At 40.1% G+C, this 57,671-nt stretch carries 43 protein-coding genes, 3 tRNA genes and 1 pseudogene (2 of these 47 running past the window's edge); 20 read left to right on the top strand and 27 right to left on the bottom strand.

What is annotated here, in order from left to right:
* From NW213_RS04960 to tilS, 4 genes are all read right to left on the bottom strand, one after another.
* A protein-coding gene (locus NW213_RS04960) for a DUF5932 domain-containing protein (RefSeq protein WP_235340002.1) crosses the window boundary here: on the bottom strand, nt 1–242 show its beginning. 487 nt of this gene lie to the left of the window's left edge; only the first 242 of its 729 coding nucleotides appear in the window; it begins with the start codon at nt 240–242; its stop codon lies off the left edge, out of view.
* Nucleotides 223–4,695, bottom strand: coding sequence for a DUF5113 domain-containing protein (locus tag NW213_RS04955; RefSeq protein WP_258322024.1), 4,473 nt, complete (start codon nt 4,693–4,695; stop codon nt 223–225). Before NW213_RS04955 ends, NW213_RS04960 begins: the two co-directional genes overlap by 20 nt.
* A 185-nt stretch (nt 4,696–4,880) precedes the next feature.
* Nucleotides 4,881–5,057: a histone H1 gene (locus tag NW213_RS04950; RefSeq protein ID WP_154042932.1), complete on the bottom strand. Its 177-nt coding sequence runs from the start codon at nt 5,055–5,057 to the stop codon at nt 4,881–4,883.
* 205 nt (nt 5,058–5,262) lie between these two features.
* Nucleotides 5,263–6,546 (bottom strand): tRNA lysidine(34) synthetase TilS, encoded by a 1,284-nt coding sequence (tilS, locus tag NW213_RS04945; RefSeq protein WP_258322023.1) that lies wholly within the window; start codon nt 6,544–6,546, stop codon nt 5,263–5,265.
* A gap of 181 nt (nt 6,547–6,727) precedes the next feature.
* Here tilS and feoB point away from each other — a divergent pair, with 181 nt between their 5' ends.
* The 5 genes from feoB to NW213_RS04920 all read left to right on the top strand — a co-directional run bounded on the left by feoB (nt 6,728) and on the right by NW213_RS04920 (nt 10,760).
* Nucleotides 6,728–9,208: a ferrous iron transport protein B gene (feoB, locus tag NW213_RS04940; protein ID WP_258322022.1), complete on the top strand. Its 2,481-nt coding sequence runs from the start codon at nt 6,728–6,730 to the stop codon at nt 9,206–9,208.
* 244 nt (nt 9,209–9,452) lie between these two features.
* Nucleotides 9,453–9,524, top strand: a tRNA-Cys gene (locus NW213_RS04935).
* Between the two features lie 26 nt (nt 9,525–9,550).
* Nucleotides 9,551–9,622 (top strand) — tRNA-Cys (locus NW213_RS04930).
* A 14-nt stretch (nt 9,623–9,636) separates the two neighbouring features.
* Nucleotides 9,637–9,709, top strand: a tRNA-Lys gene (locus NW213_RS04925).
* A 97-nt stretch (nt 9,710–9,806) separates the two neighbouring features.
* On the top strand, nt 9,807–10,760 hold the full coding sequence (locus NW213_RS04920; RefSeq protein WP_258322021.1) for a lipopolysaccharide assembly protein LapB: 954 nt from the start codon (nt 9,807–9,809) through the stop codon (nt 10,758–10,760).
* Between the two features lie 77 nt (nt 10,761–10,837).
* On the opposite strand, the gene NW213_RS04915 is transcribed toward NW213_RS04920, so the two are convergent.
* On the bottom strand, nt 10,838–12,007 hold the full coding sequence (locus NW213_RS04915; protein WP_258322020.1) for a MalY/PatB family protein: 1,170 nt from the start codon (nt 12,005–12,007) through the stop codon (nt 10,838–10,840).
* A 327-nt stretch (nt 12,008–12,334) separates the two neighbouring features.
* Here NW213_RS04915 and NW213_RS04910 point away from each other — a divergent pair, with 327 nt between their 5' ends.
* From NW213_RS04910 to NW213_RS04895, 4 genes are read left to right on the top strand one after another with little or no spacing between them, the layout of a single operon-like run.
* Nucleotides 12,335–13,177 carry a prephenate dehydratase gene (locus NW213_RS04910; protein ID WP_154042939.1) on the top strand — a complete coding sequence of 281 codons (843 nt, stop codon included), beginning with the start codon at nt 12,335–12,337 and terminating at the stop codon, nt 13,175–13,177.
* A complete protein-coding gene (locus NW213_RS04905; protein WP_258322019.1) occupies nt 13,152–14,336 on the top strand; it encodes a pyridoxal phosphate-dependent aminotransferase in 1,185 nt (394 codons plus the stop codon). The genes NW213_RS04910 and NW213_RS04905 overlap by 26 nt, the downstream gene beginning before the upstream one ends.
* A gap of 36 nt (nt 14,337–14,372) precedes the next feature.
* Nucleotides 14,373–15,440: a bifunctional 3-deoxy-7-phosphoheptulonate synthase/chorismate mutase type II gene (locus NW213_RS04900; protein WP_258322018.1), complete on the top strand. Its 1,068-nt coding sequence runs from the start codon at nt 14,373–14,375 to the stop codon at nt 15,438–15,440.
* 25 nt (nt 15,441–15,465) lie between these two features.
* Nucleotides 15,466–16,239: a prephenate dehydrogenase/arogenate dehydrogenase family protein gene (locus NW213_RS04895; RefSeq protein ID WP_154042942.1), complete on the top strand. Its 774-nt coding sequence runs from the start codon at nt 15,466–15,468 to the stop codon at nt 16,237–16,239.
* A gap of 68 nt (nt 16,240–16,307) precedes the next feature.
* Here the strand turns inward: NW213_RS04895 and NW213_RS04890 are convergent, their stop codons facing one another.
* The 10 genes from NW213_RS04890 to NW213_RS04845 all read right to left on the bottom strand — a co-directional run bounded on the left by NW213_RS04890 (nt 16,308) and on the right by NW213_RS04845 (nt 27,702).
* Complete coding sequence (locus NW213_RS04890; RefSeq protein ID WP_258322017.1) at nt 16,308–17,120, bottom strand: MBL fold metallo-hydrolase; 813 nt, start codon at nt 17,118–17,120, stop codon at nt 16,308–16,310.
* A gap of 98 nt (nt 17,121–17,218) precedes the next feature.
* Nucleotides 17,219–18,409: an FprA family A-type flavoprotein gene (locus NW213_RS04885; protein ID WP_204391929.1), complete on the bottom strand. Its 1,191-nt coding sequence runs from the start codon at nt 18,407–18,409 to the stop codon at nt 17,219–17,221.
* 19 nt (nt 18,410–18,428) lie between these two features.
* Nucleotides 18,429–19,358 (bottom strand): TIGR01212 family radical SAM protein, encoded by a 930-nt coding sequence (locus NW213_RS04880; protein WP_258322016.1) that lies wholly within the window; start codon nt 19,356–19,358, stop codon nt 18,429–18,431.
* A 294-nt stretch (nt 19,359–19,652) separates the two neighbouring features.
* A complete protein-coding gene (locus tag NW213_RS04875; RefSeq protein WP_258322015.1) occupies nt 19,653–20,918 on the bottom strand; it encodes a S41 family peptidase in 1,266 nt (421 codons plus the stop codon).
* A 19-nt stretch (nt 20,919–20,937) separates the two neighbouring features.
* On the bottom strand, nt 20,938–21,600 hold the full coding sequence (locus tag NW213_RS04870) for a DUF4369 domain-containing protein (protein ID WP_258322014.1): 663 nt from the start codon (nt 21,598–21,600) through the stop codon (nt 20,938–20,940).
* Between the two features lie 562 nt (nt 21,601–22,162).
* The gene (locus NW213_RS04865) at nt 22,163–23,311 is read right to left on the bottom strand and encodes a hypothetical protein (protein ID WP_258322013.1); all 1,149 of its coding nucleotides are present in this window, start codon (nt 23,309–23,311) and stop codon (nt 22,163–22,165) included.
* Between the two features lie 358 nt (nt 23,312–23,669).
* Complete coding sequence (locus tag NW213_RS04860) at nt 23,670–23,867, bottom strand: hypothetical protein (RefSeq protein WP_204394599.1); 198 nt, start codon at nt 23,865–23,867, stop codon at nt 23,670–23,672.
* Between the two features lie 233 nt (nt 23,868–24,100).
* Nucleotides 24,101–25,504, bottom strand: a complete 1,404-nt coding sequence (locus NW213_RS04855) for a hypothetical protein (protein WP_258322012.1) — start codon at nt 25,502–25,504, stop codon at nt 24,101–24,103.
* 168 nt (nt 25,505–25,672) lie between these two features.
* Nucleotides 25,673–26,788, bottom strand: a complete 1,116-nt coding sequence (locus tag NW213_RS04850) for a YhcG family protein (RefSeq protein WP_258322011.1) — start codon at nt 26,786–26,788, stop codon at nt 25,673–25,675.
* A gap of 488 nt (nt 26,789–27,276) precedes the next feature.
* Entirely contained in the window at nt 27,277–27,702 is a 426-nt protein-coding gene (locus NW213_RS04845) for an HIT family protein (RefSeq protein WP_154042948.1), read from the bottom strand.
* A gap of 238 nt (nt 27,703–27,940) precedes the next feature.
* On the opposite strand from NW213_RS04845, the gene NW213_RS04840 reads away from it, so the two are divergent.
* The 3 genes from NW213_RS04840 (at nt 27,941) to rny (ending at nt 30,198) form a co-directional block, all read left to right on the top strand.
* Nucleotides 27,941–28,234, top strand: a complete 294-nt coding sequence (locus NW213_RS04840; RefSeq protein ID WP_154042949.1) for a hypothetical protein — start codon at nt 27,941–27,943, stop codon at nt 28,232–28,234.
* A 31-nt stretch (nt 28,235–28,265) separates the two neighbouring features.
* Complete coding sequence (locus tag NW213_RS04835) at nt 28,266–28,559, top strand: cell division protein ZapA (protein ID WP_235339290.1); 294 nt, start codon at nt 28,266–28,268, stop codon at nt 28,557–28,559.
* 103 nt (nt 28,560–28,662) lie between these two features.
* Nucleotides 28,663–30,198: a ribonuclease Y gene (rny, locus tag NW213_RS04830; RefSeq protein ID WP_204394597.1), complete on the top strand. Its 1,536-nt coding sequence runs from the start codon at nt 28,663–28,665 to the stop codon at nt 30,196–30,198.
* A gap of 86 nt (nt 30,199–30,284) precedes the next feature.
* On the opposite strand, the gene NW213_RS04825 is transcribed toward rny, so the two are convergent.
* The 9 genes from NW213_RS04825 to NW213_RS04785 all read right to left on the bottom strand — a co-directional run bounded on the left by NW213_RS04825 (nt 30,285) and on the right by NW213_RS04785 (nt 38,478).
* Nucleotides 30,285–31,628: an ABC transporter substrate-binding protein gene (locus NW213_RS04825; RefSeq protein ID WP_258322010.1), complete on the bottom strand. Its 1,344-nt coding sequence runs from the start codon at nt 31,626–31,628 to the stop codon at nt 30,285–30,287.
* Nucleotides 31,629–31,640: 12 nt separating this feature from the next.
* The gene (locus NW213_RS04820; protein ID WP_154042954.1) at nt 31,641–32,432 is read right to left on the bottom strand and encodes an ABC transporter permease; all 792 of its coding nucleotides are present in this window, start codon (nt 32,430–32,432) and stop codon (nt 31,641–31,643) included.
* Nucleotides 32,433–32,434: 2 nt separating this feature from the next.
* Nucleotides 32,435–33,235 carry an ABC transporter permease gene (locus tag NW213_RS04815; protein WP_258322009.1) on the bottom strand — a complete coding sequence of 267 codons (801 nt, stop codon included), beginning with the start codon at nt 33,233–33,235 and terminating at the stop codon, nt 32,435–32,437.
* Nucleotides 33,236–33,259: 24 nt separating this feature from the next.
* Complete coding sequence (locus NW213_RS04810; protein ID WP_258322008.1) at nt 33,260–34,651, bottom strand: ABC transporter ATP-binding protein; 1,392 nt, start codon at nt 34,649–34,651, stop codon at nt 33,260–33,262.
* Between the two features lie 186 nt (nt 34,652–34,837).
* A complete protein-coding gene (locus NW213_RS04805; RefSeq protein ID WP_258322007.1) occupies nt 34,838–35,107 on the bottom strand; it encodes a PqqD family protein in 270 nt (89 codons plus the stop codon).
* Between the two features lie 38 nt (nt 35,108–35,145).
* Nucleotides 35,146–36,060 (bottom strand): hypothetical protein, encoded by a 915-nt coding sequence (locus tag NW213_RS04800; protein ID WP_258322006.1) that lies wholly within the window; start codon nt 36,058–36,060, stop codon nt 35,146–35,148.
* Between the two features lie 7 nt (nt 36,061–36,067).
* A complete protein-coding gene (locus tag NW213_RS04795; RefSeq protein WP_258322005.1) occupies nt 36,068–36,523 on the bottom strand; it encodes a S24/S26 family peptidase in 456 nt (151 codons plus the stop codon).
* Nucleotides 36,501–38,132 (bottom strand): ABC transporter ATP-binding protein, encoded by a 1,632-nt coding sequence (locus tag NW213_RS04790; RefSeq protein WP_258322004.1) that lies wholly within the window; start codon nt 38,130–38,132, stop codon nt 36,501–36,503. The genes NW213_RS04795 and NW213_RS04790 overlap by 23 nt, the downstream gene beginning before the upstream one ends.
* Before the next feature lie 76 nt (nt 38,133–38,208).
* Complete coding sequence (locus tag NW213_RS04785) at nt 38,209–38,478, bottom strand: hypothetical protein (RefSeq protein ID WP_258322003.1); 270 nt, start codon at nt 38,476–38,478, stop codon at nt 38,209–38,211.
* 162 nt (nt 38,479–38,640) lie between these two features.
* Between NW213_RS04785 and NW213_RS04780 the strand changes: the two genes are divergently transcribed.
* Both NW213_RS04780 and NW213_RS04775 read left to right on the top strand, forming a co-directional pair.
* The gene (locus NW213_RS04780; protein ID WP_258322002.1) at nt 38,641–41,151 is read left to right on the top strand and encodes an endonuclease MutS2; all 2,511 of its coding nucleotides are present in this window, start codon (nt 38,641–38,643) and stop codon (nt 41,149–41,151) included.
* A gap of 37 nt (nt 41,152–41,188) precedes the next feature.
* A complete protein-coding gene (locus tag NW213_RS04775; protein ID WP_258322001.1) occupies nt 41,189–42,394 on the top strand; it encodes an L-serine ammonia-lyase in 1,206 nt (401 codons plus the stop codon).
* Between the two features lie 74 nt (nt 42,395–42,468).
* On the opposite strand, the gene NW213_RS04770 is transcribed toward NW213_RS04775, so the two are convergent.
* The 3 genes from NW213_RS04770 to NW213_RS04760 form a co-directional block, all read right to left on the bottom strand.
* Nucleotides 42,469–42,933 carry a MaoC family dehydratase gene (locus NW213_RS04770; RefSeq protein WP_154042964.1) on the bottom strand — a complete coding sequence of 155 codons (465 nt, stop codon included), beginning with the start codon at nt 42,931–42,933 and terminating at the stop codon, nt 42,469–42,471.
* A gap of 114 nt (nt 42,934–43,047) precedes the next feature.
* On the bottom strand, nt 43,048–43,260 hold the full coding sequence (locus tag NW213_RS04765; RefSeq protein WP_235339281.1) for a hypothetical protein: 213 nt from the start codon (nt 43,258–43,260) through the stop codon (nt 43,048–43,050).
* Between the two features lie 24 nt (nt 43,261–43,284).
* Nucleotides 43,285–44,148 (bottom strand): DMT family transporter, encoded by an 864-nt coding sequence (locus NW213_RS04760; protein ID WP_258322000.1) that lies wholly within the window; start codon nt 44,146–44,148, stop codon nt 43,285–43,287.
* Between the two features lie 712 nt (nt 44,149–44,860).
* On the opposite strand from NW213_RS04760, the gene NW213_RS04755 reads away from it, so the two are divergent.
* The 6 genes and pseudogenes from NW213_RS04755 to NW213_RS04730 form a co-directional block, all read left to right on the top strand.
* A complete protein-coding gene (locus tag NW213_RS04755; RefSeq protein WP_258321999.1) occupies nt 44,861–46,864 on the top strand; it encodes a class I SAM-dependent DNA methyltransferase in 2,004 nt (667 codons plus the stop codon).
* Nucleotides 46,865–47,034: 170 nt separating this feature from the next.
* Complete coding sequence (locus NW213_RS04750; protein WP_258321998.1) at nt 47,035–52,332, top strand: DUF4011 domain-containing protein; 5,298 nt, start codon at nt 47,035–47,037, stop codon at nt 52,330–52,332.
* Nucleotides 52,333–52,343: 11 nt separating this feature from the next.
* Complete coding sequence (locus NW213_RS04745; protein ID WP_258321997.1) at nt 52,344–53,366, top strand: virulence RhuM family protein; 1,023 nt, start codon at nt 52,344–52,346, stop codon at nt 53,364–53,366.
* Between the two features lie 85 nt (nt 53,367–53,451).
* Entirely contained in the window at nt 53,452–54,684 is a 1,233-nt protein-coding gene (locus tag NW213_RS04740) for a restriction endonuclease subunit S (protein WP_258321996.1), read from the top strand.
* Between the two features lie 3 nt (nt 54,685–54,687).
* Nucleotides 54,688–55,560 (top strand): annotated as a pseudogene (locus NW213_RS04735) (Fic family protein); the annotation flags it as partial.
* A gap of 34 nt (nt 55,561–55,594) precedes the next feature.
* On the top strand, nt 55,595–57,671 hold the 5' portion of the coding sequence (locus NW213_RS04730) for a type I restriction endonuclease subunit R (protein WP_258321995.1). 1,082 nt of this gene lie beyond the right edge of the window; the window shows 2,077 of its 3,159 coding nt (coding positions 1–2,077); it begins with the start codon at nt 55,595–55,597; its stop codon lies beyond the right edge, outside the window.

Genomic DNA, 57,671 nt, shown 5'->3' with positions numbered 1-57,671 from the left:
GGTTTCTGCTTATGCAGGCGTGAACATATTTCGACGCCGATAGTGGTAGAACCTCCCAGTCCCAAATCAAGCAACACAAGGTCGGGCGTTTTGGTTTCAAGCAAGGTCCAGAATTCGGCTTCTGTCATTGCTGTTCCTATCACTTCCGCATTAGGTATCTCATGACGGAAAATCTCTTCCGTACCTTTAAGTTCCAACTTTACATCCTCTACTATTATTACTTTAAATTTTTCCATCTTTATATGTATCTTTGTTTTTAATATTTCTATTTACACTTTTCAAAGGCAAAGTGAACCAAACGCAGAAACCTTTTCCTCCGTCAGCTACCTTTGCATTAATCCGGCATCCTCTTCTTCCACCGAACTCGTCATGATCTCTTATAATCTGCTTGCATATCAGATATTCCGTTCCGTACAATACGTCTCCATTATCGGACAGACCAACTTTTGCATTATCAGGATAAAACAGCATGTTCAGTTCTTCCTGCGTGAAGTTACGCCTGTAGTCAACAAAATCGAACCTTGCAAATCCTTCATCAACACTAACGGTAAGCGTAAGATTTCCTTCTGCGTTATACCTTAAAGCTTCGTCTATCAGATTTTCCAAAAGGAAACGAAACAGTATTTCATCTCCGGTCACAAAGCATTTATGACGCAATTCTATGTTAAACACAGGATAAGTTTTCAGACGTTTTACCGATTTGAGATAATACTTGCGAATATCTTCCATAACTGCCGGAACATCTATTGCAGCGCGCCTGAAAGTTACGCCATCAAGCATTCTTGAAGCGCATGAGGACAACAGGACGAATATATCTTTATAATAATTCACCAGTTCGTCCATGTCTTCCAGATCTTTCAATACTGTGTCGTCTGACGCACAGCCATCTTCCGCATATCTGATCTTTTCGACTATTTTCTTTAGTCTTCCCGGATAGTAAATGGTTTCGTGCTTGATTGTAGAAAGACAATTATCAAGTACAAGATTCTGTACATGCAACATGTTTTCTTCGTGTTGCGCCCTTAAAGTTTCATCTTTAGCAAGTTCGATATCCTGGAAATGTTTCTCTACCTGCACTATGGTATGATATAAAGCGACTCCCAGATATTCGCTCACAAGCTCAAGCAGCAAACGGTCTTCGGCCCTGACAGACCTGTCACTACTCATAAGCCCCATGACACCTATACACTTGATACCTCCGGAAACATCAACCCGAAGAGGCATAAAAATCCAGTTATTCCAGTCATAATCAATTATACATCTGCCAGAATACGATTTATTCAGCTTTTCAAGTATAATCTCATCATCGCAATCCTTATACCACGAGCAGTTCAATTTCTTTTCCGAATCATCATATACACCAATTACAAGATTATCTATTGTAACAAGCTCATTTATATCGCGGAATATAACACTGACAGCATTGGAACATATTTCTGAAGGCGACTGCGAATGATTGTCGGACGCAAGTGACGAAAAGACAGAGCTGTTAATCGTAAGCACCTGTTCCATGTTATATCTGTAATGAAGCATGCGCCGTAAATAAATCACATAATATGCAACAACTCCCGCTATTATCAGCACAACAAAAAGCATTATAGCCACAATCTTGTTATTGGCCGATCTTTGCATTTTCTGACAATATTGCTCCAGTGATTTATCCTCGCTAATCTGCTTGTACAACGTAGTGTAAGCCTTATTATTGTAATAATATTTTGAGAACTCCTTAATGGCAAGACATGCCACAGCCACTTCATTGCGCACATCAAGTATGATATAGTAGTCCGTATCGAATTTTTCTCTCAACCACACCAGTTCCGGAATATCATCTTTATTTCCGGTATCAAGAAGAGGGGACTTCTTTCCTGAATATTTAATATAGTGCATATTCAGATAATGAAAAGCACTGTCTGCAAAATTCAAGGCTCTATTATATTGAGCTTTCACATTACTTTCATACACCATATTGGCATACGTATTTGCGATAGAAAGAAGGCTGTCGTAACCGGAAACTACGTAGCCGTTTTCTGTAAACGGGATTGAATCCGAACCACCCCAAGCATGGCATGGGGAATATCCAAAAGTTATCAATAGAATTAATACAGCAATAACCTTTCTTACCCCTTTAGGCAGGCGGAAATAAAAACGACTTCCCTTTCCCGGCTCACTGTCGATACCAAACATACATACACTGAACAGCGGACTTGTCTTACGATACTTGTCAATTATACCCTTACAGTTCATCAATCCAAAACCATGTCCTTTCTGACGGACAAGCTCATCTGTATCCAAAGCCGTATCCACACCTATCTTCAAGGAATCATATACCTTCTCGTTCAAGATACGCTCTACATCTGAGGATGAAAGGCCGGGACCATTGTCCGAAACGGATACCTCCACATAATCATCACTCTCGCGGGCGGACAGAACTATCCTTCCTCCTGAAGACGTGTATTTACGGGCATTATCTGTCAATGTATTTATCATAAACATTGTCAAAGCCTTATCAGCTTTCACCACACTATGACACTCCTCTACATCAAGATGCTGTTTCTTCATCTCAAACGTATGTCTGCCCTTGGCTATGACTGAGAAAAGTTCGTCAAGTTCAAAGTTTTCTATATTCAGGCTTATGTCACCACGTTTCATCTTTATCCAAACAGCCAGTATCTCATTATAATCATTGATTTTGGACAAGAGTTCGTTGATATAATCCAACTTGGAATTTCGAATGTCGGCAACCTTTGTATAAGACGCCTTTCTTAGCTTATCGACTTCGTTTATCACTCTGTCAATATACGGGATAATGCCTGTAACTATTGCCACACATGCCTTCTTCACCTCATTCTGGCGTTTGTTCTCGGCAATATGTTTTCTGTGTATATACTCTTCCTGTTCCAGCCTCAACCTTTCATCGGTAAGCATCATCAAATTCAATCCGTTCTCAAGCGTCCATGCCATATATGGGGTAACGAGTTTCATTATAGAAATCTCATCATGCTTCAACTTTCCTTTTTTCTTGAGCCACAAACGCCCTACCGGTTCTTCTTTTCCAGGAGCCACAAGATCGAGTACCGGTATTCCAGGCTGACCGACCCATTCAGGTCTGTCATCATTATTCTCTCCGGAGCTCAATTCAATCCATAAATCATCTGATACAGTTATACTTAACACATCTATTCTGACTGCATGCTCTACCATATCAACCACTTCGTTAACTCCGGAAGCATCCTCTGGAACGGAAGCGGTTATGTTCCGGCAGACTTCAAGCACTTTGCCCAGCTTGTCCATATAAAGGTTATTCCTGATCCTCCAGAACCTATTAAGGACAACCAATGCTACAGCAAGAACGAAAAAGCCAAGCATCACCATCATCAAAAGTATGTTCAGCAAATATGATTCCCTGTCAAGAGATGCATACCTGCTTTCCAGTTCCTTGTCCTGACGGGTGTAATCAAGAATATCAAGATAGATATTTCTGTTATAATCCGACTGGATTTTCATCCCCATAGCTGAATAGGTACGGCTCAACTGCTCCCTAAGACGGGCTATCCATTCAGGAACAGTCTTTATACCATCTTTGTTTATCCACTTCAACTCTAATGAATAGGGATATTCAGGATTGTATGTCATCAGGCGGTCTGTAGTATCACTACATGCATAGAACTTTTCATGATGCATATTCACATACTGCAAAGCCATATCAAGCAACGGCAAGGCCTTCTCTGGCATACCTATATAATTATAATATGTAGCCATTGTCCTGTACGAACCTGAAATCTGATACCAGTCGCCGTAATCGCGAAACAAACCGAGCGCCCTTTGTGCCAAATTCAAAGGCAGACTGTCCAATGGGCAATCATACTCGTTTACCGCCTCCAGCCATCCTTTTCTTTTAGATGAAATCAAATCCCTGTTCGATCTGAAATTCAGGATCTCGGCCATAGCCTGCAAAGCATTCGCCTCGAAATACACATAACCTCTTTCACTAGATATCCTAAAGCAGTCCATCAAATATCCAAACTCTCCTATCACAACATCATCCGCAGTTGGAGCAGAATACATTCCTCCTGACCCTCTCATATACATATAATTGAGAAACTGAGCGGTATCTGACTCTATCTTTTTGATATCAATGGCATCAATCTCAGCCATTGATTCTTTCTCCTGCTGCAAATAATAAAAATATACTCCTGAAGTTATATGAAACTCGGACAGTGCATAGTTAAATCTAGCCGAAAGGATAGAGTCTGTCTCGACCACCCTATCCTGTTTTATTCTCTTGATACGTCTTTGGGCACGATTTCTGTAATCATAAAACTCTTTATTGGATGATGTACGCTGACAAATCTTCATCATTCCGACATCGGCCACAAGACACTCAACCTCATTGTCGGAAAGCTCTATAACTTTTGAGAACAAAGACATGGATTTCTCGAAGTCCATCGCCATGTACGCACAGAAACCCATATTGTTAAGCACCTTAGGGAATTCAGAATAATCAGGTGATGCCAAAAGATATGCCTGATTGGCAACCTCTGTCGCCCTGGACAAATCTTTATAGCGTAATCTGTAAGAAAGGCTATTCAATGAGTCAATCTCCGATACGACTTCGTCAGGTATTTCATATTTATTACATGAAATACAAGCTACAAATAATGACAATACAATAAACAAATCGAAGATTTTTCTCATCCTGACCTCCTAATATTAAACCATAACAACCGAATTATCGGAATTTCACGGAAGTACTCACCTCCGCAGTACCATACTTCCAAAGGGAACAACAGTTTATTGACAATACATTCAAACAAAAAGGTTGTATCACTCCCACTTAACCGAAGTAATACAACCCCCTAAATAAAGCGTTGTCCCAAACATTATTTCTTAGATTCTTCCAAAGAAGCTTTTCTAAATTCTTTCAACACTTTTTCCAAATCCAAAGAAGCCTTACGTGCACGTGTACCGGCAGCTTTGTTACCTTTTTCAGCTTGCTGAGTAGCATCAGCAACAAGAGCAGCGCTCAATTCCTGAATCTTTTCAATTAATTCGTTCATAAATTATAATTTATTAAATTTTTAAATACCAAAACCGTTTATTATAAACCGCTTAGTATCTTCAAAGTAAATATAAAAACTTGGATTTACATCATAGCAGATGTGATATTTTACATCATTTAACCAAAGAATACGCAATCTTATATCTTATTATCTATTTGTCTGATTTCTTTTTACAAAACGAAAAAATTATATGTTACCATCATCATTTGGATGACAATACCTCTATCTCAACGACATTTACTGTCTTACTGTCAATACGGAAACGGTTGTCTGTCCTTTCATTGACCAACCATACTATTTCCTCACCTGAAGTAACGACCATAACATTCTCTTTCTCAAACAATGACAGCTTCCTGTCGCGTAAATAATCACGTACTTTCTTAAAGCCTTTCATGCCGAAAGGAACAAACTTATCGCCTGATTTCCATTTACGTAATTTCAACTCACCACAAAGTTTATCGGCATCAATATATGCTATGTTATTGCATTTGGGAACTTCAAAACCTGACTCCACTGAAAACATTCGTACATTAAGTCTGTAATCTTCTTCACCGGCATTCCTCTCTCTCAATAAAAGCTGTTCCCTATCTCTAAGCAAAACCCAATCATTGGAAAAGAACATTTTGCCGGAAGTCGATTTAAGGCTTCTCATTACATCCTTTATCTGCGATGAATTAAATCCCAACGGGGACAACCATTCATACAATACTGCCTGTGGAGATACTTCACACAAAAGTTTTTCTATTGACATGCCATCAGGCGAAACCATTACACGCTCGATTGAAGAATTAATGGCCTGTCTGTATATGGCTGCTACATCCGCCAACCGTTGTGCAGTCTCGCATACCGACTCGCAAAACGAAGGATTTATCTGTTTGAAAAGAGGTATAATGTCAAGTCTTATTTTATTACGTGTGTATATATCTTCCAGATTTGTGCTGTCTGTAACATAATCCTGTCCGATTTGTCTCAGATATTCAAGAATATCATCTCTTCCAGCTTCAAGTAACGGCCGTACTATAAATCCGTTCTTAGGCATTATTCCTTTCAAACCGTTTATCCCTGTACCACGTGAAAGGTTCAACAAGAAAGTTTCAACACTGTCATCCCTATGATGAGCAACAGCTATACACGAAGCTCCGTACTTCTTGCGTATTTCATCAAACCATCCGTAACGGAGTTCACGCGCTGCCATTTCTATAGACAAGGAGTTTTCACGGGCATAATCCGATGTCTGAAAATGAACAACCTCGAGAGGAACAGAAAGTCCCGCACAAAGCTTTCTTACAAAATCTTCGTCTCTGTCCGATTCGGCAGCACGCAAATGGAAATTACAATGTGCCGCCACACAGTCATATCCCAACGACAGCAATATACGCAATAATGCTACAGAATCGGCTCCCCCACTCAAGGCAACCACAAGTTTGTCTGTTTTGCCAAACAGCCCTTTTTCACTTATATATTTTTCTATCTTACTTTCTAACATATTGCAAAAATAACGTTTTTATATATACAGTAATAATGATAGAGACAATTTTATGACAATACGAAACAACATGACACATCAGACCGGAAACGAAAGCATCAATTTTATTATTTAAAAACAATCTAAATAACTTGCATAAAAAATTACTATCATCTATCTTTGCCAAAAATTAGCAATAAAAATGAAATTATCTGAACTCAAAACAGGAGAAAAAGGAGTAATAGTAAAGGTATTAGGCCACGGGGGTTTCAGAAGAAGAATCATCGAAATGGGATTCATCAAAGGAAAAACCGTTGAAGTGATACTTAACGCTCCACTCAAAGACCCTATCAAATACAAGATTATGGGATATGAAATATCATTACGCAGACAGGAAGCGGAAATGATAGAAATAATCAGTGAGGAAGAAGCAAGAAAAACAGGCAGAGACACATCTTTGTACGATCCCATTTCGGAAAACATCCCGGTTACGGAAGAACAAATGAAAATCCTTGCACAAGGGAAAAGACGTACTATAAACGTTGCCTTAGTAGGCAATCCCAACTGCGGAAAGACTTCCCTTTTTAACATAGCATCAGGTTCGCACGAGCATGTAGGCAACTATAGCGGCGTGACAGTTGACGCCAAAGAAGGTTTTTTCGATTTTCAGGGATATCATTTCAGGCTTATCGATCTGCCTGGTACTTACTCATTATCAGCTTATAGTCCTGAAGAACTGTACGTCAGGAAACATATCATAGAAGAAACGCCTGATGTAATAATCAATGTAGTTGACGCCGGAAATATAGAACGAAACCTGTACCTCACCACACAGCTTATCGACATGAATGTGAGAATGGTTATCGCTCTTAACATGTACGACGCCCTGCAGAACAGCGGAAACAAACTTGACATTAAGAAACTAAGCCAACTATTGGGAGTTCCTGCCGTTCCGACTATAAGCCGTACAGGAGAAGGCATAGACGAGCTGTTTCACGTAATAATAGGACTGTACGAAGGTGCCGACTTCATGGGGCAGAAGGAAGAAATACAGAATGAGGCTCTTCAGGAATACCGTAAATGGCATGATGCATACGTGCCCGACCATAAATACGGAAGTCACAAGGAAGAGGAAAACTACTTTACTCCCAAAAACTTCATACGTCATATCCACATTAACCACGGTCCGGAACTGGAAAGAAGCATTGAGGCTATAAAGAAGGAAATAGGAAAGATTGAAAATATCAGACATAAATATTCCACACGTTTCCTGGCTATAAAAATGCTGGAAAACGACAAGGATATAGAACGTCGTATTATTTCCGACATGCCTAATGCCGACACAATAATAGAAATCAGGAATAAAGAAGCCGAAAGGCTTAAAGCCGTGCTTAACGAAGACAGCGAACAGGCTATAACCGACGCCAAATATGGTTTCATTTCAGGAGCCCTGAAAGAGACATATACGGACAATAATCAGAACACGGAAATGTTCACACGTATAGTGGACAGCATAGTAACCCACAGAATCTGGGGATTTCCTATATTTTTCATATTCCTATACATAATGTTCGAGGGCACTTTCGTAATCGGCGACTATCCTATGCAAGCCATAGAATGGCTGGTAGGCGTAATAGCACAGACTACAGAATCGTTCATGCCCGAAGGTCCTTTAAAAGATCTGATAATAGACGGTATTATAGGAGGTGTGGGAGGAGTTATTGTGTTCCTGCCCAACATACTTATACTATATACCTTCATTTCAATTATGGAAGACTCAGGATATATGGCACGTGCAGCATTCATAATGGACAAGATAATGCACAAGATGGGGCTTCACGGTAAATCATTTATACCTCTCATAATGGGATTCGGCTGCAATGTACCTGCAATCATGGGTTCACGCATCATAGAAAGCCGCAAGTCCAGACTTGTGACAATGCTTATAACGCCTTTGATGTCGTGCAGTGCCCGTCTGCCTATTTACCTAATTCTGATTGGGGCATTTTTCCCAAGCCATGCCAGTCTTGTTTTACTTGGCATTTACAGTATAGGTATCATTCTTGCAATCATTATGGCAAGGGTTTTCAGCAAGTTCATTGTGAAAGACGATGACACTCCATTTGTTATGGAACTTCCTCCTTACAGAATGCCTACCGCAAAATCAGTATTAAGACATACGTGGGAGAAAGGTGTTCAATATCTGAGGAAAATGGGTGGCATAATAATGGTTGCTTCCATCATAATATGGTTCCTGGGATATTACCCTAACCATGACCAATATTCATCACAGGCAGAACAGCAGGAAAATTCATACATCGGCCAGATAGGAAAAGCCATAGAACCTGCAATAGAGCCTTTGGGATTTGACTGGAAAATGGGAATCGGTATCCTGTCCGGAGTAGGCGCAAAGGAACTTGTTGTAAGTACACTTGGAGTTTTATATGCAGATGATGAAGAAGTAGATAGTGTAAGCCTTGCCGAACGTCTCAATATCACGCCCCTTGTAGCCTTCGGATATATGCTGTTTACATTGATTTACTTTCCGTGTGTTGCCACAATTGTTGCAATAAAACAAGAATCGGGCAGTTGGAAATGGGCAATATTTGCAGCCACATATACCACAGTCCTGGCATGGATAGTATCATTCCTTGTGTATCAAATCGGAAAATTGTTTATGTAAATGGATATTCAAACTGTAATAATAAGTATAATAATAATCCTGTGCGTAGTCTTTGTAGGACTACGCATTTACAGGTTATTGTCCGGTAAAGGTAAGTCGGCATGCGACTCATGCACAGGTTGTGCGCTAAAAAACACATGCCAAAAGAAATAAAAAGAACTTTTTTTTCACCAAAGTATTGCATATTTAAAAAAAAGCAGTACCTTTGCATCGCATTTGAGAAAAACGACATCAAATGACTTTCGGTTCCTTGGATGAGTGGCTTAGTCAGCGGTCTGCAAAACCGTGTACGGCGGTTCGAATCCGCCAGGAACCTCTTCTTACTGAAAAATTAATTGCTACGGTTCCTTGGATGAGTGGCTTAGTCAGCGGTCTGCAAAACCGTGTACGGCGGTTCGAATCCGCCAGGAACCTCAACAACAGGCAATGCACTCTTAGCTCAGTTGGTAGAGCAACTGACTCTTAATCAGTGGGTCCAGGGTTCGAATCCCTGAGGGTGTACAAAAGAGAGGATGTCAATCAAGACATTCTCTTTTTTTGTTTTTATATATCATTGAATTTTGTAATTTTGCGGCACTAACAAATAAATGTATTAATTATGGGTCTATTATCATCCCTGTTCGGAGGAAACAAGAAAGATGAAAGCAGCGAACAGGAGAAACAGGAAAAGAAAAACTTTGAAATTCTAAAATATGATGGTATCAGGGCACGCAACATCCGACAGTTGCCATATGCCATCAAATGCTTTGAAGAAGCTACTGCAATAAAAGAAGACGTAGAGACAATGGAACTTCTGGCCGCATCATATCTTCAGACAGGAAAAACCGACGATGCGAGAACAGTATATAACCGACTGGCAGAAATTGCTCCAGAAAACACCAAAGTACTTCTTTCACTTGCAGGAGTATGTTTCATCCAAGAAGATTATCCGGCTATGAAAGAAGCGTGCGAAAAAGCAATATCCATTGACGATAAGAACAAAGCTGCATTCTATCTGGCTGCAAAGGCTGAAAAGGGAGAGAAAAACTACATTCAGGCAATAGTAATGCTGACAAAGGCAATAGCTATTGATGAGGATTTTAAGGATGCATATCAGCTGAGAGCAGAAGTTTTATGGGAAATGAGACAAGCCAAAGAAGCTATAGAGGATCTCGATTCCATTCTTTCAAAAGAAAGCGATGACGAAGATGCTTTGGTTCTGAAAGGTGAAATCTGTGCCGCTACAGGCAACATCGAAGAAGGTATTTCATATTTGGACAAAGTTCTCTCAATGAATCCTTTCAACGAGAAGGCTTATATAATGAAAGGAACAGCATTACTTGGCAATAAGGAATTCGATCAGGCCATAGCCGTTTACGACGAGGCAATTGAATTATCCCCTGAAAACGCGAAGCTATATCAGGAAAGAGGCAGGGCAAAATTGCTTAAAGGCGACAAGGACGGTTCTGTTGAAGACCTGAAAAAAGCTATAGAACTGAATCCGGAAAGCGAAAACCTGATAAACGGAAATTACAACAATTTTTCTCAGGAAAATAAAGTAGGAATTTATTAATAGAAAACAGCAAAAAACCGGAAATGAAAGCGATACCAGCATTACATTTCCGGTTTTTTATTACTCTGAAAAACAGATTACAGTGTATTATATGCTTCAGCAAGCTGTTTCATGGCACGTTCAAGGACAGAACGCTGCGTACCGACGTTCATTCTCATAAATCCTGCACCTTCACGACCAAACATCTCACCGTCATTCAATGCAAGAGCGGCTTTATCGGCAAAGAATGAATTCAGTTCATCATGGTTCAACCCGAGTTCACGACAGTCAAGCCATATCAGGTATGAAGCCATAGGACGGATAGCTTTTATTTTCGGAGTATTCTCTTTCAGGAAAGAATCGACATAATCTATATTCCCCTGAATATAATCCAGACACTGGTCGAGCCACTCAGTTCCATTAGAATAGGCAGCCTCAACAGCCGGAAAGGCAAACACATGTCCCGCATTCAACTCACCGGCTTCAAGATAAGCCTCAAATTTTCCACGCAAGGCATTATTATATATTATTGTATGCGATGCTGCGACACCAGGCATATTGAATGTCTTACTTGGAGCCATAAAGGTTACCGAATTCTTTTTCGCCTTCTCAGACACCATCGCAAAAGGCAGATGCTTATGAGGAGGAAGTGTCAAGTCGGCATGTATCTCGTCAGAGAATACCAAGATGTTATCTTCTGCACATATTTCGGCAAGTTCCTCAAGCTCTTCTCTTTTCCATACTACCCCACCCGGGTTATGAGGATTACAAAGAATAAGCACGCGTACACCTTTCTTTATGCTTCTCAGAAGTTCAAGATTCATTCTGTACTCACCATTCTCGAATATCATAGGACACTCCACCAACTGTCTGTTGTTTCTCGTTGTCAGCCATGCAAATGGATGATAAACTGGCGGCATGATGACAATCTTATCGCCCGGAGCGGTAAAACAATTCAACGCCATTCCCAAACCGGCAACTATCCCCGGAACGTAATTGATATGTTTTTTCTCTACCTCCATTCCGTAACGGGCCTTCACCCAGTTTATTATTGAATTGTAATAGCCATCGTGTTTTACCGTATATCCGAATACAGGATGTTCACAACGTTTCTTCACCGCATCGACCACAAAATCCGGTGTAGCGAAATCCATATCTGCCACCCACATCGGGATAAGATCGTCTCTACCCCATATATCTTTCATTTCGTCAACCTTGACAGAATTTGTATTTCTTCTGTCAATCAATTCATCAAAATTATACTTCATAATGATTATTCTATGTATTATAAATATTAAACCTGCATTACAAAATAAGGTAATAATGCTCGAAAATTAAAAATTTTGAAGAAAATTTTCATCATATTCTTGTTTTTTCAAGAAAAGTATTACATTTGCAGCAGAAACGATAACAAAAAGTATTATATGAAAACATTTGCAACATACTTCTTCTTTTTCTTTTATTACTTTTACTTTAGCAATAAAGTGAAGCGGGAAGTCGTATGTGTAAGATACGTAAGATAATCAATACAAAATAAAATAACGAAATCCCGCTTCTGTATGAGGCGGGATTTTTTTTAATGGTATAATAAGAAAATGAGAAAGATAGCAATTCAAGGAGTAAAGGGCTCGTATCACGATATAGCTGCCCATAAATATTTTAAGGATGAAGAGATAGAACTTATTTGTTGTAATACATTCGAAGAAGTTTTTGCACAGATGAAAAAGGACAGCGACGTGATAGGTGTGATTGCAATAGAGAATACAATAGCCGGAAGCCTGCTGCATAACTACGAATTACTTCGTGAAAGCGGTGCCACTATCATAGGAGAACACAAACTCAGAATAAGCCACAGCATCATGTGTCTGCCGGAAGATAATTGGGAAGACCTCACCGAAGTAAACTCCCACCCTGTAGCTCTGGCACAGTGCCGCGACTTCCTGCACAACCATCCGGAACTGAAGGTAGTAGAAACGGAAGATACAGCAGGTAGTGCCGAGAATATCAGAAAAAACAACCTGAGAGGACATGCAGCCATCTGCTCCAAATATGCCGCAGGACTTTACGACATGAAGATTCTGGAAGAAGGAATAGAAACAAACAAACACAACTTCACCAGATTTCTGGTCATCAGCAATCCATGGCTGGCAGACGAGTTGAAAGACCGCTCTAAAGTAAACAAGGCAAACATAGTATTCTCTCTTCCTCACAGCGAAGGAAGCCTCTCGCAGGTTTTGTCAATCTTCTCATTCTATAAGATAAACCTGACAAAGATACAGTCACTACCGATTATCGGACGCGAATGGGAATACATGTTCTACGTTGACGTAATGTTCAATGATTATTTAAGATACAAACAGTCTATAGATGCAGTTACACCGCTTACAAAAGCACTTAAAATTTTAGGAGAATATGCAGAAGGAGAATCAACAATATAACATACAGCCAGCCGACAGACTGGCAAATGTCAGCGAATACTATTTCAGCAGAAAGCTGAAGGAAGTGGCAAAGATGAATGCCGAAGGTAAAAACGTGATAAGCCTAGGTATAGGCAGCCCGGACATGCCGCCTTCAGAAGAAACAATCAATGTTCTTTGCGAAAATGCCAAGAGACCTGATGCTCACGGCTACCAGCCTACAGTGGGAATACCCGAACTGAGAAAAGCCATGGCCGACTGGTATAAAAGATGGTACAATGTAGATCTTGACCCATCCACAGAGATACAGCCTCTTATCGGCTCAAAGGAAGGTATCCTGCACGTGACACTGGCATTGGTAAATCCTGGTGATAAGGTTCTTGTTCCAAACCCTGGCTACCCTACCTATACATCGCTGAACAAGATTCTTGGAAGTGAAATAATCAACTATAACCTTCGTGAGGACAACAACTGGCAGCCTGATTTCGACGAACTGGAGAAGATGGATCTCACAGGAGTAAAAATCATGTGGACCAACTACCCAAACATGCCTACAGGAGCAAATGCCACAATAGAACTGTACGAAAAAATTGTCGATTTCGCACGCCGTCACAACATCGTAGTAGTGAACGACAATCCATACAGCTTCATCCTGAACAAAAAGCCGATAAGCATACTCAATGTTCCCGGAGCCAAAGAATGCTGTATAGAATTCAACTCCATGAGTAAGAGCCACAACATGCCGGGCTGGCGTGTGGGAATGCTGGCAACAAACGCCACTTTCGTACAGTGGATACTGAAAATAAAGAGCAACATCGATTCCGGTACATTCCGTCCATTACAGCTGGCAGCCGCACAGGCGTATAACAACAGCGCCGAATGGCACGAAGAGGCCAACTTCAATGTTTACAGCCGTCGCCGAAAGCTTGCCGAAGAAATAATGAACGTATTGGGATGTACATTCGACAAGAATCAGGTGGGAATGTTCCTCTGGGGCAAGATACCTGAAACTTATACAGATGTAGAGGAACTGACAGAAAAAGTTCTGCATCAGGCAAGAGTATTCATAACACCGGGATTTATCTTCGGAAGCAACGGAAAGAGATATATACGTATTTCGCTTTGCGCCAAAGAAGAAAAACTGGCAGAAGCACTTGAGAGAATAAAGAATATGAAATAAAAAGAAAATACAAATAACTACTAAAAGATTACAACTATGGCACTCGAATTAGAACCTATCAGACTGGAAGGCGTATCAGAAGAACGTCCATTGATCATAGCAGGACCTTGCAGCGCAGAAACAGAAGAACAAGTAATGACAACTGCAAAACAGTTGGTCGACAACGGAACAAAAATCTTCCGCGCAGGCATATGGAAACCACGTACCAAACCGGGAGGCTTCGAAGGTGTAGGAGTTGATGGTCTGGCATGGCTGAAAGAAGTTAAGAAAGAAACAGGGATGTACGTTGCCACAGAAGTTGCAACAGCAAAACACGTTTACGAATGTCTTAAAGCCGGTATAGATATATTGTGGATAGGTGCACGCACCACAGCCAATCCGTTTGCAGTGCAGGAAATAGCAGATGCCTTGAAGGGAGTTGACATACCTGTATATGTAAAGAACCCTGTAAACCCAGATCTGGAGTTATGGATCGGAGCAATGGAAAGAATAAACAATGCAGGAATTAAACGCCTTGGAGCAATCCACCGCGGTTTCTCATCATACGACAAAAAAATCTACCGTAATCTTCCGCAATGGCATATTCCTATCGAACTGAGAAGACGTATTCCTAACCTCCCTATCCTATGCGACCCTAGCCATATCGGCGGCAAACGCGAGCTCATCGCATCTCTCTGCCAGCAGGCTATGGACCTCGGTTTCGACGGACTGATAGTGGAATCACACTGTAACCCTGACTGTGCATGGAGCGACGCTTCTCAGCAGGTGACACCGGATATTCTTAACTATATTCTCAACCTGTTGGTTATCCGTAAGGAACACCAGTCAACAGAAAGCCTCAGCGAGCTGAGACGTCAGATTGACGAATGTGACAACGAGCTGATGGAGATTATGGCAAAACGTATGCGTGTGTGCCGCGAAATCGGAACATTCAAGAAAGAGCACAATATGACTATCCTCCAGACAGGACGTTACAATGAAATTCTTGACAAGCGCGGAGCACAAGGAACATTGTGCGGTATGGATTCTGAATTTGTAAAACATGTATTCGAAGCCATACACGAAGAAAGCGTACGTCAGCAGATGGAAATAATAAACAAGTAAAAAGAACAAGAAAATTATCAAGACGATGCGTATATTAATATTGGGAGCCGGAAAAATGGGCTCCTTCTTTACCGATGTATTAAGTTTCGACCACGAAGTGGCAGTTTACGACATAAAACCTCAGAACCTGCGCTTCATGTACAACTGTCTGCGCTTTACTTCACTGGATGAGATTAAAGAGTTCCGTCCTGAACTTGTAATAAATGCAGCTACAGTGAAATACACGCTCGACGCATTCCGCCAGGTACTGCCGGTAATTCCGAAGGACTGTATCATAAGCGACATTGCATCAGTAAAGACCGGTCTTCAGGAATTCTACGACAACAGCGGTTTCAGATATGTATCAACCCACCCTATGTTCGGTCCTACATTTGCCAACCTCGACCAGCTGAGTACAGAGAATGCCATAATAATAAAGGAAGGCGACTGTCTTGGCAAAGTGTTCTTCAAGGATCTTTATCAAAGACTTGGACTCAACATTTTCGAATATACATTCGATGAGCACGACGAGACTGTAGCATATTCACTGTCAATCCCGTTCGTTTCTACATTCGTGTTTGCCGCAGTGATGAAACATCAGGACGCTCCCGGTACAACATTCAAACGCCACATGGCAATAGCAAAGGGAGTACTTAACGAAGACGATTATCTGCTTCAGGAAATACTGTTCAACCCACGTACTCCGAAACAGGTGGAAGGAATACGTACCGAACTGAACGAGCTTCTTGACATAATAAGCCGTAAGGATGCCGACGGCATGCATGCCTATCTTAGCAAGATTCGAAACAATATAAAATAATAAATTCACAGGCTGTTACATGTATTAAAGATCACGTAACAGCCTGTATTGTTTATACAATAGTCGTATTATAAATCCAGCACTTCCAAATCGTCCGGAACATAAACATTACCATTAAAATTCTTTTTGGCCTCGGCAGTATATTTTTCTTTACGGCTCGAAAGAGTCTTATCCTCTGTGTGGTACAACAACAGGTTTTTCACACCAAGTTCCTCAGCCTGTACTCCCGCATCAAGAGCTGTACTGTGATGTTTCTCATATGGTTTGAATACATCTCTGTCCTCATAAAGACAAAAGGCCTCACACATGAGCCAGTCGGCATTCTTCACATACTCTTTATTATTCTCATTGTAAGGCTCGTCGCCCAGACAGACAATAGTTTTATTGTCAGAAGTTACAGCCTTAAAGCCGAACTGCTTCTCTTTTGTGGAATATATATCAAAACACTGAATTTCCATTCCGGCAGCACTGAACTTATCATTTTCCGACAGTACATTGAAGTTTATGCCATTCCCTATTCTGGCAACAATCTTCTTTGGCAGAGTGTTTCTGCATATCCAGTCAAGAACAAGTATCGCCTTGTCATGAGAATATACATTAAGGTCACCGTTATATTTTCCCTGCTGCATTCTCTGTGCAATGGTTCTGACTATCCATATTATGCCCAAGATATGGTCTGTATGAGCATGAGTTATAAAAATATCATGTATATCGTTAATCTCGATACCTGCCTTCTCAAGCTGTACGAGGATACCGTTTCCTCCACCTCCGTCAACCAGCAACAGGTCATTTCCATTATGAATCGTGAAGCAGGTGTTATAACATTTGGTTACGGCAGCATTACCTGTACCAAGCATTGTAATTTTTGAATTTCCTTGCATAAATCTGTTATCAGATTACATTCGTTAAAAATAAAAATCCGCTTAAAAACCTGATGAAAGGCTTTTAAGCGGACTCATATATATGTTTTAAATAAAGATTACTTTCTGTCAGCTTTCAGACGGTCAGCCATAGCCTTTGCAAGTTCTTTTGCCTGAGCATAGTTGTCCTGCTTCATAGCCTGCTTCATTTCTACAGGGTTGCCTACAACCTCGAACTTCAGCTTTTCAGTGTATTCGCCAATCTTCTTCACTGCAGCACTTGCCCAAGTATATGAGCCGAAGTAACCCATCACACGGTTCTTCACTTCGCGGGCAGCAATCTTGCTCAACAGTGATTCCATTTCAGGATAAAGGTTCATGTTGTATGTAGTACATCCCACGATAAGACCTTTGTACTTGAACACGTCAGCCAAGATGTATGAATGATGAGTGTGAGATACGTTGTGCATGATGATATTCTTGATACCCTGACGGCTCAGTTCTTCTGCTATTGCTTCAGCCAGTTCCTCTGTATTGCCGTACATAGTTCCGTATGCTATCACAACACCTTCTTCAGCTTCGTAACGGCTCATCTTGTCGTACATATCGATAACCTGAGGAATTTTTTCTTCCCAAACAGGTCCGTGAGTAGAACAGATAGTGTTTATTTTCAGTCCGCCAAGTTTCTGCAAAGCCTTCTGTACAGGATTTCCGAACTTACCAACGATGTTAGCATAGTAACGGCGCATTTCGTTCCAATAGATATCTGTATTGATATTCTTGTCGATGCATCCGCCGTTCAAGGCTCCGAAGCATCCGAAAGCATCACCCGCAAACAGAATTCCGTCTGTTTCATCATATGTAACCATTGTTTCAGGCCAGTGAACCATAGGAACCAGGTAAAAACGGAGGTTGTGATAACCTAGTTTCAGGAAATCGCCGTCATTAACTACATAGCGGTCGCCGGTCACACCATAATATCCTTCCACCATTTCGAAAGTCTTCTTGTTTCCTACAAGAACGATTTCAGGATAATACTGTTTGATAAGAGCGATAGAGCCTGAGTGGTCAGGTTCCATGTGGTTTATAATAAGATAATTGATTTTACGGTCGCCGATAATGCTGCGTATTTTCTTCAGATATACTTCAAAGAATGCAACATCAACTGTATCCACCAATGCCACCATCTCATCATCTGCAATCAGATAAGAGTTGTATGACACGCCGTATGGCAACGGCCAAAGATTTTCGAACAATGCTTTGGTGCGGTCGTTCACACCTACGTAATGTACTTTACCTTTAATTTCCATTTTATTATGAATTTGTTATTTATATGTTGACTAATTTTTTCCCTTGATACGAATCCCTCTCAATCATCCTCTTCTTCAGCTTCGCTGTGAATTCATGATTTTTCAGTCCCCAGTCAGGAGCAATAAGCAAATCGCGCGGCGACTGCGATATAAACCTTTCCAATACCAGGTCGGGGCGCAAATGCTCTATATAATCCAATACAAGATCTATATACTCGTCGGCAGTATACAGATGAAAGTCTTCAGGACATTCATCGTACTCGTGCGCCATTCTTGTTCCCTTTATCAGCTGCAGCTGATGCATCTTCAGCGTAGTGAGCGGCAACGATGATATATCTTCAGCCTGACGTATAATCATGTCTTTATCCTCGCCGGGAAGCCCCAATATAACGTGTCCTCCTGTCATTATACCTCTTGAAACGGTACGTCTTACAGCATCAGCAGTACATGCAAAATCATGTCCGCGATTTATGCGTTTCAGCGTGGCATCATTAGTACTTTCTATGCCATACTCAACCAAAAGGAAAGTCCTGCCGTTTATCTCTTCCAGATAATCCAATAGAGAATCCGGCATACAGTCCGGACGTGTACCAATAACCAGTCCCACTACTCCATCTACAGAAAGTGCTTCCTCATACATCGCCTTTAGTTTTTCCAACTCAGCGTATGTATTGGTATAAGCCTGGAAATAAGCAAGATATTTCATTTCGGGATACTTTCTTGAGAAAAACTCCTTTCCCTCTTCAAGTTGCTGTCTCACAGACTTCTCAGTCCGGCAATAGTCTGGGTTGAAAGTCTGGTTATTGCAGTAAGTACACCCTCCAAATCCCTTGCTACCGTCACGGTTAGGACATGTAAAGCCTGCATTGACTGAAATTTTCTGAACTTTAAACGGAAAGTGTTTCGCCAGAAAACATCCGAAATCATTATATCTTATTTTATTATCCATCTGACTAAAAATACGCAGCAAAGATAATATTTTTCCGCCGAAACGACAATAAATGAAAAAACAGATTTTTACATGTTATTTAATGAGCTGTGTCATACAAAATAATAACAATTACTATACGATTTATCTACTGGATTAATTTACTGTCCTCATCACACAGTTAAAAGAACCATTCGTTTTATATTATCTCTACACAAAAAAAATAACATATGCTGTTTATTACTGCTTAAAAAGAAAACTTTAGCACATAATATATGTTCCGATTTAATTATTTTCCTAATCGCAAACTATTTGTTATTCATAAAACTTAGAAAATGTGATATAATAATCTATCTTGGAATTGGGCAATGTAAAATGTAGAAAATTCCCGAAATATACATCAGGACAGCCCGTTTCTCCTTCCACACTCGCAATGCCTAAATTTTTCACTGTATGAGCAAAAGTTGAAGCACCAGAATATGTTTTGTTGTTTACAAGAACAGTTATCTTTCCATGATATAGATTTGCTTCTTCCAAATTATCTTTAACAGGTGTATATTCTATTACAAAAAGTTCTCCGTCCGACAAATTGCAGATTTGATTATATATTTCCGGATGCCTTTCTTTATTATAGGCTTTGGAATATGCACTGACCTTCAATTGGCTCTTAGAATATAGTGAATAGTCCGGATGTGGGAAATATGAAATCAGCCTTTCCACACACTGGCTAGAACCGCCTGTATTATTTCGCATATCTATTACTATTTCCTGTATTTTCTTGTGATTTATTTCTTTAAAAACAGAATCACAAAAAGTCTTTAGTTCCGTTTCTTGGAACACATTGCGAATGGTAAGGATTGCCTTTGTATTATCAGAAGAAAAATTACAACTGAAACTTTCATGCCTATTTTTAGATTGTCTTTCCTTGATGGTCTTCAAAGCAACACTTTGAGGGACTCCTTCCAAACTTATCTTTTCTATTTTATCACCATGTTTTATAGTAAACACATACAACTCGCTCCACCTGTACATATACCATAACAACGGAGAAAAATAGGCGTTTACACTGCCTTCCTTAATACCATTATCCTTCTCCGAGCCCCACAAGTCATACATCCGTTCAAGTATATCTTTTGACTTGATACCATTTATACTGAGAATCGTATCACCTTCGCTAATTCCGGAATTATCAATCACCGGATAATCTACAATAAAGATATCTCCAGCTGCTTTAATTCTCAATGGAATTGTTCTGCCATCCTTCTTTGCATGAGAAATAAGGTCGTCTGTAATAGGCGGCAGCAGCATGCTATGGCCATCTTTGATATTAGCCATAAAAGGAGCTATTTTCAGATAAAAGTCGGATATACTGATAGAATCTGTCAGGGATGCCTTCATCTTAGCTTTATTTCTTTCATACTCTTCCCTTGATTGATAGAGATAAAGATCCGGATGCACACATTCCAATTTTGCACATAAAGTGTCAAAATCGGCCATTTGCTGAGCAGGACTTAATTGTTGTCCGAAAGAAGATTTGCAGATAAAAGTTATAAGTATAGGAATAATTAAAAGTATTCTCATAATCAACAATTAAGACAAGTTATTTCCTAATGTCATCAAAATGCTTTGATGATGCAAACTTCTTGGGAAGTCTTTCAAAAAGTTTCTGAAATGTTTCTTTGTTTATTGAATGTCTGCTTATGTATAAGCAATAAGCCCCCACAATATTATCAATATTACGTTCTATTCTTTGAATATTGAGAATAGAATCTTCTTTTATGAGTTCATTCATTTTTAATGTTATTGAATCCTTCTGTTCTTGTGTCAAAGTAGAATTCTTCAAACGGAGATTGTCAAGATGTCCCAACACATGACTTATTGAATCTGTTTTAAAATTTTCTATACGGAACAAATCATTATATGGAGAACCATACATATCGAATATGCCGTTTTGGCTATCTCTTATATATAAAACTTCAGAATCTTGTGTAAAAACCATAGCTACACTTGGTACATTGCCCACAGCAGGAACTATAACTTTAGGCAAAAAATCTTCTTCTGAAGCCTTCGGTAACTTGAATGTAAATTTGCCATTCATAACTACAGCTGAATCAAGATATGTATTGTCAAGATATTCAGTTATATACATATAATCACCATCTTTTACATCAGTTGTTGTTCCATGAATTATACATTGCTGTTCTGTACACGACACTAAAAAAGAGAATAACATTAGTATTACAAATAAATGTTTTGTCTTCATGTTACTTTGATTAAATTTATATTTTAACTCATATTTTCCACACTTGATTATTATTCGAAGTAGCTAATATCGCAAATATAGTGTTTATAATTGAAAAAATACTTTCATTGAATATTTATGTAATAGATAAGTCTAATATTCAGCTATTTATAACATTATAAGAGGTGTATTACTAAAAAAGTTCACTTTACGAGGATGACATCATCAAGGTTGGCGGTGTACTGAAAATGAAATAGCAGTTGAAGATTCATTTCAGCTCATGAAGAAAAGCCTGAGGCCAATAAATATATATGACAAAATCAAAACAGGAACCAAAAGAAAAAAGCATATAAAGGTGTGGATAACTACCTCTATATGCTTTATGATATTTATAAATGAAATTGATATTGTTGGCTGTCTCCGGCACCTATTCCCGTAAATGAACATTCCCCTTATGAGTCGGGGCTTCCGTTGCAAGTTCTCTCTTTGCTGTGGGCTTTATCCTGCAATCCCTAATGTATGTACAGATGCACGAAGCTCCAAGAGAGTTACCACGCCGGAGGCTTCATTTATTTTGGTTGCATTAAAATTGAAGAATAGGATGCCATTCTTTTACTTTCCTTAAAATATCTTCTGCTGTTTTACAAGTTCCTTTCGTTCTATTATTTACTTTTTCTATGAACTCGTTGTCATAAATATTTATCAGGTGTATTCCATTAAATTCTGATACAGGCTTGACAAATACAATTCCATCACATATATCACTAAGCCTTTGTTCTTTTGTGTAAGGCGAACCTTTCTCGCCATAACTTGACAGTTTTATTGTAGGATTAGCGAAATAAGTTTCTGTCCTTAATAAAGGAAAATCATAGTTTAAATCAAATCCAACAGGTTTATTACCATTTTTCTGAAATGCGTTATCTATTACACCGTCAGCTATAAGATTCCACCTTGTCTGACTGTTCTCTATATAGCCTCTGCTTCCCATTTGACCACCCCATAAATTGATGATGAATACATCTTGAGGATAACAGCTTTTGAGTAAAAAGCCAGCTGAAGGCCAATTGTAATAGTAATCCCCTCGACGTGTACCATTTATACGTGCTAAGGTATGCGCAGCTCCAGCATAAAATACTATGTGTGATTGTTTAATGATATAATTTCTTATGATATCAAACATATTATCATCCCGTGAACCCGTATATACATAGTCCTTTCCGTCAAAATAATCTTGTATATACGCTGGATCCACTAAAAGGATACGTGTTCGGAGATTTTCAGGTTTCTTTTGATTATTTTCCCATATAGATTTGAAAACATCTGCATATTCTTTATATGGATTACCCAAATCATCAGGTGTATATTGCAAAATCTTAAAAACCAGATCTTCTCTGTAAACTGGGGATTTTATCAAGCTATCTGCAAGATTCTGATACCTTTCGGATCCAAACTCAACTGCCACCGCATCAATATTCGCCGTTGAATCTTTTGCTGAAGCAGTTATCAGTTCGCACAAGAATTGAGGGTGAGCATCTATCCAATGATCTTCCCCTAATGCAACAACTGAATGTGAACGTATTTTATCAAGTACATATTCCAAATGTGGTTGCCCATTATTTTTAATGTATTGATAATAAGATTCGCTGTCAAGACAATCTTGCGCAACAGAAATGTTACTTGATATTATCAAAAGCAACAAGACAAAACATTTTTTAATTGTAAAACTTCTCATTTTTATATTCATATTAATTTATGATTCCATAATTAGATTCACTTTATATTACTGTCTTTCCTGTTTGTTGAACAAAAAAAATATCTTATGATATTAGTAATAATCATAAGATAAATTCATATTCGTTATGTTACAAATAGTTGAAACAGAAAAATATAAACTTCTTTGGTCTTAAAATATCTACTAAATTGTTACAAATATAGACTATAATATTGAAATAAGCCGAAAAAACTGAAAAAACACAGAAATATATCAATAAATTATCGAATAATCTGAATATTTTAATAGTTTACTTCACGAGGATGACATCATCGAGGTTAGTGGTGTACTGCTTACTGATGTGTTCGCATTTAAGGTACTAAGACTTGTCTGTAGTACCCCGGACAGCAACCTTAATAATGCTGTGACCGTTCTTGTGGTTAATACAACACTTCGGAAGATCCAGACGGAAACGGCTGGTATAGGCAAAAACTGCTATCTCCGTACAGAAGCTGTGCTGCATACGGAGTTTGCGCACACTTTCTGAAGAAAAGTAGAGACGGCTTCCTTCAACCAAGTATGTTATTTTGATGAAATATATATGCAATAAATATCAGTAACAACAGTAAAGAAGCACCAACGTACCTGTACTTCTTATTGAATATGGTAAATACGCACAAGCCCACTATCACTAATCGGTATATTATGCAAATTGAGGTAAAGTCACCTGAAAATATCTGAACCGAACAGGTAACCGCTATAGTTATAAGGATGATATTCAGAACTATCTTGAAAATATCATTGATAATCTTATTTATTTCCATAATCTTTATGAACAACCATCGGTAACCCTTTTTCGTCTTTGATAATTTTGAAGTTTCCTGAGTCAAGCATTTCATTCCATTGCCGGAATAAATCTATAATAAACTCATACAAGTCCTTTCGTACATTTATATCTTCGTGTGAAGACAATGGGCATACAAGTTTTCCATCCTGTTCCGACAGATATTTTCTTGCTCTGTCTAGGGCTGCGAGATATATCACCTGATTATATATATAATCGTCATTATAACCGTCAGTATTCAATGCGTCTATGGCAGAATACGACATTTCGACAGTAGTTTGTAGATATGTAGTATCAGTAATTGATTCTCTATATCTGTTTGCCTTCTCCATCATCTTATCAATTCTTTTCCTTGCTTTCTGGTCGTCAGACATTACTGTATTGTTTTCTTGTGTAGTGTTCATCAGAAACCAAACCTTCCTTTGCCATTCATATACGGCAAACTTCTCGTCATCCACATTGTCTGTTTTGTCAATATAGCTTCTTATACTTGGCGCAGAAGAATACTTGGATTGTATTATGTCATCAACCAGATAGCCATGCAGTCCCTTCAGATTATTGAACAGAAAACCTTGGAACATCAGGTTTATATAGTCTTTGTTCTCGCGCAGGTATTGTTTGTAGGCTTTGTAGGCATCAGATTTCATATAGTCCGAAGCTTTGCTACTGTAGCCCGTTTTCTCAAGCTCATCCTCCAGTGCCTTTTCCAGTCTCACATACTCTGAAGAATCCTCTATGCTGTACCAATAGTGCTCATCAGGCTTTGAAGACATATCTACCCATGCCTTCGCCTCCCAATAGTCAATACCCATATTTACAGAATCTCTTTCTTCAGGGGACAGTTCATAGTATAGAGAATCTTTTTCCCAGCCATCGAAAATGACTTCAATCGAGTCTGATTTCTCTTTCATTATGCCTTTATAGATTTCAGGCAGTTTCTGGTCTGATTGGGACGTTATCATGAATGCACCGCTTTCTATCCTGCCATTAACCTGTGGATCTGAGATAATGGAGTCGTTATATACAAATGCAATCTGTTTCCCTATTGCATTTTCAGTCTCATCGACCCACTTGTTGATCTTATGCTTGCTTATTCGTCCGCTAATGACGTATTTTCCGTAATAGTCCTTTTCAAGTTTTAATCCAACCATATCTTTTACAGTTATGATTGGCTTAGCAAATAAGCTGTCTATACTTAATACATGATACCAGCCATTTTCTCTATGTGACAATGCCTGGTCAGCATTATTTGTCACATAAACACCGGTAGGCCCGTCTGCACCTCCTATGATACCAGCAGCACTCCTTTTGGATGTTTTACAGCTAATAAAAGAAGTAGAGATTAAGATAAAAAGGTATAAGAGTCTCATAATTTGAATTTATTGTCGTTGCAAAGATTATTAATAAAAGAATTTTGAATAAATTTCCTGTTTTCATACCGTTAGTGGAATTAATTTGCAAAGCTACAGAAATATAGAATCGAAATTCCCAATCTTATCTCCTGCAGACGATACAATGATAGAATCAAAATCTGTTCATCACATGTCAGATTCTAATTCTTTCTCAATTTCTTCAATAGTAGGCAAACTACCTCGGAAATCTTTCGGTAGAGCTTGCCTTAATTCATAATCGGAAATTCCGATAGGCTTCTGAATATCACGCAATGCATATTCTGCCTTGATACGGTCTTTGCTCTTGCAAAGCAACAGTCCGATAGTCCGGTTGTCCCCCTCTCGGCAAAGAATATCATCTACGGCAGAGCAGTAGAAATTCAGTTTGCCGATATACTCCGGTATAAACTCCGTATCTTTCAATTCAATCACCAAATAGCGGTGCAGAAAGGTATTATACATCAATATGTCAATATAATAATCATCGCCAGACACCTCTATATGATACTGTCGTCCCATAAAAGCAAAGCCAGCACCCATTTCTACAAGGAATTTCTCCACATGCTTCACCAAGCCGATTTCCACGTCACGTTCATTGTATTGCTCTGTAAAAGTCAGCATATCAAATATATATGGGTCTTTGAGCATTGATTTCACATCATTTGCCTCTGGAACAGGCAGGGTTTCCGTGAAATTGTTAGCCAACGCTCCGTGCTTACCATAATCATCAAGTTTGATGGCTTCTTGAAGATAGCGCTTTGACCAATGGGATGTGATACTCTGCACCATGTACCAATAACGGGCACGAATATCCTTAACTAGTTGCATAATAATCAAGTTGTGCGTCCAATCCAAATGTTTGATGGGAAGAGTAAAGTTGTACTTCCCCAATTGCGCAACCGGTGGTTGCGCAATTGAAGTAGCACCCCCTTTTATCATCGTAAGTTCCTGATTATACTCGTTGAAGAACTGCATCATACACTGCATATTGCGGACTGAAAATCCTTTTATTTCGGAATAATCGTTCTTCAAATCCGCTGCCAGCCGTTGCAAAGTTTTCTTGCCCCAACCGTCTGCATCCTGGCTTTGCTGCAACATGCCGCCAATATCCCAATACATCCTGAGCATTTCTTCATTGGCAGCATAAATCGCCCTTTGCTGGGCTATCAGTACCCGTTGCTTGATTTTGCGAAGCAATGCCGCATAACCACGAAAGTTATCCGATATGTTTTCAATTGCTTGTTTATCTGTATTTTTAGCCATAATTTTCTTTGATAGATTTACAAAGTTACGTTTATATCAATTATTCAAACATGTATAAACAAAAATAATACATTAAAGTGAAATCCACAACTAAACAATAATAAAGACATAATTTACATTTTGACATTTTGCTTTTCTAACCTTCCAAGGTTTAAATATTCTGAAGAAAGATATTATCCATCAATAAAAATTTAAGCCACGGATATACAACATATAACAAAATAACATGTATAAGTACATTGTATAATCTTTTACATAAACAAAAGAACACGTAATACAATAAGGATTAACACTTACCTTCTAGAATAATATTTTCCGGAAATAGCAATGATATATAACAAATAAAAACGTAAGCATTTTAACAGATAATAGAACTTTTCACTTACAAAGAGACAGACCAGCACATATAAGGAGATTGGTCATTAAAATTATAACCCGGTTCCGCACCTGAACAACAGAATGGAAACCGGGTTAAACTAATAAATATATTAAAGCTCTTTCTTTATCTTTTCAATCATCGAAGCATACTCTTCGTCAGATAAATATACTTCCTTAGGATTCATGCGGAACACACCACCGAAATCAGGACCATCAACATATTTAGGAACAAGATGGAAGTGCAAATGCTCCAAAGTATCGGAGTATGCGCCGTAATTTATCTTGGCAGGACTGAACACTTTCTGCATTGCTCTCGTTACGCGTGCAACATCTGCCATGAAAGCGTTTCTTTCTTCATCACTCAAAAGATTAAGATCATCAACATGTCCGTTGTAAGCTACCAGACAACGTCCTCTGTAAGTCTGTTCCTTGAAGAGGAACACTCTGGAAACACTTAGTTTCGCTATTTCAATCATTAAACTGTGCAATGTATCGTTATTCTGACAATACAAGCACTCCATTGGATTACTTTTCATTTCTCATCATATTTTTAATAGACATACAAAAATACACTTTTTCAATATATCATAAACATCTGAAGCAAAATTTAAAACTGTTTGAAAAGCTTTTGCAAAAGGTTATCAAACTTTAAGATTTATGGCAAATTCCATTATACAGACAAGCTGAATAACAAAATAAATATACAAAATGAGAAAAAAATTTTCATATATCGAAGTTATATACTATATTTGTCATAGAAAACATGTAGCATAGATGACAGAAGAGGACAAAAATCTACTAAACAGTTTCGAAGGAAAGCTAAGGCATGTCCTTTTTTTATATGATGAAGAGAAAAAAGAAAATGCCATTTTAAAGCAATCCATAGCCGACAAAGATTCTGAAATACAGGTCTTGTTAAGTAAGATTAAAGAACTTGAAACCAGATATGCGAACCTGAAAATGGCCCGTATGATAAGTGTAAATGATGATGAAATCAGAGACACGAAACAAAGACTTACGAGGCTGGTGCGTGAGGTCGATAAATGTATTGCTTTGCTGAATAAATAAAGGAAAGAAAAGGCAGTGAAACATATAATATATGGACGACAAACTGAAAATACACTTACAGATTGACAGAGAACGGTATCCGCTGGTGATTAATCGTGAAGAAGAGATTTTCTACCGTGACGCTGCCAAGATGATTGACAATAAACTGAACAAATACCGCAGTCTATATCCGGATTTCGGAACCATGAAACACTGGACTATGGTGGCACTGGAACTGGCATACGAAAATGCAAAAATAAAGGATTCGGTGGATATGACACCATATAAAGAAAAGATTGAACAACTGGAAAACCTGTTGGATGGTTACATAAAGGACAGCAAATAAAAGTAGTTGTTTGGGAAACGAGTAAGGAAATTCACGCACAAGTTTACAGGATAAACTCCTGAAGCTTGTGCGTTTTTATTTATATTTTAAACTTAAATTATAGATGTTGACAACAGTAATACTAACAGTTGTAGCCTTCCTGGTAGGAGGAGCTCTTTCATATAGCTTTTTCAGATACGGTCTGAAATCGAGATATGATAATATCATTAAAGAGGCTGAAACGGAAGCCGAAGTAATCAAGAAAAACAAACTCCTGGAAGTAAAGGAGAAGTTCCTGAACAAGAAAGCCGACCTTGAAAAGGAAGTGGCTGCCCGCAACCAGAAAATACAGCAGGCAGAAAACAAGTTGAAACAGCGCGAAATGGTGTTGAACCAGAAGAATGAAGAACTTCAGCGCAAACGCAACGAAACTGAAGCCATCAAGGAAAATCTTGACGCACAGCTGGTAATTATCGAGAAGAAGAAAGAAGAACTTGACCACCTGCAGTCACAGGAACGCGAAAAGCTTGAGGCTATCTCAGGACTGTCTGCAGAGGACGCAAAAGAAAGACTGATTGAATCACTCAAGGATGAAGCCAAGACTCAGGCTCAGTCTTACATCAACGACATTATGGACGACGCCAAACTTACAGCCAACCGCGAAGCTAAGCGTATCGTAATACAGTCTATCCAGAGAGTGGCTACTGAAACTGCAATCGAAAACTCTGTAACTGTATTCCATATCGAATCGGACGAAATCAAAGGACGTATCATCGGACGTGAAGGACGTAACATCCGTGCCCTTGAAGCTGCTACAGGAGTGGAAATAGTAGTTGACGATACTCCTGAAGCTATCGTACTTTCTGCATTCGATCCTGTTCGCCGCGAAATCGCTCGTCTTGCACTTCATCAGCTGGTTACTGACGGACGTATCCACCCGGCACGCATCGAAGAAGTTGTTGCCAAGGTACGCAAGCAGGTGGAAGAAGAAATCATCGAAACAGGTAAACGTACTACTATCGACCTTGGTATCCACGGTCTGCATCCTGAACTTATCCGTATCATCGGTAAAATGAAATACCGTTCATCTTACGGACAGAACCTGCTGCAGCATGCACGCGAAACAGCTAACCTCTGTGCTGTGATGGCTTCTGAACTTGGATTGAATCCTAAGAAAGCAAAACGTGCCGGATTGCTTCACGATATAGGTAAGGTGCCTGATGAAGAACCAGAATTGCCACACGCATTGCTCGGTATGAAACTGGCTGAAAAATATAAGGAAAAACCTGATATCTGCAACGCTATCGGTGCTCACCACGACGAAGTGGAAATGAACAGCTTGCTGGCTCCTATCGTACAGGTGTGCGACGCTATCTCAGGTGCACGTCCTGGTGCCCGCCGCGAAATTGTTGAAGCATATATCAAACGTCTGAACGACCTTGAACAGCTTGCAATGTCTTATCCTGGTGTAACCAAAACATATGCTATCCAGGCTGGTCGCGAGTTGCGCGTAATAGTAGGTGCAGACAAGATTGACGACAAGCAGACAGAAAGCCTGTCAACAGAAATCGCCAAGAAAATACAGGACGAAATGACTTATCCGGGTCAGGTAAAGATTACCGTGATAAGAGAAACACGCGCCGTAAGCTTCGCAAAATAATAAACAGAGAAATAAATAATAAAGGCTATATTTCATATCCTGTATTTAAGGATTGGAATATAGCCTTTTTAGTTTTATATAAAAAATTATCGACGAATATGATGACGTTTGATTCTTCTTTTTCTTCTGTTCTGATTGCGTCTGTTCCTATATTTCTCAATCTTTTTATACGAAACATAGATAACCAGCACCAACAATGTAAGAAGAATAAATATCACAAGTCCTCCTCCAAGATTATCTCCCTTGACGTGCGACCACATATCCAGAACAGCCTGTGTCCTCTCTCCTGAATCGCGTATGATTGCACAGCGTGCCACTACCGCACTGTCAGGATACTGTATCGGATCTATCTGTATATGTCTTGCCTCAGGGCCGAAGAAATAAGCCAGATTGGAATATGTTTCAAGAGTTGTATCAATCTTTTCCTCAAGAATCTCAGGTGTGGCAACCGCACTGACATAACCTATGGTTTCCATATTAGCCAATGCCACATCAGGACGGCAAAGATAGTTTATGAAATAGCTTGCAGCCTTCCTGTTGCGTGCATATCGCGGGATAACCCATCCGTCGAACCATACGTTACTTCCTTCTTTCGGCACTTCATATCCCAATTCCACTCCTATCGCTTCAGCTTCCTCTATCGCCCACACGGCGTCACCGCTCCATGTCATATTCAGATATGCCTTGCTTTTGGTCATCATTTCCTTACCGAAATCGGCCTCCCATCCGGCTATGTTAGGTTTCAGATCCTTCAGGTATTTTTCAGCTGTGGCAATAGCCTCAGGCGAATAATTGTTCATCAGGTCATCAACTTTTATATCGCCCTTTGCCAAGGCTTCACGATTGGCATATATCACAGCCGTTCCATATGCATCACGATAGCTGTCTTTCATCAGCAGCTTGTTGCGGAACTTGCTGTCCCATAAAGAATGCCATGTAGATGCTTCTTCTGTCGATACATATTTCTTGTTGTAAAGTATTCCTGCCGTACCCCACATGTACCCTACAGCATATTTCGACGTCGGGCGTCCCGGAAGTCCAAGCTTATCCAGCTCGCCACGTACATACGGAGATATATTGTGAATGTAGTTTGGTGTCTTGCCAAAAGCCGTATCTATAGGCAGAAGCAGGTCTTTCACCAGCATTCTCTCGATAATATATTCCGAAGGGCATACCACATCGAAGTCTTCCTTACCACGTTCTATCTTGGTTAGCATTATCTCATTTATATCGAATGTCTGATATACAATGCTTATCTCCTCTCCTGTCTGCTCCTTATACCACTCGGGGAAAGCCGCCAGCACTTCCTCGTCAATATAATCGCCCCAGTTGTAAATCTTCAAGACCTTCTCGCGATCCTCACTGTTATAGCATCCCGTAAGGAATATTGCCGTAAGCAGTGTCAGAAATATTGTATAAAGTCTGTTCATAATCTATCATCGTTATTTTGCGTTCTTCTTCCCTGCACGGCGGTTTATCATTATAAGCATAAACAGCACGATGAGGAATATAATAGTTGACAACGGACGAAGCTCTGGTGTAAGTCCGCCCTTTCTTGCATCCGAATATATATATGTAGAAAGAGTCTCTAGTCCTTCGTTTCCTATGGTAAATATGGTTACAGCGAAATCGTCAATTGAAATTGTTACTGCAAGCATGAAACCGGCTATCATTCCAGGCAGAATTTCAGGGATGATGACTTTCCTCAATGCCTGTCCGGGAGTCGCTCCCAGGTCGAGCGCAGCCTCGTAAAGATTAGGGTTCATCTGTTTGAGACGCGGCAACACACTGAGCACTACGTATGGTGTACAGAAAGCTATATGAGCCATGAGTACAGTGCCATATCCCTGATGTATTCCCAACGATACGAAAAGCAGGAACAGGGATACACCCATGATTATATCACCGTTCAATATAGGAATGTTGTTTATGAATGACACAGCCCTACGCTGACGTGCACGCAGATTGAACATACCTATTGCAGTTATCGTTCCAAGCAGAGTAGATACTACAGCTGTAATCAAGGCTATGGTAATGGTGTTCCAGAGGGCATTTACCAAAGAGTGGTGAGTGCCGTGCACGAAAAGATTTTCATAAAGTTTTGTTGAAAAACCGGTCCAGTTGCCAAGAACTTTAGCCTCCGTGAAGGAGTATATCATGATTATGATGATAGGAGAATAAAGCATCAGAAGCAACAGCCATAGATAGCCATGGCAGAGGACTTTCTTTATCATGTTTACCATATCGCACCTCCTTCCTTCTCCTGATTGTCGTCAGAAGCAAAAAGAGTGGCGGCACCTATAAGGAACAGCATAATGAGCGAAAGTGCGGCACCGTAGTTCCACATACTGTTGTTAATGTTCTCCTGAATTGTAGTACCGAACAGTTTTATATTGTTCATTGTAAGCAGCTCGGCTATGGCAAAAGTAGAAATGGTAGGCATAAACACCATGAGAATGCCGCTTGCCACTCCCGGCATGGACAGCGGAAGTATGGTTTTGGTGAAAACCTGAAAAGGAGTTGCTCCAAGATCCTGTGCCGCCTCGATATAGCTGCGATCCATCTTGACCAGTGTATTGTAGATGGGGTAAATCATAAACGGAATGTAGTTATAAACCATACCGAAAATCAATGCCCCCTCTCCCAACGGTACACGGAAGAAATCGAACAGTGCCACTGTGGCAAGAGTACGTATCAATATGTTTACCCACATAGGCAGGATGAAAAGCATCACTACTATCTGTGAATAGCCCGACTTTAGCCTGCTCAGAATATACGCAGCCGGATATCCCAGCAGGATACATATCAGTGTATTTATTATGGCTATACCTATGGAATAGATAAATGTGTTCACAGCCTCCGGATGAGACATGAACTTACTGAAGTTGGCAAAAGTGAAATCCCCCCTCTCGTCAGTAAACGCAAATACCACAATCAATATCAGCGGAAGGACTACAAAGAATACCGAGAAGATGATGTACGGCAATGTCCAACTCTTACGCGAAGTAAGAAAAATACGAATGTTACTTAGTTTCACCTCGTTTCCTTTTATAGTTAGTTATTAATTTTTTCTGCGTATGGATATGTATTCAGACGGAATGCTGATACCTACATTGTCGCCCTTATCCCAAATATCGTTTGTATCGGCATATACCGGCTCATCCCAATCGGAATCGACAGTGATATGGTAATGGTCGCCCTTATAAAGGATGAAGCTTATGCTTCCAGTCAGAGTACCGTCCTCCTGATTATCGTCAAGCACAATTCCGTCGAAAGGTACTTCCACCAACACTTCCGTGCCTGCATCCATGCCTGACGTTGCTTCCTTACGACACTCAAACTCACAACCTAGGAACTCAACATGAGTTTCGTCGATGATTTTTCCTTCGAACGTGTTGCATACCCTTTCTTTTTTCATTATATGTATGTCGTATGGCTTCACCAACAGTCCTACTTCTGATCCTACTTCAAAATGATGATAATCCTGCACAACAAACTCAAATCCGTTTGCAACTACCACCATCTCGTAGTGCACACCCTTGAATATGCATGATGTAACCTTACCACGGAACTGTGCGGAGTCGTTTACAGGGAATATGTAAAGATCCTCCGGACGTATAACCACATCCACTGGTGCATTGTCACCAAATCCTTCGTCCACACATTCAGCCTCTACGCCTGCAAAGCTTACTAAGCGGTCGTGTATCATCACTCCGTTAAGTATGTTACTTTCGCCGATAAAGTCAGCCACAAACGAATTGACAGGCTCATTATATATATCCGTTGGGGTACCTATCTGCTGAATTCTTCCCTCGCTCATCACAACGATGGTGTCGCTAAGTGTCAGAGCTTCTTCCTGATCGTGTGTCACATACACGAACGTGATACCCAATCGCTTGTGCATTTCCTTCAGTTCCATCTGCATATCCTTACGCATCTTGAGGTCAAGTGCCGCAAGAGGTTCGTCAAGCAAAAGAACATCAGGCTCGTTCACAATGGCACGGGCTATGGCCACACGCTGCTGCTGACCGCCGGAAAGAGAGTTTACATCACGATACTCATAATCGCTCATGCTCACCATCTTCAGGGCGTTCTTCACCTTGCGCATGATTTCATCCTTAGGCATCTTTTTCAGTTTCAGACCGAACGCTATATTGTCATAAACATTAAGATGAGGGAATAAAGCATATTTCTGGAATACTGTGTTGACGGGACGCTTATGTGGAGGTGTCTGGGTAATCTCTTTACCATTAATTGTTATAACACCTTCCGACGCTGTCTGGAAACCTGCCAACAGACGGAGCAACGTTGTCTTACCACAACCCGAAGGCCCCAATATAGTTACAAACTCGCCCTTGCGTATGTAAAGGTTGATATCGTCAAGAGCTACCTTATCATCGAAGTATTTTGAGACATGGGAAATCTCAATAATATTATTTACCCTTTCTTGCATTTCAATTAAAACTCTAAACGGCGGCAAAGTTACTGCTTTTTTGCATAAATAATCATCATATGACAACTTTTATATGTCGAAATAATGAATATTCGTAAATATATACCTTTATATTAAATTTTTATTGCAAAAAAATGCATGTATGCATACATACTGCATACATGCAAATCTGGGAAAGTCATTATATCAGTCGTCTATCAAGCCTATTGACTTCCAATTATCCAACAAGGCACGGGCATCCTTCAATGCCACGCTACGTTCAATGTCGTAACGTTCAAGAAGCAAATCCACCATAGTTTCCAAGTCAAAATCTCTGCTTACCAAATGTTCCCACAAATAAGCGGCAGACGAATTCAACGAAACCAACTTGTTGAAATCTATTTGTTCAAGTCCCTCGCCGGTAACTATTTTCTGTCCTACCAATTCGCGTAGTACAAATCCTTTCTTTATCCTCATAGTTTAATTATATAATTTATGTGTTCTAATATTAATCCTTATTTAACTGTCTCGTGACACAAAAGCGAAGCCTCAGCATCAGGAAGACATTCCAGATGGTATATTCCAACAGTTGAAACGAGCTTTGACAATGTTTCATGCAATCCGTCTGCCATACTCTTTTCCCATTTCATCGATGAAGCCGAAGGTGCCAATGCCGCATAAGCTGAAATTCCTGACAATTTTCTTATAAGATTCCGAGGTGCCTGGCTCAATCTGACTACAGCTCTAAGCGGCACTTCCTCATTACGATAGCATGGCGTCTTGCCGCTCCACGGAGAACCATAAATAACAGGGTTTCCTGACGAATCAATCCTGACGACAGGGTTGTCATCATTAAGCAATGATGTTCCAGGTATATTCTGCAGCCACAATCGTGTATGAGTACTCTTTCCGGTACCGCTTTTACCCAGGAAAGCAAAACCATATCCGTCCGCCATCACTACAGATGCATGTATCAATATGGTATCTTTCACTGACGACATCAAGGCATAAAGCAGCATCAAGGCATTGTTCACTATAAACAAGCCATGCCTGTAATCATTGCATGTACCCAAATACAGCTTACATTCCTGATTATTACGTTCCACTGCCAATATTCCTCCCTGTTCCTTCATTGCCGAATTAAGAGATATCAGAAAAACTCTTTGATTATCAGGGCCTGACATCAAGGATATGTATGCGGTATCATCATCAAACTCTGCCAGATTCTTTGAATCACGGACAATATCGTCCCCATTTGAAGAAAAGTCTATATCAAGACGGAACAGCAAATCCGGGGTTTCAACATTACATAAACCAGCATTGCTATCCACCATGAAAGGATTATAATTGTCCATTCCTTTCCATAAAGCAGAATCATCCGACATTGAAACACAAAACCTGTGTCCGCCAACCTTATATGTTCTTAGCATATTATATCTATATTAATTTAATGAAAAGTCTTCTATATATCGCAAGCAGATAACGCCTGACAGGCAATAGATGCCTCCATATTCTATACATCGAAAGCCAAATTCTGGAATCAGGATTATACTTCCTGCCCTTCCTTATAACAAAAACCGCCTTTCCGCACAAGCGGCTGATATGGCAACTTTCTGTTCCGCGGATATTCCCGTCACCCATAAGTGTTACAGTCCCATTATCGGATATATGTATTATACGATGAAGAACATAAACATCATTGTCCAAATGAGCCAGTGCAATATCACCTACTTTCGGTTCACCATATGATTTAAGGACCACACTATCCCTTTCACCGACGATAAACGGCAGCATGCTGCTACCCTTGGTAACAATAGTAACAACTGTCCCTTGCGACAAAAGTCTTTCAACCTCTCCCAACAATATACCGTTAGGCATTATCAATTTTTTCATCCAACTCAGTCTTTCTGTTCATATACACAATATTATCACACTGTTCAGCTATTTCTGCCCTATGAGTGATAAACACCAACGTTTTGTCACCTGCATTTTCCGTGAGACGGTTCATCAATTTACGCTCGGTCTCGGCATCAAGGGCAGAAGTAAATTCATCAAGCAACATTATGCGTCCTCTGTTCAACAAAGCTCTGGCTATTGCTATGCGCTGTGCCTGACCCTCGCTCAAACCTTCACCGCCTTCACCGCATTTGGCATCAAGACCTTCCGGAAGTTCATATACAAATTCAGCAGCAGCCATATAAAGTGCTTTTCTTATATCGTCATCACTCAGGGAAACATTGTCACCGATAAGGTTCTCACGGATTGTAGCACTGAGCAGACTGTTACCTTGAGGAACATATACTATTCCCTGTCTTGAACTAGCGGAAGCATTAACAGTGTCTCCATTTTCATCATACAGTGTCACATTACCGTTTTCCGGTCTGAGAAGTCCAAGCATAATCCTCATCATGGTACTTTTCCCTGCTCCCGTCTCACCCATTATCGCTGTAGAAGTTCCGGGACGGAAATCATAGCTGAAATTATCCAATATTTTTCTTTTTCCATCAGGATACCTGAAAGTCACATTTTCGAATCTGATTCCATTCCAACGACTTCCAGAAACATGATCATCCATAGAGTTTTCCTCTTGCTCCACATTATACACTTCCACCAGCCTGTCGGCAGACGCCATGGCATGTATCATAGCCGGAAGGCGACGGCTCAAATCGGCAGTAGGACGCTGTATAAGGCCGACCAGCTGAAGAAATGCCGACAACATACCGAATGTCACAACACCGGCCTGCAAGTTATGCACTCCCCATATAAAAGCCGTGAGATATCCTGTAGCAAAACCTGCCATTATAGCAGTGCGCGATGTAGTAGTAAATTTATTCCTCTTCATCACCTTATCCTGCAAAATCCCCTGAGCCTCGTCCAGACGTTTCAATATATACCCTGCCCTGCTCAAAGCAATTATAACAATACGTTTCTGAAGAGATTCCTGCAATATGGATTGCACACAAGAATCAGAATTACGAATATCTGACGTCAGTTTCTTTATCTTACGCGCCATTACGGCAGACATCAACAGAAACAAAGGCAGAATACATATTATAACCCATGCCAGTGATCTGTTCATTGTCCATAAGAAAATGAAAGCCCCTACCAGCTGTGCCAGAATTATTACAGTTCCAGGCATCAAATGACATAACGTATCTGCCACTACCCTGACATCTTCTTCCAGACGGTTCACCACATCACCCGTATGCCACCTTTCCTTGCCAAACCATCTTCCATTCAAAGCTTTACGGAAGATATTACCCCTCAAGGTGTTACGCAGCCCGACATCTGTCCTTACATCTATATATCCCTGAAAAGCCGAACATATTATCTCCACTCCCAGAGCCATAACCAACGCCAGCGAATAAGACTTCAGGTCAGCACCCGAATTTACCGCAGCATCAATCATCTCCTTGCTTATCCAGATAAAAAGCAAAGAAGCTACAATCCTTACAAGACCAATAAACACAGAGGCAAATACCGGAACCCTATATCCCGCCATCTGCCTCCACATCCATATAATAGTATTTAATATTCCGGAAAGAGATTTCTTATCAAACAACATCTCCAAGATTATATTACCAACGTGTTATACCTATGTCCTGCCAATGGTTCATATATGCCAGAGCCTCATCAATCGCACGGCTGTAATCCATACCAAATTCACTGCACAGCAACCCGGCCAGAGTATCTTCATCAAATTCATCCTGACCTACCTTTTCTATCAGGAATACGGCTTCATCGCTAAGCGGAGTAAGCATGTCATATTCAGACGCTTCCATATCCCCTCCGCCCAAGACATATCCATCGGGACCTTTTTCTATTTCTATATCTTTTTTCAATCTCATACTATACCAACAATCTCTTTTATTTGGTGTGCAAAATTACCAAAAAAAGATAAATAATTCAAGCCATCAGTTGTGTAGTAATGAAAAATATTTTGAAATAAAATCGCATTGTGCTACCTTTGCCGCGTATTTATAAAACAGCATAATAACACTAAAAGAAACATGATATACCCCCTTAACTTTGAACAAAAAATAGGGTTCGACCAAATACGTTCACTCATAAAGCAAAAATGCTTATGCACGTTAGGAGAAGAAAAGGTGGACGAAATGAGTTTTTCAGATGATTTCAGCAATGTAAATTTATTACTGGACCAGGTAAACGAATTCACTCAAATTCTTCAGGGAGAAAATGAATTCCCTGACCAGAACTTTTTTGATGTACGCCCATCACTGAAAAGAATCAGGATAGAAGGAATGTACATGAACGAAGCTGAGCTTTTCGACCTTCGCCGTTCACTCGAAACTATCAGGGATATAATTATGTTTTTTCAGAAAGACAATGACGGGGAAACTGACGACAACGAAAAGAACAGTCAATTCCCTACTCTATGCAAACTTGCAGAAGACATCATGGTCTTTCCACAGCTGACATCAAAAATCAATAATATACTTGATAAATTCGGGAAAATCAAAGACAATGCCTCACCGCAGCTTTTGTCTATCCGACGCGAACTGTCATCAACGGCAGGCAGCATATCACGAAGCCTGAACTCGATATTGAGGCAGGCACAATCGGAAGGCTTTGTTGACAAGGACGTAACACCAACCGTACGCGACGGAAGACTTGTAATCCCTGTAGCACCCGGCATGAAAAGAAAGATCAGGGGTATAGTGCACGACGAATCCGCAACAGGAAAAACCGTCTTCATAGAACCGGCAGAAGTAGTTGAAGCAAACAACAGAATAAGAGAGCTTGAAGGTGAAGAGCGAAGAGAAATAATAAGAATACTTACCGAATTCTCTAAAGAAATCCGACCACATATTCCCGCAATACTCGTCTCATACGAGTTTCTTGCCAAAATAGATTTCATAAGAGCAAAAGCATTGTTCGGCATCGACACCAAAGCCGTAAAGCCTGCCGTGGAAAACAGCAGGACAATAGACTGGTTTGATGCGATACATCCACTTTTGAGAATAAACCTCGAGAAGCATAACAAGAAGGTTGTTCCGCTGGAAATAGCCCTGAACGACAAGAACAGAATCCTCCTTATCTCCGGCCCTAACGCAGGTGGTAAATCTGTCTGTCTCAAGACCGTAGGACTGCTACAGTATATGCTGCAATGCGGAATACCTGTCCCGATGAACGAACGCAGCCATGCCGGCATCTTCAGCGGCATCTTCATCGACATAGGCGACGAGCAAAGCATAGAGGACGACCTCAGTACATATTCGTCACATCTTACGAATATGAAGAACATGATGAAATACTGCAACGAAGGAAGCATCATCCTGATTGATGAATTCGGAGGCGGTACGGAACCGCAAATAGGCGGTGCCATAGCAGAAGCAGTACTGAAACGCTTCAATGCAAAGAAAACATTCGGAGTGATAACAACACACTACCAGAACCTGAAACACTTTGCAGAAAACAACGAAGGAGTGATTAACGGAGCCATGCTGTACGACAGGCATGAGATGCGTGCCCTGTTCCAGCTTCAGATAGGCAACCCGGGAAGCTCGTTCGCCGTAGAGATAGCACGCAAGATAGGACTTCCGGAAGACGTTATAGCCGATGCATCCGAAATTGTTGGAAGCGAATACATACAGAGCGACAAATATCTGCAAGACATAGTCCGCGACAAAAGATACTGGGAAACCAAGCGTCAGAATATCCGTAAGCGCGAAAAGCAAATGGAAGAAACCATTGCCAAGTATGAAAAGGAAATGGAGGAACTGGCCAAGAGCAGAAAGGAAATACTGAAAAAAGCCAAGGACGAAGCAGAGAAAATCCTACAGGAATCGAATGCCCGCATAGAAAACACCATCCGTACCATTAAGGAAGCGCAGGCCGAAAAGGAACGTACACGTCTGGCAAGACAGGAACTTACAGACTTCAGACGCGAAGTGGAAGAACTGGAAAAGGCTGCCATGGAAGAGAAAATAGCCCAAAAGATGGAAAAACTTAGGGAAAAACAGGAACGCCGCAAGGAAAAGAAAGAAAAGAAGGCAAACGAGACGAGCACACCTGTCATTCCTAAGGTGAAGCCTATCAATACCGGGGACTATGTACGTATAAAAGGACAGAGCAGCGTAGGACAGGTTTTGGAGATAAACGGCAAGAATGCAGTTGTAATGTTCGGCCTTATGAAAACAAACGTAAAGACAGAGAGACTGGAACATACAGACGCTCCCAAGCCGTCTGCCGCTTCCCCTGCCAAGGCCAGCTTTGTAAGTACTGCCACACAAAGCAGCATGTACGAAAAGAAGCTCAACTTCAAGCATGAAATCGACGTGCGCGGCATGAGAGCAGACGAAGCCATCCAGGCTGTTACTTATTTTATTGACGATGCCATACTGGTAGGAGCCAAAAGCGTAAGGATATTGCACGGCACCGGTTCGGGCATCCTCCGTACACTGATCAGGCAATATCTAGCCACAGTGCCGGGAGTGTCAAGTTTCCACGACGAACACGTGCAATTCGGAGGTGCAGGAATTACAGTAGTAAACATATAATATGCCATCACAGGCAAACAATATAAAACAAATTACGATGAAATCAATTAGAGAACTATACAGAATAGGAACAGGCCCTTCAAGCAGCCACACCATGGGACCAAGAAAAGCTGCAGAAATGTTCCTGAAAAAACACCCTGAAGCTGCATCGTTTCAGGTGATACTTTACGGAAGCCTGGCAGCTACCGGAAAAGGACACATGACAGACATTGCCATACTGGACACCCTGCAACCGCATGCCCCAGTAGAATTGATCTGGAAATCACACGTATTCCTGCCATTCCACCCCAACGGAATGACATTCAAGTCGCTCGATTCAAACAAACGTGTGACAGACGAATGGACAGTATTCAGTGTAGGCGGAGGAGCTCTTGCCGAGGAAGGTAAAGGCATGGCTGTATCCGAAGACATCTACAACATGAAGAACATGAGTGAAATTCTGGCATGGTGCAAGCATACAGGAAAAAGCTACTGGGAATATGTAGAACAGTGCGAAGGTCCGGAGATATGGGATTTCCTGGCAGAAGTATGGGAAACCATGAAAGCCGCCATCTACAGAGGCCTGGATGCCGAAGGTGTATTGCCCGGTCCGCTAAACCTGCCAAGAAAAGCCTCATCATACTATATACGCGCCAAGGGATACAAAGATTCTCTTCGCTCAAGAGGACTGGTTTTTGCTTATGCACTGGCAGTAAGCGAGGAAAACGCAGCCGGAGGAAAAATTGTCACCGCTCCTACCTGCGGTTCGTGCGGAGTAGTGCCGGCAGTATTGCTGCACTTGCAGAAAAGCCGTGAATTCAGCGACGCCAGAATATTGAGAGCCCTTGCCACTGCAGGTCTGATTGGAAATATCGTAAAACAAAACGCTTCTATTTCAGGTGCAGAAGCAGGATGTCAGGCAGAAGTCGGAGTGGCATGCTCCATGGCCTCAGCAGCTGCAAGCCAATTATTCGGCGGAAGCCCTGCACAAATCGAGTATGCGGCAGAAATGGGATTGGAACACCATCTGGGCATGACTTGCGACCCTGTATGCGGTCTGGTACAAATACCGTGTATCGAAAGAAATGCATACGCCGCAGCGCGTGCTCTCGACGCAAATATCTATTCGGCATTTACCGACGGGCACCACCGTGTATCGTTCGACCGTGTGGTAGAAGTAATGAAACAGACAGGCCACGACCTCCCTTCATTATACAAGGAAACAAGCGAAGGAGGATTGGCAAAAAATTACAGACAGATGTAAAAACATCAAGAAATTATAAAAGGGTTAAACAGCATTGACATACTCAACTGTTTAACCCTTTGCTTTATGAATTATTAATTGAAATAATAAAGGAATGTTGCAACTCCTTCAAGTGCTTTCTTCTTCTGGTCTTTAATTTCTATAGAGAATTTAATCTCAGCCTTGGCAACTCCGCGAAGGTTAACCAGCGACTGCAAGTCGGCAACCAATCTCACGCTCTGGCCTGAAAGTACAGCCTGACCGAACTTCATCTTGTCCATACCGTAATTAACCATCATCTTCAGGTTGTTTACCTCTATTATCTGATTCCAAAGATACGGAAGAACAGAAAGTGTAAGATAACCGTGTACAATAGTACTCTTGTAAGGGCTTTCCACCTTTGCCTTCTCTACATCAACATGTATCCACTGATGATCCAAAGTAGCATCCGCAAACTGATTAATACGTTCCTGAGATATTTCCAACCAGTCTGAAATTCCAATCTGTTTGCCTACCAACTTTTCAAATTCATCATAAGAATTGATTATAACTTTTTCCATAATATATAATTCATTAATATTTAAACATTTAGGTGGCAAAGATACTAAAACTTACCGAAAACGAGTAAAAAAGAAGCATTTATTACACAGAAAAACAGATTTTGTGCAATAAATTCATACATATTTACTACTCAATCTCTTTGGTGAACCATGCCAAGAACATCCCAGGCAATATACTTCAGTCAGATCAAACCCCTCCAGACTCTCTTCAGGATACTTAGGCACGATATTGTGATTTTCATCCACATATACCAGCCGGCGTTCTCCACCGGCATTCTTTACGTACATAGATGATATCTTACACTGCGGACAAAGTAGTTTCTTCATAATCAATTCAATGTTATAGTTTTATTACCTTTTTAGTATTATTATAGTCACAGCCGAAATTATAAGTATTATACCTACTGCAATAGTAAAAGTAAAAGCCTCACCAAAAATTGCTATACCAACAATTACAGCTGTCACCGGCTCCATGGCCCCCAATACAGATGTCTGTGTAGCCCCAATGTATTTTATAGCCTCTATTAAAGTCAGATTCGACACGATAGTCGGTATTATGGCAAGCAGCAGCAAGTTACCCGCAGTAGCCAAATCAGGTATAGAATGTAAACTTCCGGTTGACGACATTCCTGCAAGCAATATCACCGTACTGAAAAGAAACACATAAAAAGTAAGCTTCAGTCCTTTCAGGCTCTGGTTCTTGCGCTGACCAACCGTAACAAGATACAACGCATATCCCACTGCCGATATCAATACAATGATCACTCCCAATATATTAGTTTCGCCTTGCGAATCGGAATATGAAAGTGCATATACCCCTCCTATCGCCATCAGAATAGCCAATGTGCGAAACAGCGAATTCTTTTCGTGAAAGAAAAGCATCATGACAAGAGTCGTTATCACAGGATACATGAAATGTATTGTGGTAGCCACCCCTGACGGCATAAACTTATATCCCCATAACAGGAATACTGAAGAAATCAGATAAAAAAATGAGAGCAGCAAGAGCGTTGGCAAATCCGATTTTTCTATACCGAAAGAAATCTTCCTGATTTTCAGAAGAACAGCCAGTGCTATTGTTGCAAAAAGGAATCTGTATGAAATGACATTCATAAAGTCCATACCATGCTGCATGGCAGGAATGGCAAAAAGCGGGATCAATCCAAACGATGCCGATGATATTATGCCATAAAGCAGTCCGTTAAATTTATTCATTTGTTTAAAGGAAATTTTCAAAACGGCGGCAAAGATAGTAAATAAACCCGATAGGGCAATTACTTATTGTCAAAATGATAATTTAAGTACGTAATAATAATAAAATACGGACCTATACCAAGTTTGATTGAAAAATTTCCATTCTCGCCATAGTTTGTAAATACACAATGAAATAATATTATTATATATAAAATCTTTTATACATAGCAACAACACTTCTCAGCTACATTATAACACAAATAAATCAAATACAGTAGCACAATAACACATGAAATATTTTCTATTCTAAAACAAATCTAGAGCGAAAAAAGATAATTTTCAAGCCTTTTTGATAGCCGAAAAAGACCGGGCGCACGTTCAAAGTAAAATGTGCGCCCTGTTTATATTGAATATACGCACGGTTAAAATGAAATGTGCGCACGTTTTTTTTCGTCATTAGCCTTAATAAATAAGGTAATTTTAACCATTCTACAGCATTTAGTTACGATATTAGCAACCTAAAGCAGATTTATAATTAACATTTCATTCTATTTTAATAAAATCGTTCTATTAATAAGGCAGAAAAAGCATCATAAAGCAATCATTTTTATATCAAATAAGCAAATACTCTTTCTTTTTGCTTCGGAATTAAAAGTTGAAAACGATGTTTTCACTTTGTACTTCACTCGGTTTGCACTATCTTTGGAAAAGAAAATCATAAAAACATTATTTCATGAGCGGAGAAGACTTACAGAGACAGACTTCTATAAATATACAGGAAAAAGCAAACCTAATCTGGGCTATTGCTGATAAGTTAGTAGGATTATACAAGCCTCACGAATACGGAAAGGTAATCCTGCCTATGTGCGTGATAAAGCGTTTTGAAGATACTTTGGCACCAACAAAGGACGCCGTTATCAAGATGAACGAAGAGCTTGAAGCAAAAGGTATAGCCGTAAAAAAAGGTTTCCTTGAAGCTGCAGCCAAGCAGAAGTTCTACAATACCAGCAAATTTACTTTCGATATATTGCTTGCCGATGCCGATAACATCAAAGACAACTTCGAGAGTTACCTCAACCATTTCTCCGAGAACGTGATTGACATAATCAACCGTATGGACTTCTACAACGAAATAAAAAAAATGGACGACAACAACCGTCTATACCTCGTTATAAAGGAGTTCTGCTCTGCCAAGGCTTATCTTGGTGCGGATGTTGTTTCGGCCGTAGATATGGGTTATATCTTTGAAGAGCTGGTCAGAAAGTTCTCCGAGTCATATAACGACCAGGCAGGAGCACACTTTACCGCACGCGACATCATCTATCTGATGAGCGAACTGCTTGTAGGAGAAGACGAACAGAAGATGGAAGACGAAGGCATCGTAGCATCCATATACGATATGGCAATGGGAACCAGCCAGATGCTTGCCTGTCTTGACGAGAGATTCCGCAAGATAGACTCCGAAGCCGAAATCACATGCTACGGTCAGGAACTCAATCCGCAGACGTATGGTATTGCCAAAGCCGATATGCTTATCAAGGGCGGTAATGCAGACAATATGCGACTTGGCGATACTCTTGGCGATGACCAGTTCAAAGGCTATCAGTTCGACTATATCATATCAAACCCACCTTTCGGCATCGACTGGGAAGCATCCGAGAAACGTGTGAAAGCCGAAAACGAGATGGGCGAAGCAGGACGTTTTGCCCCGGGACTGCCGGCAAAAGGCGACGGACAGATGCTGTTCATGCTCAACGGTGTGGCGAAACTGAAAGAAGAAGGACGTATGGCTATCATCCAGAACGGTTCTCCTCTGTTCAAAGGCGATGCGGGAAGCGGCGAAAGCGAAATCAGAGGTTATCTGCTTGAACACGACTGGCTGGAAGCAATCGTGCAGCTGCCTAATGATTTGTTCTATAATACAGGTATAGCCACATACATATGGGTAGTGAGCAAAAACAAATCGGAAGAACGTGCAGGAAAGGTTCAGCTTATTGACGCAAGCAAATGCTTTGAGAAACTGCGCAAACCTCTAGGCAACAAGCGTGTGGAAATTACCACAGTTTGCCGCGAACTTATTATGCAGGCTTATCACGATTTTACCGATTGGGAATATACCTCTGAGATGAACCCGGAGCTGAAAGTAGAAAGCAAGGTGAAGGACGTAGAGGACTTCAAGTTTACTAAACTCACCATAAACCGTCCTTTGCGCTTAGAGTATAAGGATATTCATTTTGACGATGCCACTGCCGAAAACTATAAGGAAGCCGACAGAGCTTTATTGAAAGAAGTTGCCACATATTGGGAAAATAATATGCCTAACCATGTGGGATTCCCGGACATCACTTTCTTCCTCGAACTGAAGAAAGCCAAGATAAAAGTACCGCAAGGAAAGGTAGCCCTATTGAGAAACTATTTCGGCAAGCGCAACCCCGATATGATGGAGGCATACGTGAAACCTGTTGACCAGGAAAGCGGATTTGCTCCCGACCCGGAATTGAAGGACAGCGAGATTATTCCATGGAAGGAAGACATTACGGAATACCTCGACAAGAACGTACATCCGTATGCTCCCGACTTCTGGTACAGCGAATCCGAAAGCAAAACCGGTTATGAAATACCTCTCACCCGCGAGTTCTACAAATACACTCCACTCACACCAAGTTCTGTGATATTTGATGAACTTAAAAAATTGGAAGAAAAAGAATCGGAACTGATGTCCAGAATATTGGGGTAAGCAGATATAAACTCGCATAATAACAGACCATGAACGAGCATCATAACAACGGAAATATAATCCTTTGTTATTAAAATAATACATTGCTTAAAAGTTCCGAATAGCGATGAGAAAACTTGTAATTCCCTATATAAAAATGATATAGAAAAAGAAAAAAATACACATATACGATGAAATCAGTTAATATAGATGTAGATTATCTCAAAACGGTAAACTATACATTATTTCATAATAGAATACCGGTTTGTCAATCCGTTAATGTAACCAATATTTCGGATCAACCTTTGAGTGATGTAAAGGTATGCTGTAAAGGGGAATTCATCAAAGAGTACGAAAGTTATCTAATAGGACGGATTAACGCAGGAGAAACGGTGCGTATAATGCCCTTTGAAATATCTCCTGATTCGTCAAAACTGACGGTATTAACAGAAAGAATTGTAACCAATTTTACTTTAACAATAACGAGCCTGGAAGAAATTATAGAAGAGAAACCGTACGAAATAGAACTAATGCCATACGATCATTGGTTAGGGATTACTATACTGCCACAAACACTTGTTTCGTTTGTAACTCCCAATCATCCGTCTATCAACAGTTTGATAGTCAAAACAGCTGAAGCCCTAAAACAAGCAACAGGTTCTTCTATGCTAACAGCCTATCAGACGTGCAACAGTAACGATGTTCGTTTGCAAGTTGCTGCGGTTTTTGCAGCCATTCATCAACTTGGAATTGTTTATCGCAGTGTGCCGGCAAGTTATGAGGATATCGGTCAGCGTATTACAATGCCAGACCAAGTAATATCTATCAAAATAGGAAACTGTATTGAGCTAACCCTTCTAATGGCCTCAGTGTTAGAAAGCATTGGTATCAACAGTGTTATTATACTTCAGAAAGGACATGCCTATCTTGGGGTATGGCTCGTTGATGACTGTTATTCCAGTAGTATATGCGATGATGCCTCTTACATAGAGAAAAAGTGCTCACGAGGTATTGATGAAATGCTAGTCATTGAATGTACACAAGTAGCTCAAGAAACAGCCTCTTTTGATACAGCTGTAAAAATTGCAGAACAGAATTTAGCAGACCATAGTGTATTTGAGTTGTTTATCGACATCAAACGAAGCCGTCTGGAACGTATTTTCCCTTTACCATCAAGAGTACTTACTGATGGAGCATGGACATTCGAAAAAACAGGTGTGGAGCATGAACAATGCTTATTAAAGATAAAAAAGCATGACCGATATGACCTGAGCCAAATGACAGATAAGAAAAAAGAGCTTACAAAATTTGATATTTGGGAACGGAAATTACTTGACTTCTCCTTACGAAACTCATTGCTTAATCTTTATTTACGTCGTAAAGCTATACAGTTTATTTCTTTTGATATAGACCGTATAGAAGATCATCTTCAGGACGGTGAAGAATATTGTATCAATTCAAAACCAAATATTGAATTTCAGCTTGACAACAGTGAGCGTTTAATTCGTTCAAAATTGCACGAACAATTACATGAATTGATTCGTAGTGACATTGAACATCATATGCTACATACTTATCAGACTGAAAATGAGACTAGAGATGTGCTGAAGAATATCTATCGTGCAGCACGTAATGCTATTGAAGAAACAGGAGCCAATTCATTATTTCTTACTATAGGTACTCTTAGATGGTTTGAAACTCCTCAAAGTGAAACTCCACGTTATGCGCCCTTATTATTGCTTCCTGTAGAGATGGTATATAAAAAGGGACGATATTATATTCGCACTAGAGATGAGGATATATCACTAAATGTAACACTAATTGAGTTCATTAGGCAAAATTATGGGATTCATGTGAATGGCTTGGATCCTTTACCAAAAGATGAGAGTGGAGTTGATGTTCCCCTAATTTTTGCAGCTATACGCGCTGCACTGAAAGAGCAAAAAAGATGGGATGTAGAAGAAGAGTGTTTGTTAGGAACTTTCTCTTTCAGTAAGTTTCTTATGTGGAATGATGTACATAGTCATAAAGATGAGCTACGCAAGAACGATATTATAAATAGTCTAGTAGAAAATAAACTTACTTGGACTCCAGAACCTATTACTGGCAATCTAAGAAATATTGACCAGCATGTTTCACCTGCAGAAATAGCTTTACCTGTTTCTGTCGATTCTTCGCAAATGGCAGCTGTAATAGAAGCAGGAAAGGGACATTCGTTTATCCTGTATGGTCCTCCCGGAACCGGAAAATCGCAGACCATTACCAATCTGATAGCAAATGCTCTTTACCAAGGAAAGCGTGTGCTTTTTGTTGCTGAGAAAATGGCAGCACTTAGTGTAGTACAGAGCAGATTGGCTAAAATTGGTCTTGATCCATTTTGTTTAGAACTTCATTCCAATAAAACTACAAAGCGACATGTACTGCAACAGTTAGAAAAAGCTCTTCAAGTTACCCATATCCAATCTCCTGAGATTTTTGGATTTCAGGCAAATAAAATATTTGAAGAGCGTAAGGCTCTCATTGCATATATAAATGCTCTGCATGAAAAAGAACAAAAAGACGGATTATCTCTCTATGACTGTATCTTGCGATATGAAGCCATATCCGTTGCTCCAATGAACAATTTCAGCTTTGATTCTTCACTAGATTCACTACTTATCAAAGAAGGTATAAAAGGAGTTGAGAATTTACTCGGAACACGCTTTGAAACAGTCGTCAAATTAGTAGGACATCCATCATGCCATCCCTTGAATGGATTCCAGATTAACCGGGAAATGTTACAAAATAGTGAGAAAACGGTTATGAACCTTCATAAACAGATACAGGTACTGAAGGAATTAATGTTGAAAAGCCATGAACTATCTCATACAAAGGAATTGTATGAACTGCTGTTACGTGACAACTCTTTAGCTTTCTTTAATGAAGATGCCGAGGACCTACGTCGTTCATGGCGTGAAATCAAAGCAAAATGGTTCATACCACGTTTCCTTGCCAAACGCAGTTTTCTTAGCCGTTTGAAGCAATACAACCATTACATTAGGGAACAAGAAGTAGATTCACTGATTGATCAGTTTGCCACTTATCAGAAACGACATGAGGAAATAGAACAAATCAGACAAATTCTGAAACAATACTTTGATATTGAAACACCTACAGATGAAATACCGGAAAACAGTATTATCGAAACTGCCATAGACAAAATGAAACGATGGTCAGAAAATTCTGCTCTGATGCGCGACTGGCTTCATTGGTCTGAATTTTGTGAGGAGCTTAAAGTTAATGGCCTGGATTGTGTGGTTAAAGTCATGCAAACACAAAGTATGGACACAACTGTTGTGCGAGATGCCTATTTTAAAGCTTTATTCCAATATAAGGCAGAAGAAAAAATACGTAAATCAGAAATCTTAACTACTTTCGAAGGAATGCTTTTTGACGATAAAGTAGCTAATTATAAACGAATGACAGATGAGTTCCAATTACTCACACAAAAAGAACTTTATGCTAAATTAGCGTCCAGAATACCGCGTGTTATTGACAATGCCAGCAGTAGTAGTGAAATTGGTTTACTCAATCGCAATATCAGCAATGGTGGACGTGGGTTGTCATTACGTGATTTATTTGAACAAATACCAACCTTACTACCTCGTTTGTGTCCGTGCATGCTGATGAGTCCGATGAGTGTAGCACAATATATAGATCTTGGTCAAGATAAATTCGATTTGGTAATATTTGATGAAGCTTCCCAAATGCCAACAAGTGAAGCGGTCGGTGCAATAGCTCGAGGAAAATCACTTGTCGTAGTAGGTGATCCAAAGCAAATGCCGCCAACAAGTTTTTTCTCTTCTACAAATGTAGATATTGAAGAAGCATGTATTGATGACATGGAGAGCATTCTCGAAGATTGTCGTACTCTTGAGATTCCTTCATTACAGCTTTCTTGGCATTATCGTTCACGTCACGAAAGTCTGATTGCTTTTTCGAATAACGAGTATTATGATGGTTCTCTGATTACATTCCCCTCTGTTGATGATCAACATACAAAAGTACATTATGTTCCCGTCTCGGGTTATTATGACAAAGGTGGAAAACGTAGTAATTTGGCAGAAGCAAAAGTTATAGTGGAAGAGATTGTCCGTAGACTAAAAGATGAAGAACTGCGAAAGAAAAGTATAGGAGTAATCGCATTCAGTGTTGTTCAGCAGAGCTTGATAGAAGATTTACTGCAGGAACAACTGGAAAAAGACAATAATTTACAAGATATTATTCAGCAAATGTATGAACCTGTCTTTGTCAAAAATTTGGAGAATGTTCAGGGTGATGAACGCGATATAATACTTTTTTCTATCGGATATGGTCCGGATAAAGATGGAAAAATTTCCATGAATTTCGGTCCGTTGAACAATTCAGGTGGAGAGCGCCGTCTTAATGTTGCAGTAAGCCGTGCGCGTCAGGAGATGTATGTTTTCTCTACGTTGAAATCATCTGATATTGATTTGCGCCGTTCAAAAGCTCGTGGCGTGGAAGGACTGAAACATTTTCTGCAGTATGCCGAAACACAGTCACTGCCTTCATCATCAAAACATAATGACAAGAATTTCAATGATAGCATACTGGCTGAACAGATTGCAACGGAACTGAAGAAAAGAGGTTACATAGTTGCAACAAATATTGGTCGCTCACAATTCAAGGTAGATGTGGCGATTTGCGATGAGAATAAGGCTGATACATATCGTCTTGGTATTCTTTTAGACGGTGAAGGATATCGCGATACTCATACTACACGCGACCGTGAAGTTGTACAACCTTCTGTTCTTTCGGCTCTAAATTGGCAAGTGATGCGCGTTTGGAGTGTAGATTGGTTTAATAATAAAGAACGAGTTATCGAACGTATCATCAAACGTCTTTCTTCTGAGTCAGAAACCGAGCATAAATCTCAGATTAAATCTTTTGATATCTCACAGGAAAAGTTGGAAGAATGTTCTCTAAATGCACGGGAATATATCTGTTATAATACCAACAAGGCAGAAGCTATAAGTTTATCAGATGAAACACTTATGAAAAATATTATTTCAACTGAACAACCTATTACTTTTATGCTTCTTTGCCGACGGATTTGTTCGTTACGTGGTAGTGGAAGAGTAACCCCTACCCTTCAGAGAACTCTTAGTATGTATGAGCCATATTTTTATAAAGATGTTAATGGAGTAATGTGGTTAAGCAAATCTGACAGTTATAATTATCAGATATACAGACCAAATTCTAATCGTGACATTATAGATATTCCACAGATTGAGTTGTTGAATGCAATTAAAGAATCCCTATTAGAACAGGTAGCTGTTGACGAAGACAGTCTAACACTGATTGCTGCCAAGAAACTTGGTTTCACACGGCGTGGAACAAATGTAGAAACAGCTTTTAAAAAGGCTCTGGAAGTACTGAGAAATCAGGAAGAGATTGAATATATTGGAGAAAATATCCGATTAAAATAAAAGAATCGACTATGAACGAGCAGCAAAACAACGGAAATATAATCCTCTACCAGACAGAGGATGGCAAATCAAGGATAGAAGTAACTCTATGCAATGATACGGTTTGGCTTACAGCCGACCAGATGGCAGAGCTGTTTCAAAGAAATAAATCTACCATTTCAAGACATATAAAGAATGTATTCGAAGACGGAGAGTTACAGGCAGATAAGGTTGTTGCATTTTTTGCAACAACCACTCAGCATGGTGCCATCAAAGGGAAAAACCAGACTCATCAGGTGGCATACTATAATCTTGACATGATAATCAGTGTAGGTTACCGTGTCAAGTCCCACCGTGGAGTACAGTTCAGAATATGGGCCACAAATGTCCTTCGTGAATATCTTGTAAAAGGATTTGCCATGAACGATGATTTGCTGAAAAGAGCCGGCGGAGGAAACTATTTCGACGAACTGTTAAGCCGTATCCGCGACATACGTTCCTCGGAAAAGGTATTCTACCGCAAGATACTCGAAATATATGCCCTGAGTATAGATTACGACCCGCGCACAGAAGCTACAATGCAGTTTTTCAAGACTGTACAGAACAAGATGCACTACTCTGTACATGGACATACAGCAGCCGAAATCATTTACGAACGTGCAGATGCTGAAAAAGATTTCATGGGACTTACTTCATGGACAGGAGCATTACCAAAACGCACCGATGCTGAAATAGCCAAGAACTATCTTTCTTCAGATGAATTGGATACTCTCAATAGAATAGTCAGTCTGTATTTGGATTTTGCAGAACTTCAAGCCAAATCGCATAAGCCAATGTACATGAAAGACTGGATTCAGAAATTGGACGATTTTCTAAAGCTTTCCGGAAAAGAGCTGTTAAGCCATGCCGGAAAGATTTCTGCCGAACTTGCAAAGCAGAAAGCGGATATGGAGTACGACAAGTTCAAGGAAAGGACTGTTTACAGTCTTTCACCCGTAGAGATTCATTTTCTTGAAAACTTTGAAAAGGAGCAGAAGAAGCTGAAAGGCAGATAGAATATCAGTTGGTTAGTGTTACTAACCAACTGAACAGGAAAGGTATTGATTACTCATATTATTACGAACAGGAAGATTGATGGTTATGGAAAATAGATACGATAAATATAAAGATAGTGGTATTGCTTGGATTAGGGAGATTCCGGAGCATTGGGAAATAAAAAGATTGAAAAATGTTAGTGATTTCAATCCTCAAAATGACCAATCTATATCAAATTTCTCAGAAGTTGGATATCTACCTATGGAACGGTTGAAAAATGGTTATATGCTTCCAAGTGTAATAAATGTATATAATTTAACTCAAGGACTTACCTTTTTCAAAGAGAATGATATCGTAATGGCTAAAGTTACACCCTGTTTTGAAAATGGTAATATTGCTATTGCAAAAAACTTAATAAATAATTGTGGATTTGGTAGTTCTGAACTATTTATCTTTAGAGTAAGAAATATAAACAGAAAATATTTTTTTTATTTATTACAAGAAGAAAAAATAAAAGAAGTTTGTAAATCTACAATGATAGGAACAGGAGGGTTAAAAAGAATTTCTCCTACATTTATGAGAAATTTATTATTACCAATACCTACGACTTTAGAGCAACAATCCATCGCTACCTACCTTGAACAAAAATGTAGCGAAATAGACGAACTGATAACCTTGCAAGAGGAAATGATAACCAAACTGCAAAGCTACAAACAATCTGTCATTACCGAAGCTGTAACCAAAGGTTTGGATAAAAATGTTCCTCTAAAAGATAGCGGTATTGAATGGATTGGGGAGATTCCGGAGCATTGGAAGGTTGTAAAAATAAAATATCTTGCTAAAATAAAAAGCGGAGATTCCATATCATCAAATGAATTAATACAGGCAGGTATTTATGAAGTGTATGGTGGTAATGGACTTATGGGATATTGTAATAAGAACAATGTTAATGGGTTTAATATTATAATAGGAAGAGTTGGTGCATTATGTGGAAATGTTAGACTTATTTCAGATTCTAAATTTATAACTGATAACGCATTAATTTTAAATTGTTTTGATAATGCTTTATATCCTTATATGTATATAATGTTGAAAGCTGCTAATTTGAATAACCTGAACACGAGTAATGCTCAGCCACTTATTACAGGTTCAAAAGTACTCAATGTTTCATTACCGATTCCTCCTCTCTCCGAGCAACAATCCATTGCCGATTACCTCGACCAGAAATGCAGCGAGATAGACGAACTAATCTCCATAAAGCAACAGAAGATAGAAAAACTGAAAGACTACAAAAAATCATTGATTTTCGAATGTGTAACCGGAAAAAGAAAAGTATAAGCCATGACTGAATTCGACAAATATATCCGACAGGGAGAACCCGACCAGAAAGAGAAAGCAGCCGCATGGCAAGTCGCCATAGGCTTGCAGGATGTGGACGGACTGAAACCGTCTGAGTATCTTATTCAGACGGCACAGCAACATATAGAGGGAGACATTTCCATTGAAGAAGTGAAACATCTGATTGATACATACTATCAGTCGAAATCATCACGTGAAGAAATGGAAGACGAACGGACGGAAGAAGCAGACAAGGTATCGGCACGTATCACCGAACTGCTTTCGGAAAAGACTTTCTCGTTTACACCGGACTATCTCCTGTATATTCATAAACGTCTGTTCGAAGGTCTGTACAAGCATGCAGGGCAAATACGAAACTATAATATCACAAAGAAAGAATGGGTACTCGACGGAGATACGGTTATCTACTCGGATTATGAAATGATTCGCCCTACTCTGGAATACGATTTTGCACAGGAAAAAAGTACTGATTATCCCGCAATGAATGCCGAACAGGCTTTACAGAGAATCGGTAAATTCATTTCAGGTATTTGGCAGATACATGCTTTCGGAGAAGGTAATACCAGAACCATAGCTGTATTCCTTATGAAATATCTGAAAACTTTCGGATTTAAGGTGGATAATGATATATTCAAGAAACATTCGTGGTATTTCAGAAATGCTCTGGTACGTGCCAACTACAATAATTATACAAAGGGGGTTTCTGCTAATACAAAGTACCTGGAAATGTTCCTGAGAAATATGTTGTTTGGGGAAGAGAACAACCTCAGCAATAGAGAAATGAACATAAACTTTTCTCAAAGTGCCAAAGAAGAGGAGTCAAAGAGCCAAAATGGCACTTTGGATGGCACTTTGAACTGAAAACATAAGATTAAAGAAAAATATAACCATGAATACCACAGACTTAAAGGAAAAAAACTTTGAAGACGACATAGAACGATACCTTATCACAGAGGGCGGATATATCAAAGGTAATCAGGATACATACGACAAGGACAGGGCTATAGATATGCCTGTGCTTATCTCCTTTATAGAAAAGACACAGCCAAAGCAGTGGAAACGCTATGTAACCAAGTATGGCGACAAGGCTGAGAAACAGCTGTACCGTGTGTTTCAGGATGACGTTTCGCGCTATGGACTGATTTATGTGCTCCGCAAGGGTATAAGCGACGTGGGTATAAACATCAGATTCTGCTATTTTGCTCCGGCTTCGATGCTGAATGATGAGCTTGTGGCAAATTACGATGCGAATATTCTCACAGTGACTCGCCAATTTGCCTATTCCAAGCTGAACAAGAATACCATCGACATGGTACTCTCATTGAATGGTATTCCTGTGGTGGCACTCGAGCTGAAAAACCAGATTACGGGTCAGAATGTGGAGGACTCAAAACGTCAGTGGTGCACAGACAGAGACCCTAAGGATCCGCTGTTTCATTTCAACAACCGTATATTGGCATACTTCGGAGTTGACCTGTATGAAGTGGCTCTTGCTACAGAACTGAAAAAGGAAAAGACTTTCTTCATCCCTTTCAATCAGGGCTCAAACGGAGCCGGAGAGGTGGGCGGCGCAGGAAATCCCGAACGTGAGGACGGCGGATATGTAACTGCCTATCTATGGGAAAAGGTATTGCGAAGGGATATGTTGCTTTCCATTCTTCAGCGTTATATCTCGCGCCAAGAGGAAGAAAAACTGAAGATTATTATAGACAAGCATGGCAGGGAGAAAGAGATTACGGAAACTTCGGTGAAGATAATCTTCCCCCGTTATCATCAGTTGGATGTGGTGGAAAAGTTAGTGGCCGATACTTATTTTGCAAACGTTTTGCAAAGCCGTTGCAAAGAAGAGGCAAGATATGATATGGCTGCGGACGAAAAGACGAAATACTATTCGCTGAAGAAGCCGCACGGAAACAATTATCTCATCCAGCACTCGGCTGGTTCGGGAAAATCGAACTCTATCGCATGGCTCACTTATCGTCTTGCAGGACTACAGAATGCGGAGATGAAGAATATGTTCAACAGTGTGTTTGTCATCACCGACAGACGTGTGCTGAACAAGCAACTCCAGAGTACAATCCTAGGCTTCGACCATACAGACGGACAGATAGAAACCATTACAGATTCTGACAACTCGGAGAAACTGGCAAGAATCATCAACGACGACAATACGAGAATTGTTATCACTACCCTACACCGTTTCCCGGTTATCTACAAGGAACTGACAAGTCGAAGCGGAAAGAGATATGCCATAATTGTAGATGAGGCTCATTCTTCACAGTCAGGCAAGAGTGCGGAAAAACTGAAGGCCGCACTTGCGGATACAGACGAGGCATTGCGCGAATATGCTGAAATAGAAGAGATTGAGGCTGAAGAACTGGAAAAGAAAAAGGATGCCCTGATGGAGGATTTGTTGGCTCAGGGACAGCACAACAATCTGTACTTCTATGCATTTACGGCAACTCCAAAGCCAAAGACTCTACAGACTTTCGGTGAGTTGGCCGAAGAAGGTGAAAATCCGGAAGACAACAAATATGTGGCTTATCATAACTATTCCATGCTACAGGCCATAGAAGAGGGATTCATCAAGGACGTGTTGAAATATTATACCACGTACGACACTACTTACGAGATTGCAAAGCGTATAGAGTCTGATCCTTCGTATGAGGAAACTCCTGCCACACGCGCCATAAAGGCTTTCCATGATAACCATCAGCATGTGATAGCTCAGAAAACGGCTATCATCGTGGAGAAATTCAGAGAAGTGACACTCAATGCCATGCTTGGAAAGGCAAAAGCTATGGTGGTATGTTCTTCGCGTGCTCATGCGGTACGTTATTTTCTGGAAATCAAGAGGTATTGTCAGGAAAATAATATAACTGATCTAAATCCAATGGTGGCTTTCTCCGGTACGGTATCGTATGAGGGAGTGGAATATACAGAAACGAAGTTGAACTCCGCTGACG

Origin of the sequence: Bacteroides sp. ET336, from assembly GCF_024733815.1 — a bacterium.
Classification (GTDB): Bacteria; Bacteroidota; Bacteroidia; order Bacteroidales; family Bacteroidaceae; genus Phocaeicola; species Phocaeicola cellulolyticus.
The sequence above is the reverse complement of the archived record's forward strand: the minus strand, read 5'-3'. Positions and strand labels throughout refer to the sequence as shown.

Bases quoted from the DNA above. Each gene is read 5' to 3' on its own strand.
- NW213_RS04955 (WP_258322024.1), bottom strand. From the start codon at position 4,695: ATGAGAAAAATCTTCGATTTGTTTATTGTATTGTCATTATTTGTAGCT.
- NW213_RS04950 (WP_154042932.1), bottom strand. From the start codon at position 5,057: ATGAACGAATTAATTGAAAAGATTCAGGAATTGAGCGCTGCTCTTGTT.
- tilS (WP_258322023.1), bottom strand. From the start codon at position 6,546: ATGTTAGAAAGTAAGATAGAAAAATATATAAGTGAAAAAGGGCTGTTT.
- feoB (WP_258322022.1), top strand. From the start codon at position 6,728: ATGAAATTATCTGAACTCAAAACAGGAGAAAAAGGAGTAATAGTAAAG.
- NW213_RS04920 (WP_258322021.1), top strand. From the start codon at position 9,807: ATGGGTCTATTATCATCCCTGTTCGGAGGAAACAAGAAAGATGAAAGC.
- NW213_RS04915 (WP_258322020.1), bottom strand. From the start codon at position 12,007: ATGAAGTATAATTTTGATGAATTGATTGACAGAAGAAATACAAATTCT.
- NW213_RS04910 (WP_154042939.1), top strand. From the start codon at position 12,335: ATGAGAAAGATAGCAATTCAAGGAGTAAAGGGCTCGTATCACGATATA.
- NW213_RS04905 (WP_258322019.1), top strand. From the start codon at position 13,152: ATGCAGAAGGAGAATCAACAATATAACATACAGCCAGCCGACAGACTG.
- NW213_RS04900 (WP_258322018.1), top strand. From the start codon at position 14,373: ATGGCACTCGAATTAGAACCTATCAGACTGGAAGGCGTATCAGAAGAA.
- NW213_RS04895 (WP_154042942.1), top strand. From the start codon at position 15,466: ATGCGTATATTAATATTGGGAGCCGGAAAAATGGGCTCCTTCTTTACC.
- NW213_RS04890 (WP_258322017.1), bottom strand. From the start codon at position 17,120: ATGCAAGGAAATTCAAAAATTACAATGCTTGGTACAGGTAATGCTGCC.
- NW213_RS04885 (WP_204391929.1), bottom strand. From the start codon at position 18,409: ATGGAAATTAAAGGTAAAGTACATTACGTAGGTGTGAACGACCGCACC.
- NW213_RS04880 (WP_258322016.1), bottom strand. From the start codon at position 19,358: ATGGATAATAAAATAAGATATAATGATTTCGGATGTTTTCTGGCGAAA.
- NW213_RS04875 (WP_258322015.1), bottom strand. From the start codon at position 20,918: ATGAGAATACTTTTAATTATTCCTATACTTATAACTTTTATCTGCAAA.
- NW213_RS04870 (WP_258322014.1), bottom strand. From the start codon at position 21,600: ATGAAGACAAAACATTTATTTGTAATACTAATGTTATTCTCTTTTTTA.
- NW213_RS04865 (WP_258322013.1), bottom strand. From the start codon at position 23,311: ATGAGAAGTTTTACAATTAAAAAATGTTTTGTCTTGTTGCTTTTGATA.
- NW213_RS04855 (WP_258322012.1), bottom strand. From the start codon at position 25,504: ATGAGACTCTTATACCTTTTTATCTTAATCTCTACTTCTTTTATTAGC.
- NW213_RS04850 (WP_258322011.1), bottom strand. From the start codon at position 26,788: ATGGCTAAAAATACAGATAAACAAGCAATTGAAAACATATCGGATAAC.
- NW213_RS04845 (WP_154042948.1), bottom strand. From the start codon at position 27,702: ATGAAAAGTAATCCAATGGAGTGCTTGTATTGTCAGAATAACGATACA.
- NW213_RS04840 (WP_154042949.1), top strand. From the start codon at position 27,941: ATGACAGAAGAGGACAAAAATCTACTAAACAGTTTCGAAGGAAAGCTA.
- NW213_RS04835 (WP_235339290.1), top strand. From the start codon at position 28,266: ATGGACGACAAACTGAAAATACACTTACAGATTGACAGAGAACGGTAT.
- rny (WP_204394597.1), top strand. From the start codon at position 28,663: ATGTTGACAACAGTAATACTAACAGTTGTAGCCTTCCTGGTAGGAGGA.
- NW213_RS04825 (WP_258322010.1), bottom strand. From the start codon at position 31,628: ATGAACAGACTTTATACAATATTTCTGACACTGCTTACGGCAATATTC.
- NW213_RS04820 (WP_154042954.1), bottom strand. From the start codon at position 32,432: ATGATAAAGAAAGTCCTCTGCCATGGCTATCTATGGCTGTTGCTTCTG.
- NW213_RS04810 (WP_258322008.1), bottom strand. From the start codon at position 34,651: ATGCAAGAAAGGGTAAATAATATTATTGAGATTTCCCATGTCTCAAAA.
- NW213_RS04805 (WP_258322007.1), bottom strand. From the start codon at position 35,107: ATGAGGATAAAGAAAGGATTTGTACTACGCGAATTGGTAGGACAGAAA.
- NW213_RS04800 (WP_258322006.1), bottom strand. From the start codon at position 36,060: ATGCTAAGAACATATAAGGTTGGCGGACACAGGTTTTGTGTTTCAATG.
- NW213_RS04795 (WP_258322005.1), bottom strand. From the start codon at position 36,523: ATGAAAAAATTGATAATGCCTAACGGTATATTGTTGGGAGAGGTTGAA.
- NW213_RS04790 (WP_258322004.1), bottom strand. From the start codon at position 38,132: ATGGCGGGATATAGGGTTCCGGTATTTGCCTCTGTGTTTATTGGTCTT.
- NW213_RS04785 (WP_258322003.1), bottom strand. From the start codon at position 38,478: ATGAGATTGAAAAAAGATATAGAAATAGAAAAAGGTCCCGATGGATAT.
- NW213_RS04780 (WP_258322002.1), top strand. From the start codon at position 38,641: ATGATATACCCCCTTAACTTTGAACAAAAAATAGGGTTCGACCAAATA.
- NW213_RS04775 (WP_258322001.1), top strand. From the start codon at position 41,189: ATGAAATCAATTAGAGAACTATACAGAATAGGAACAGGCCCTTCAAGC.
- NW213_RS04770 (WP_154042964.1), bottom strand. From the start codon at position 42,933: ATGGAAAAAGTTATAATCAATTCTTATGATGAATTTGAAAAGTTGGTA.
- NW213_RS04765 (WP_235339281.1), bottom strand. From the start codon at position 43,260: ATGAAGAAACTACTTTGTCCGCAGTGTAAGATATCATCTATGTACGTA.
- NW213_RS04760 (WP_258322000.1), bottom strand. From the start codon at position 44,148: ATGAATAAATTTAACGGACTGCTTTATGGCATAATATCATCGGCATCG.
- NW213_RS04755 (WP_258321999.1), top strand. From the start codon at position 44,861: ATGAGCGGAGAAGACTTACAGAGACAGACTTCTATAAATATACAGGAA.
- NW213_RS04750 (WP_258321998.1), top strand. From the start codon at position 47,035: ATGAAATCAGTTAATATAGATGTAGATTATCTCAAAACGGTAAACTAT.
- NW213_RS04745 (WP_258321997.1), top strand. From the start codon at position 52,344: ATGAACGAGCAGCAAAACAACGGAAATATAATCCTCTACCAGACAGAG.
- NW213_RS04740 (WP_258321996.1), top strand. From the start codon at position 53,452: ATGGAAAATAGATACGATAAATATAAAGATAGTGGTATTGCTTGGATT.